The sequence below is a fragment of the Kaistia sp. SLG-1 genome (assembly GCF_059699055.1).
Genome location: NZ_AP048544.1, coordinates 360,609 through 415,982 on the forward strand (window position 1 = coordinate 360,609; position 55,374 = coordinate 415,982).

The following is a 55,374-nucleotide window of genomic DNA, read 5'->3' on the forward strand; positions in this document are numbered from 1 at the left end:
CTTGGTGCCCAGCGAGATCTCAGCGAAGGCGTCCTCGGTCGACGGGTCGATCACGTCGATGACGTTCGGTACCTCGGGATCGACCCAGGCACCGTCGATATAGAACTGCAGATTGTGCGACATGATCATCCTCCGTCTGGCGAGCAGCCTCTAGATTGACCCGAGCGGGCGGCGATGTTCAACCATCAAGTACGGCGCCCCGATCAATTGGGCAGCCTTCTTTTCTCCGCTTTCGCCGTCACAATGACCGCGTCGGCGACGTCTCCATGGTGGAGCGCGAAAGCCGGCGCACGGGCTCATCATGACGACATCGGTGACGCGGCTCTCCCGACCGACGACGCTGTCTTTCGAGGACAGGCTGGCGGTGGCGACCGAACTGGCCATCCGCATGGCCGAGGCGGGGCTGATCCGCCCGGACCGCTTCCAGGTCGCGCCGCACGACATCGCCACCTATGGCGCCATCACCAAGGACGGCGAGGAGCTCGGCCGCGACCTCGCGCGCTACGAGGCCTGGCGAGCCGGCGAGGCGGTCTGCGCGGCGCTCGACGATTACGGCCGCATGCTGGCCGAGCGGCTCGACGCGCTGCAGGTTCGCTGGGCGATCGACAACGATATCCGGCCGCGCTTCCAGATCGGCGATCGCGTCGTCTGGCCGAAGGTGGCGGGCGAGGACAATGTCGGCACCGTCACCGGCATCGAGCCCGGCGCGCGCTACAGCATCCTGCACGACCGCGCGGCCGCCAGCGGCTCGACGCTGCGCCATCTCGTCGATTTCGAGGCCTGTCGCGCCGAGGGCGAGCCGGCGCCGCCGCGCCGCGTCCTCACCCTGCCGCGCAAGATCGGCGCGGCCCTCTCCGCCTGGCTGTCGATCGAGGCGATGGATTTCGCCATGCGGACGAGCATCATGCTGCCCTGAGGCGGGCAGCCGCTGGCGCCTGCCATGCCTGCCGCGCCCTCTCCGGAATTCAGTCAATTCGGCACAACGATAATATTGCCGCAGGATCGATCGTAGACCTGCAACCGTTGGATGGTGCAGGGGGCGTTGTCATGCCCTTGTCATGCCGGGGATTTGGCCGACTGGCTTGTCTCCCGGGAAACGTCGAGTTCGCGCAAAAGCTGTGGCAACCACCCTTTTCGCATCGCCAGAAGTATGCCATGAGGTCAAACGGATGGACGCGACTGGGGGCGTCGCCGTCGGTCGCAGGTCGGGCTTGAGCCGCGGCCCGGCGGTGCGACGTGGCGGATGCAGAGCCCGTTCGTTGCCAGCCGCACCGACGAGTTGCAGCCCATCATACCCCTCCGAGGAAAGCCCCATGTGCACCGCGCTCATCTATCAGGACGCCAACGGAAATCCCTATCTCGGCCGAACGCTGGAGCTGACGCTCGATCTTCCGTATCAGGTCGTCTACCTCCCCGCCGGCTTCTCCGCGCGGTCCGAGATCGAGGGACATCCGGCGGTTGAGTACAAGACCGCGCATGATTTTCTGTCGATCACGATGCCGGTGCGCCAGCCGACCGCGGAAGCGCCGATTGAGATCGGCGACCTAAAGGTAGTCGATGGCCTCAACGACAAGGGCCTGACCTTCAGCCTGCTCTCCTATCCCGCCGCCTCCGGCCACCAGTCCCTGGAAGCGACGCGCGCCGTGCTGTCGGCGTCCGATCTCGGTTCCTGGGTTCTCGGCTCGTTCGCCACCGCCGCCGAGGTCAAGGCGGCGCTGGCCGATCAGTCGGTGAGCGTCGTGCCGCTCCCCTTGCTCGGCGGCGTGGAATCGCCGTTCCACTACGTCGTCAACGATGCCACAGGCGGCTCGATCGTCATCGAGTTCAACCGCGGCGTCATGTCGGTCTATGACAATCCCGTCCGCGTCATGACCAACGGGCCCGAGTTCCCGTGGCACCTGACCAATCTCTCGAACTACACCTTCCTGTCCAATGTCGACAAATCGGTCGGCACCTTCGGCGCGCTCAAGGTCGCGCAGCCGGATGCCGGCATCGCCACCGCCGGCCTGCCGTCGTCCAGTACCTCGGTCGGTCGTTTCGTCCGCGCCGTCTACTATGCGAACTATGCCGAGAAGGCGACGACGCCGGACCGCGCGCTGCTGACGCTCGCCCATGTCATGAACAATTTCGACCGGCCGCGCGACATCACTGTCGACTACCCGGAAGATGGCAGCGCGGGGATGGAGGTCGCGGGCCTCACCGACCCCAATGCGAAGGACTATGTGACCGAGTACACCAGCTGGACCAGCCTCGTCGATTTGAAGCGGGGCCAGTATCTGATCCGCAGCTATGACGATTTGAACTTCATTCGCCTCGACCTGACGACGCTCGCCGGTGTCGGGCCCAAGGTCCTGCCGCTCGCCAAGCTGAGCGGCGGCGCGCAGGACGCGACGGACCTGCTGAAGGGCGTCGCCGCCTGATCGAGGCCGGATGCGCCGCCTCTTCGCGGCGCTTTCCCGACAGAAGCGGCCGGTTCGCGCTTTGGCGCGTCCGGCCGTCCCGCACGGCCAGCGGAGCCATTCTCCCGTGAGACCATTCGTCGATCCGGCCCGCGGCGAAGGCCCGGCATGAAGCTCGCGCCGGACCTTCACCACGCGCTCCGCATGAAGATCGCGGGGCCGTGGCCGTTCATCACCTTCCGCAGCTATTCCCTCGCCGGACGGCATTTCACCTGGCTGTCGCGGCAGCACCGTAAGGGGCTTGCCCGCGAGGCGCGCGGGCTCGAGCACGCCGCCGTGCCGTTCTGGCAGACGGAGGCCTACAACTGGTACACTGGCGCGTTCTTCGCGGTCGGATCGTTCCTGTTCATGCTGGGAAGCTTCCTGTCGATCCTGCCGGCCGAGATCGCCTCGGCCTCGACGCGCACGATCAACATCGTCTTCTTCCTGGGCTCGATCCCCTTCACCATCGCCGGCTATCTGCAGCACTTCCAGACCGCCAACGCGGCGCCCTTCAGCGTCGATCCCGCCGCCGCCACGCCTCCGGCGCGGGTATCGCTGATCGGCTGGCGGCCCGGCAGCGTCGACTGGCTGAGCAGCTTCTCGCAGTTCGTCGGCACGGTGGCGTTTAACTTCAACACGTTCGACGCGCTGGTGGCCTCGCCCGACTGGGTCCGGCAGGATCTTGAGATCTGGGTGCCGGGCATGATCGGTTCGATCCTGTTCCTCGTCTCCGGCTATCTGGCCTTCATCGAGACGAGCAGCGGCTACTGGAGCTGGAAGCCGAAGGAGCTCGCCTGGCAGATCGTCTTCGTCAATCTGCTCGGCTGCGTCGCCTTCATGATCGCCTCGACGCTGGCCTACGTGCCGGCCGGCGGCGAGGCGTGGTGGATCCCCGATCTCGCCAATATCGGCCTGCTGCTCGGCGGCCTCGGCTTCCTGATCGGCGCGCTCCTGATGATGCGCGAAAGCGCCTCGGCGGCGCCGGGGTAGGCGATGCCTCCCGGCGGAGATGCGTCTCGCTGGGCGTGGGGGCTAGCCTGCGGGACCTCGCCACAGGCTAGCCGCTCCCATGTCAGTGGGTCGGCTTCGCGGGCAGATGCGGGTTCAGGCTGTAGGTCCCGCTTGCTTCACCCTCGGCCAGAATGTGACCGAGCATCGCTTTCTCCGCGGCCGGGCCATCGAATGCCCCCGTCAGGCCGAGCGACGGCGTATCCAGGGCGAACACGCGCACGACATAGCGATGCACGCGCTCGTCATTGACGGGCGGGCATGGCCCGTCATAGCCGCCATAGGTGCCGGCCATCTCGGCGCTGGCAGCGAAGAAGCTCGTATAGGTATTCGCGCCCCGACGACCGTGCCCGGTCTCGCCGACGGGTTTGCCATGCGGGATCAGGCTGTCACTGTCGATTCCGGCCGGGAACGAGCTTGTCGCCGGCGGAATATCGGTGAGCACCCAATGGTAGATGGTCTGACGGGGGGCATCGACGGCGATGACCGTTCCGGGCTTGTTGATCTGGCCCAGATCCTGGGGAACGTCGGGATCGGTCATCAGCAGCGCATAGCTCTGCGTCCCCGCCGGGCCCGGCGACCAGGTGACCGACGGGCTGACATTCTTCGCTGTGCTTCCGTCCGGCGTGCAGAAGGCCGCCTGATCCGGAAAGCGCCCCTGCGCGTCCAGCCCGCCGATCTCGACCTTCAAGGGCTGATTGCCGGCGTGCGCCGCCGGCGCGAGCATCATGCCGGCCAGGATGGCCGCAGCGGTCAGATTTCGTTTGCGTATCGTCATGTCTCGATCCTCGTCCTTGGAACTGGCGGGACCGTAGTGGATGCGCGAAGCCGTCATGGGCCGGTTCCGATCAGAACCGCGCCCGAAGCGATCAGGCGGCCTGCGCGTGCTTGCCATGCCGCACGGACGAAGGCGAGGTGCCGAAGCTCTCCTGGAAATGCCGCGAGAAGTGCGAACGGGAACGATAGCCCGTCGCCGCCAGGGCCTCCGCCACGTTGGCGTCGCGGTCGGCCAGGATGACATAGGCCGCTCGCATGCGTTCCGTGCGGAGGAGCATCTGAAGCGATTGCGCTTCGGCGCGAAGCCGGCGGCGCAGGGTGGCTTTCGACATCGACAGCTCGGCGGCGACGCTCGCGGCGGTCCAGGGCAAATGAAGACGGTGGCGGACGAGCCGGCGAACCGCCTCGACCACGGATCCATCGACATATTTCGGCACGAGCGGCAGGATGCCCTGCTCGGCGAGGATCAGCAGAATTTCAAGGATCCGATGATCCGTCACGCGCCGCGACGCCGCTATGCGGCGCGACAAGGCTTCCGCGCAATGAACGATGGCCGAGCAGAGATCGGCGCTGATGACAGGCTTGCCGGCTCGCTCTTCCTGTCCGATGAATTGCGGCCAGAGCCGGGCCGCCTCGATCACGAGCTCGCGCGGGAAGCTGATGAACAAGGCGCGATAGAAGCCGGTCTCGGAATCCGGGTCGTTGACGACATCGACGCGCGCGCCTGCCGGCAGCACGAAGGCGTCGCCCGCCGCATAGTGGCGATGGTCGACGCCCTCGATGATTTCCTTGCGCCCTTCGATGACGATGATGAGGCTGGCGGTCTGCGTCACGAGCTGGGCAATCGTCTCCCGGCTTCTTGTGACGAAGCCCGACATGATGGGCGGCTTGCCGTTCTCCACCACGCTCCGCGTGTCGTGCATGGCCAGAGGGCGCAGCGCACTCGCGATATTCGGATCCTGGCCGGCGCCTTCTTTCTTGCTGGATCTGCTCATTCGATCATCACCGTGTCTTCACTGGTCGTCGCCCGAAATGGCGCCGGCATCGTTTTATCACCGCTTGCGACGAAAGCCGTCAGCCGAGTGGGGATCCCTCCGCGGGCCTATTGATCCAGCATATCTTTCGGTATATCACGAAAGATATCATGCGTAACCATGTCCTCCATCCCCCTTGCCGCCGCCCCGCTTCGGAAGAGCCGAACCCGGGTCGCTACGGCATGGCTGCCGCGCGCATGCCCCGCCGCACGGGCGTGGGCGGCGGGCGCGCCGGCATGGAAGATGCACGCCTCGCCGCCAGACGAGGTCATGCGGTGATGCCGATTGCGCGGCGCGCGGTGCTCGGCGGGCTGCCGCGCGGCCGTCCTGAATGGATGCGCGAGGCCGGCTGCGGCCGTGAGGGCCCGGTCACGGCGATCGGTGTGCGGCAGGAGATATCGAAGCCGTCTTTCCGGACCGCTTCCAGGCAGTATTTTCGCTTCTATCAACCGTGGAGACTACAGTGACAAAAGATTTCGTTCCCAGCGAAGGCAAGATCCGTTGGTCGCGGCAGGAAGATGTCAAGCTTACCTGGATCCATCCGGAGCAGGAATTCTCGCACCGGTTGATCACCAAGAAGCTGCACGGCTCTTCCATCTCCTTCCACATCACAACCTACATGCCGCATTTCGACGTAATGGTCGAAGGTGATGGCGAGCACGAAGTGATCCTCTACTGCATGCATGGCTGGTCGCGTCAGATCATCGAAGAGACCGGCGAGGAGCGCATCTTCAAGCCCGGCGACGCCATGTATCTGCCGAAGAACTACCGCTACCGCCACATCATCGGCGAGGCCGGCCTTGTCATCGCCGTCGCCTCCAATCCGTCGAAGGAAGCCGGCGACATGTAGTTGCGACGCCCGGCGCCTTCGGGTGCCGGGCTCCCCATTCTTGTGAGAGAGCGTCGACCAATGAGAAGCCTTCTTTGGGAAGATCTTACGCGGAGCGAGATCACCGAGCTTCGTGACCGCAATGCCCTGGTGATCATCCCCACCGGCGCCACGGAACAGCACGGCGATTTCCTCAGCACCGATACGGACATCGTGCTGTCGTCCGAGGTCGCGGCGCGCGCCGCGGCCCGGGTCACGGCCTTTCCCGTCGTCGTGGCGCCGCGTCTGCCATTCGGGTTTTCTCCCCATCACCTGTCCTGGCCGGGCACGATCAGCCTTCGCCTGGAGACGTTCCTCTCCGTCCTGACCGACATGGTGCGCTCGATCCTCGACGCGGGGTTCACGCGCGTCCTGTTCGTGAACGGCCATGGCGGCAACGAGGCGCCGCTCCGGGCGCTCTGCGGCCAGCTGGTCACGGATGGCTATGCGGTCGGCATGACCAACTATTTCACGCCGTCGGAATCGGCCTGGATCCCGATGCTCAAGGGCGATCTCAAGCGCGGCGGCCATGCCTGCGAGCAGGAAACCGCGCTCATGCTCGCGCTGCATGACGACGAGCCGGCCGAGCAGCAGCGCATCCTGGAGCTGATCCGGGGTCTCGAGCCGCGCACCATGCAGCCCTGGATGGCGCCCGGCTCCGCGCTCGATCCGATCACAGAGGCCGGAGCGGGCTGGCCGCCGATTTTCCACGCCGACGATTGCGGCTATTTCGGCGATCCCGCCAAGGCCGACATCAAGAACGGCGAGCGCATCCTCGAAGCAACCGTGGAGCGGCTCGCGCGCTTCTTCACCGAATATGGCCAGGCGACCCTGCGTCTCGGCGTCGCCAGGGAGAAGGCCAAGCCCGGCTTCGCCCGGCCGCTCGGCACGCTTTGATCGAACGATACCGGGCAGGCGATCGAAGCCTTGTCTCGATCGCGGCGCCGCACCTCGGCCGCCCGGCATGCAACTGAAGAGGACAGAGGATGGCACTTCTTACGGAACGGTCGCGCGGTGTCTTCGTGATCGCGGTCACGCCGTTCAAGGACGACGGGTCGCTTGATTTCGAAAGCCTGGATCGCGTCACCGATTTCTACCTCGAATCCGGCGCCGACGGCCTGACCATTCTGGGCATGATGGGCGAGGCGCCGAAGCTCACCGGCGCGGAATCGCGCCAGGTGATCCAGCGCGTCACCGCCCGGGCGCAGGGAAAGCCGGTCGTCGTCGGCGTGTCCTCGCCGGGACTGGCCGCGCTGGCGGAGGTCTCCAACGAGGCGATGGATCGGGGCGCCGCGGGCGTGATGATCGCTCCGCCGATGACGATGCGCACCGACGCGCAGATCCTCAATTACTACCGCCAGGCCTGCTCCTTCATCGGCAAGGACGTGCCGGTGGTGCTTCAGGACTTCCCGCTCGCCACGACCGTGCAGATCAGCGACGAGCTGCTCGGCCGCCTGATCGACGAGCTGCCGCAGATCGTCATGATCAAGCACGAGGACTGGCCCGGCCTGTCCAAGATCTCGAAGCTGCGCGCCGCCGAGAAGAACGGCCGCCGGCACGTCTCCGTGCTGTGCGGCAATGGCGGCATCTTCCTTCCCGAGGAGGTCGCGCGCGGCGCCGACGGAGCCATGACCGGCTTCGGCTTCCCCGAGATGCTGGTGCAGGTGACCGACCTCGCGGCGCGTGGCGACATGGACCGGGCGCAGGACCTGTTCGACGCCTATCTGCCGCTGGTCCGCTACGAGCAGCAGCCGGGCGTCGGCCTCGCGGTCCGGAAATACGTCCTGGCCAAGCGCGGCGCGATTGCCTCGGCGGCCCAGCGCCAGCCCGGCGCGCAGCTCGATACCGCCGCGCAAGCGGAGGTCGAGCGCCTGCTCAAGCGCCAGGAAAAGCGCCTTTCGGAGCTGGGATAACGGCGTAGCCTTCGCGAGACCGCACGATGCCGGCGCGCCGGCGTTCTGGATGAATGGAAACGGGACATGCAAGTCGGATCCTTGTGGGAAGCGATCGCGCCGCCGGCGGAACCGCTGGTCCCGCTGAATGAATCCCTCAAGGCCGATGTCATCGTCGTCGGCGGCGGGTTTCTCGGCCTGTCGTCGGCGCTGCATGCGGCCGAGGCCGGGCTCGACGTCGTGTTGCTGGAAACCCACCAGCCCGGCTTCGGGGCCTCGGGGCGCAACACCGGATTTGTCGTTCCCAGCCTGAAAGCGTCGCTCGGTCCGGCGGAGGTCACGCAGGCGCTTGGCGCGGACCATGCCGGAAGGCTGCTGCGGCTCGTCGCCGGCTCCGGCAACACCGTCTTCGGCCTGATCGCGAAACACGGCATCGATTGCGCCGCCGTTCAGAACGGCTGGCTGCAGCCGGGGCACTCGCAGGAGGCCGAGCAGACCCTGTACGGGCGCATGCCGAGGCTGCTGGAGGCCGGCGTCGACGCGTCGTGGCAGGATCGGGGCGCCATGATCGCGCGCACGGGGCTTCCGACGCTCTATGGCGGCATCCGCATCGCCTCGGGCGGGCAGATCAACCCGCTGGCCTATGCGCGGGGATTGGCCCGCGCGGCCGCGGCGGCGGGCGTGCGCCTCTATGGCGAAAGCCCCGTCACGGCGGTTGAGCGCGACGGGAACGGATGGCGCGTGCGGACCGCCACCGGCGTGGCGCGGGCGCCGCGGGTGCTGATGACGACGAACGCCCTGATCGGCGATCTCCTGCCGCAGCTGCGCGCCTCGATCATTCCGGCACGCGTCTTCCAGATCGCGACGCAGGTCATGCCGGCCGCGATCCGCGATAGGTTGCTGCCGGACAGGGCGCCGGTCGCCGACACGCGCCGGCATACCTTCGCCCTGCGCTGGTCGCCGGACGGCAGGCTGGTCACCGGCGGACTGGTTCTGCCGGCTCCCGGCCGCATGGCGCTCGCCCGCAAGGTGTTCGCGCGGCGGCTCAACCGGCTGGTTCCCGGCCTGCCCGAAATCCGCTCGGAATACACATGGACCGGCGTCATCGCCGGAACGCTGGATTTCCTGCCGCGCATGATGCGGCTCGAGCCCGGTCTCGACGCGGTCATCGGCTGCAACGGGCGCGGCGTCGCCCTGACCACGACGCTCGGCCGCGAGGTCGGTTCGTGGCTGGCCGGCCGCATCAGCGATGCCGAACTCACCCTGCCGCTGACGCCGCCACGGCCCATTCCGTTCAGCCGGATCGCGGGTCTGGGGCCGGATATCATCCTGCCGGTCTGGAACGCCCGCGACAGCTACGAGGCCCGGTTCCGCTAGCGCGCGATCTGGCCGGTTTGCAGGCAGCCGACCCGGTGCAAGGGGCACGGGTCGGATCAAGGGGAACCACCATGTCATTGCCATCTACCGGGCCTGAGCTGTCGGGCCGCGTCGCCGTCGTAACCGGCGGCGGCAAGCTTATCGGCCGCGCCATCTCGCTCGCCTTCGCAGAGGCGGGCGCGGCTGTCGCCGTGGTTGCCCATACCGGCAGGGCGGAGGCGGAAGAGACCGCGGAGGCCATTCGGTCCCTCGGCGGCCAGGCCCTTGTCGTGATGGCCGACGTCAGCAACGGCGAGTCGGTCGAGGCGATGATGGATACGGTCGTCGCTGAGTTCGGCCGCATCGACATCCTGGTCAACAATGCCGGGATCGACGCGCATGCGCCGCTGATCTCGCTCACCGAAGCCGATTGGGATTCCGTGTTCGCGGTGCACGCGAAGGGAACCTTTCTCTGCGGAGCCGCCGCGGCGCGGCGCATGCTGCCGGCGAAATCGGGGGTGATCGTCAACATCGCCGGGGCGTCGGCGCATCGGTCCTGGCCCGGCGGCGGCGCCTATGCCCCGGCGAAGGCCGCGGTCGTCAACCTCACGCGTCAGATGGCGCTCGAATGGGCGCCGGCCGGCATCCGGGTCAATGGCGTGAGCCCGGGCCCGATCGTTTCGGCCGAGCCCGACTGGCGTGTCGCGTTCCCGGAATATGTCGAGCGCTTCGGCAAGCTTCCGTTGCAGCGGCCGGGTACGCCGGAAGAAGTCGCCAGCGCCGTTCGGTATCTCGCCTCGCCGCAAGCGAGCTACATCACCGGGCAGATGCTGGTGGTCGACGGCGGCAGCACGGCGACCTGGTACATGACGGCGTAAGCTGCCCGCCGAGCCCCGCTTCCCACCGGAAGCGGGGCCGCGTTCTTCGATCCGTTACTGGCCGGCCTTCTCGGCCAGGTTGATCCCCGGCGCCTCGATCTTCATGCCCTCGACGTTCCACTTGGCCATGATCTTGTCATAGGTGCCGTCGGCATAGACCGCCTGCAGCCCGGCCAGCAGCGCTTCGGAGAGCTGGGTGTTCTGCTTCAGGACGATCATGCCGACAAAGTCCTTCGGGAATGTCGAACCGTCGACCATCCGGATCGGACGCGGTCCCTTGGCCTTGATCTCGCCGGCCATGGACGCGCCGGTCAGAATGAAGTCCACCCGACCCGAATAGAGAGCCAGAATCTGCGCATCTCCGGCGGTGAAGAGCTTCAGGTCCGGCTTGGCCATGCCCTTCGACACGCAGAATTGCGTCAGGTCGTTCTCGAGAAAGCCGACATAGCTCGTGCCGGACTGCACACCGACGGTCTTCCCGCACATCGAGACGACCTCGCTGGTCGCGGCCTGGTTGTCCTCCATGGCAAACGCGCCCATCGCCGCATTGGCGTAATTCACGAAGTTCAGCGTCTTCCGCCGCTCGGCGTTCTCGGAAATGGAGAGCATCGCGACGTCGTAGCGATTGGACATGATGCCCGGGATGAGGCCGGCGAAATCGATGGATTCGGTCTCGACCTTGACGCCGAGCTTTGCGGCGATCGCCGCGGCGAGATCGACCTCATAGCCCCGCAGGGTGCCGTCGGCGTCGATAAAGGCGTATGGCGGCCATTTGGCTTCGGTCGCCAGATGAAGAACCCCGGCGTGGCGGATCGTGTCTGGCAGCATCTCCTTGAGGTCGGCGGCGTGACCGGCCGCGGCGCCGGCTACAGACATCATCGCGGCCATTGCCGCGGGCCTCGCCAGCTTTGCGAGCACCTGAACCAAGACCATCTTCGTCTCTCCGTGTGGGGGTGAAAGTCCGTTCGTCGATGCCGGGCCGCAAGATCAGATCTGCCCGTTTCGATGCGGATATTCTGCGGATTTCCCACGCGGCTGTCAGCAAAATATTCCGTTAAATATTGTGTCTGATATTTATTGCGAGTGATGTCGCGGGGCGCCTGTGCCGACACGGAGGGAAAGGGGGAACGCTGCCGATGAGCGGTCGGCGAAAGGGGGGGAGGGATCGACCGGACCCGTTTTCGCGCTCAAAAGAGTCGACGGACCCGAACGTCCGTCGATCGATCATCATCGCAATCCGGCGCAGCGGGCGCGGCGCTAGTGAGCCGGCAAAATGCTTTGGAACGGCGCGGAGTTCATGATCATGTCGAGCGCCGCCGTGCCGCGTTCGACGATCTCCGTCTCGTCGGAGCGTGTGTAGTCGCCATGCTCCACCACGATCTCGCCGTCGACCATGACGATGTCGACATCGGCGCGGCAGCCGAGCGCGACGATCGCCTTCACCGGGTCCTGCAGGGGCCTGAGGAAGGGGCTGTCGAGGCTCAATACGGTGAGATCCGCCGTCGCGCTGATGGTGATCCTGCCGAGGTCGGGGCGGTTGATCGCGTTCGCCGCCTCGCGGGTGACCGCCGCGATCAGATCCTGCGACGTCGCAACATCCGCCCGTCCGTCCCGGCATTTCGAGATCAGCGCCGCGGCGCTGAGCTCGGTGATGAGGTCCATGTTGTAGCCGTCGGTTCCGACCAGCGTTCGCACCCCGTGCTGCCGGAAGCGTGAGAAGGCGGCCGTGACGCCGGCCCTCGCATAGGTCCGGGGGCAGTTCACGATCGTCGAGCCGGTCGCCGCCATCGTCCGGAGATCGTCATCCGAGGCCAGGATACAGTGCGCCGCCAGCAGATCCGGCCCGAGCATCCCGATGCTTTCCAGAAACTCGATCGGCGTCTTGCCGCCCTCTCGGGCCGCGACGGTCGCGACCTCGCCCTCGCTCTGCGCCAGATGCAGGGTGATCTGCGTATCGAGTTCGCGGGCGCGGCGGGTCGCCGCCAGCAACAGATCCCGATCGCAGGTATCGCTGCCATGCGGGCTCATCACGACCCGGATGCGTCCGTCGGCCGCCTGGTGCCATGTCTCGAACAGTTCGTCCCACGCCTCGAGGCAGGAAGCGCCGATCTCGTTGCCCGCCGGATCCTTTGAAAACAGGTAGGGCGCGCCATAGAACCGAATTCCCATCTCGGCGGCGGCGTCGAACATTTCCGGGAACCAGTTCCGGAACGGCTCCATGACGGTGGTGGTTCCGCCCTTGAGGAGCTGCAACACGCCCAGTCTGGCAATGTCCAGCCGTTGCGACCGGCTGAGGGATTTCAGCAATTCGCTCCCCGTGCCGGAGATGGGGCCGAGGACGCGGAGGAGATCGTCGCCGCTCGCCATCGGCAGATCCTCGGTCCTGGACCTCGAAAACGCCTCGGCGCAGCAGTGATTGTGCAGGTTGAGCAGGCCGGGCAGGACGAACCGGCCGGGCTGGTCGAGAACCCGGTCGGCAAGCGGTCGCGTCGCCTGCAGGGCAACGATCCGGTTGCCTTCGATCAGCAGCCACTGATCGCGCAGCATTTCCGGCTCGCCCTCTCGCTCCGCCAGAACATAGCTGCCGAAGATGGCCGTCGTCGTGCTCATGATGCTTGCCCCGCCTTCCCCTTATGCACCGCCTTGCCGGGGTGCGACGGCCGGCATGCCCACCCGCCGCATCCGGCCCGTCAGCTTCACTATTCGATGTGGCTTTCAATCGGCGAGTAGTCGAGATCGAGATCGTCGTATCGCCGGATCTCCTCCAGCGCCGGCTCCGCCTCTTCGAGCCAGAGGGCCTTGGTCAGGCCATAGACCAGGCGCTCGACGCCATATTTGAGACCGGTCAGCGAGGCGCCGGAAAAGCCCACGCTCGCCGTGGCGACGAAGGTGAAATAGTGGACATTCTTCAGGACCGGCGCGCTTCCCGCCGTCTTTTCCTGAAACGAAAGGTCGTCGGACAGGTACGGACACATTCCGATATAGCTGTCCGCCTGGCCCGACGGCACGGCGACGCGATCCTTCCACAGCGCGATCTCGCTGGCGTAGTCGCGAAGTTCCGGCCGGAGGCTCAGATCGACGCGATAGCCGGTTCCGACGACAAGATAGTCGGCGTATTTCTTTTCGCCGGTGTTTAGCTCAATTTCGATCTCGTCGCCTTTCATCTGGACGTTCTTCCAGTTGACGCCGTAGGAGATGCGATAGTTCGGGAATTCGGCGCAGCGGTTGATGCCGTCCTGGGTCGGCGGCATGCCGTTCCGGTAGATGGCGTCCATCCAGTCCCAGCGCGCGGCGTCGTCCATCGAGCCGTAGTGACGGAGGAAGCCCGCCTTCTCCATCCAGCGGAACGGGTTGATGGCGGCGAGTTCCTTGCGCCGGACGAACTGATGCACCTGCGTCGCGCCGGTCTCCAGCAGCGAGGCCGCAGTGTCGAAGGCCGAGGCGCCGGCGCCGAGAACGGCGATCCGCTTGCCCTTGAGGGCGTCGACGTCGAATTCGAAATTCGTGTGCGAGTAGCGGTCCTCGGGCAATTGGTCGAGGTTCAAATTCGCCGGTCGCCAGTCGCCATTGCCTTCCACGCCGGTGGCGAAGACGAGCCGGCGCGCGAGATAGGAGCCTTGCGCGCCGGTCTTCGTCGAAATGGTGCTCACCCGGATGAAATCGCCCTCCGGCTTGAACCCCGTGACTTCGGTCTGATTGTGGATCGGCAGATCCACCATTTTCCGGAACCAGACCAGATATTCCATCCAGACGGTGCGCGGCCATTTGCCGAGCTGCTCCCACGCGTCCTCGCCAAAAACGGCGACATAGTAGGCCTGAGACGTCAGCGACGGCACGCCCATGTCAGGGCCGGTGACATGCTTCGGCGAGCGATAGGTCAACATCCGGGCATAGGTGATCCAGGGGCCTTCGCGGCCCTGTTCGCTCCGGTCCAGCAGAACGATGTTGCTGACTTTTTCGCGCGACAGCCCAAACCCGATCGCGAGCCCGCCCTGACCGGCTCCCACGATGACTACGTCATAGACATGTTCCCCTTCCGGGCTCTTGCGAGCGGGGATCCACGACATGTTCGGGTAATCGAGATACTTCAGGTCTTCTGCCACGCGCTGTTCGAGAGCGCGGAGACGCTGAGCGGCATCGGGTAGGGGCCTTGCATCCAGTCCTGCGGTGGGATCCAGCAGAGACAATTCGGTGCGGCGGGGTGCAGCAGCCATCGTCTGCGTCGTCATACTATCGTTCCCTAATAATCATGCAGGCCGGTTGTTTTTGAAAAGGAACACGGGAATCCCATTCGGCCCCTGTTCCATCCGCCGGCCCTGTGTTGCCGTTGCCGAAGCTCAGTTCCCGTCATCCGGTCGTGGAGAAAGCCGCGAAGTTCCGGCTCTCGTGCAGAGCGCTCGCGGTCGTTCTTCGGCCTCCGGGGGATTCCGGCGCCGGTTGCCCACGCCTATTCCCCGCCTGGCCGCACGAACCACGCCCTGCGTCACGCATTCTAGATATATGTTCAGATATCTCACGAAGCGTATTTGTAGGCCATCGGAAACCGCCTGTCGAGGGGGCGGAATCGGGATCGCGTCGGCGCGGGAAGGGGCGCGCGATCCTGTGAGGGCGCGAAGGGCAGGCTGTCCCGGTCATAGAGCGTGCGGGCGGTTGCGCGGCGGCGCGCCGAGCCGCCTTCTTATTCCGAAGCAGCGCGCCGGGAGCGTTCAGCCGGGCCCTTGAAGGGCGTGCGCCCGCCGGCCCCTAGAGCGCGACGCTGTTCTGGATGCGCGAGGTGGTCAGGGCCTGAAACAGGCCCTGGCGGGTGATCTCATTGTGCCGGATGACGATCTGGCGGGCGGCGGCGGCATCGCGCCGTCGCAGCGTCTCGACGATCGCATGGTGGTCGTTCTTCGTCTCGTTGCTGACGTTGCGCAGGCGGGCGCCGAGATAGAAGAAGCGCTCGAGCCCGTCCATCTGCAGCGCGAGGAGATGGTGCAGCCTTTCATTGCCCGAGGCGATCGCGATGGCGACGTGAAAATCGCGATTGGCCTGGATGAAGGATTTGAGCGTCGGCTGCTCCAGCTGGTCATAGGCGACATCGGCCAGGCGGCTCAGATTGGCGATCTCGGCGTCGGTGATCCGCGCGCAGGCAAGCTCCGCCGCGCCGGCTTCCAGGATGTTGCGCAGGTCGAACAGCTCGTTCATGTCGCCGAAGGTGACGGGAACGACCTGATAGCCGCGGCGCGGAAACGTCTTTACCAGCCCCTCGGACCGGAGCTTGGCCAGCGCCTCGCGCACCGGCGTCTTGCTGACCTCGAAGCGCTCGGCGAGCTCTGCTTCGGAAACCTCGCTCCCCGGCTCGAGCACGCAGGTCAGGATCTCGCTCCGCAGCATGGCGTAGACGCTGTCGGTCAGCGAGACGGACTTCTTCGCACGCCTCTCCGGGGTCTCGCCGGCGCCGGTCGCGGCGCCTGGAATATGTCCGATCATCCATGTCTCCAAAATGCGAGCATCCCGCCTCGTAGCAGCGTCTCACGCTATATATCAAGATATATATGATGCCTATTTGTTTAGCATATCTGCTGATATTTTAACAGCAATCAGGCCCGGATTTGCTGCATTATTCAGCAGCGCCCGCAAGATGTGCGCTGCCCGCGATCCGGCTTTGACAGACCCCAAAGCGTGACATACTATTTGAAATATGTCTGGTATATTACAAGTATGCCGGAGCCAAAAAAGGGAGGCGGCGGGGCGCCTCAGGGCAAGTTCGCGCCCGGCTCGGTTGCGGCCGGAAGCGGCCATCGGAGCCTCCGGGCCCGATGACGCCTTGAAGGCAAAACGGGACGGCGTAGCGGCGTTCCGGTCCCGCTTTTCAAGATTGCGAGACAATAAGCAATCGAGAACAAAACAGCCTTCCAATAAAGCGACAACAGAGGTGAACAAATAAGATGTCTGCCCCGCGTTTCATTGCTGCCCTTACCAGGCGTCTCGTGATGCCGGCGGCGCTCGCCGTGACATTCGGCGCCGCCGCCCATGCCGAGGACCTCAACGGATTGCTGCCGCCGGAGGTCCAGAGCGCCAAGGCGATCAATCTGGTCACCGACGCCCGCTGGCCCCCGTTCGTCTTCATGGGCAGCGACGGCAAGACCCCGGAAGGCTTCGAGATCGACATTCTGAGGGCCATCGCCGACAAGCTCGGCGTTGAAATCAAGTCCACCTCGGTCGAATTCGCCGGCCTGATCCCCGGCGTGCAGTCTGGCCGCTATGACGTCGCGATGCTGGCGATCGCCGAGACGCCGGAACGCCGCAAGACCCTCAGCTTCGTCGACTATTCCTATTCCACGATGGCGGCCTTCACGCTGTCAGGCAACGCGGCGACCAAGGGCGGGGCGGACGATCTTTGCGGCGCCACGGTCGGTGTTCAATCGGGCACGACCCACGTTGATTTTCTGAGCAAGTCCCTGACGGACCATTGCAAGTCCATCGGCAAGGAAGCGCCGAAGAAGCTCGAATTCGCCACTGCGGACGCGGTCTATCTCTCGCTGTACTCCGAGCGCGCCGACTACATCATCTCCAGCGCCGCCATCGCCGGCGACATTATTCCGAAAGCCCCGCGGCCGGTTCGGATCGTCACCGATGCGCTGTTCCCGAAAGAGCTGAACGGCATCGTCTACCTCAAGGACAGGACCAAGCTGGGCGAGGCGCTGCTCGCCGGGCTGAAGGCCGTCCATGCCGACGGGACCTACGACAAGATCATGAAGAAGTGGAACGTCGAGGCCCTGTCGCTGGATACGCCCGCCATCAACCTGGGTGAGACACAAGGCAACTAGGGCCAGGCGGCTGCGCTCAGGAGATAGTCAGAGATGAATGTGGGCGAACTGAATGCCCGGTATGCAGGCGACCTGAATATGGTTGAGTCTTCCCCCAAGGGGAACGCCGATGACGCGGTCATCTACGTTCCGGCCCGGCCCTATTGGCAATGGGCCTTCATCGTCGTCGCGGTTGCCGTGCTCGGGATGGTCGCCTGGTCGATCATCGTCAATCCGGCGATGTCATGGGGTATTGTGGGTCAATACCTGCTGGATCCCATCGTTCTGCAGGGGTTCGTCCTGACGGTCTGGCTGACGATCGTCACGACCATGCTGGGCCTGGTCCTCGGCGTGATCCTCGCGGTCATGCGGATGTCGCCCAGTCATTTCATCTCTGGTCTATCTGGGCTCTACATCTGGTTCTTCCGGGGAACGCCGCTGCTTGTGCAGCTGATCATGCTGTACAATCTGGGTTCCCTGTTTCCGACCCTGTCGCTCAGTATCCCGTTTGGCGAGACGCTGTTCAGCGTCAAGACGAACGCCGTCATCACGCCGTATGTCGCCGCGATCCTCGGTCTGGCGCTGCATGAGGCGGCGTATATGGCGGAGATCGTCCGCGGCGGGCTGCTCGCCCTCGACAAGGGCCAGCGCAACGCCGCGGACGCTCTCGGCATGACGTCGTGGCAGAAGTTCTGGCACATCGTCTTGCCGCAGTTGATCCCTTCGATCATTCCGCCGATCGGCAATCAGCTGATCGGAATGCTCAAGATGACGTCGCTCGTCAGCGTCATCGCGCTCGGGGATCTGCTTTACTCGGTGCAATTGATCTACTCGCGCAACTACCAGACCATCCCGCTGCTGATGGTGGCGTGCTTCTGGTATCTGGTGGCGACCACGGCGCTGTCCGGTTTGCAGTGGCTGGTCGAGCGTCGCTTCGGTAGGGGCCTTGTGACACAATGAACGCAAATCCTTTGGCACAGGCCACGACCGGCGCCTCGCGCTCTCCCGTCCTGCGGGCGGAGAACGTGCACAAGCGCTACGATTCCATGGAGGTCCTGAAGGGCATCAACATCACCGTCGATCGCGGCGATGTGCTGTGCCTGATCGGCCCGTCCGGCTCCGGCAAGTCGACGTTCCTGCGCTGCATCAACCATCTCGAGACGATCGACAGCGGCTTCATCCATGTCGATGGCGAGCTTGTCGGATACAGGCGGGTCGGCAACCGCGTCTATTCGCTCGGCCACCGGGCGCTGGCGCGGCAGCGTTCCCGGATGGGGATGGTGTTCCAGAACTTCAATCTGTTCGGCCACATGACGGTGCTGGAAAACGTCGTCAAGGCGCCGATGCTGGTGAACGGCAGGAGCCGGGCCGAGGCGACCGAGACGGCGCTGGATTTGCTGAAGCGGGTGGGGCTGGCGAACAAGGTCGACGCCTATCCGCGCTTCCTCTCCGGCGGCCAGCAGCAGCGGGTCGCGATCGCGCGGGCGCTCGCCATGAACCCGTCGCTGATGCTGTTCGACGAACCGACCAGCGCGCTCGATCCCGAGCTGGTCGGCGAGGTGCTGGCCGTCATGCGCGACCTCGCCGCCGAAGGCATGACCATGATCGTCGTGACGCATGAGCTGCGTTTTGCCCAGGAGGTCGGGACGAACGTCGCCTTCATGGACAAGGGCATCGTCGTCGAATCCGGGTCGCCGGAGGCCGTGCTCGTCCACCCGAAGGAAGAGCGTACGCGGGCCTTCGTGGCGCGAACCCGCCATCACAACTGAACGGTCGCGCGACCCGTCCCGGCCGTCGGCCGGGCCGGTTCCGCGCGCCCTGAAAGGCTCATGCCCGGCCGGCGCCGGCCGCTTTCGCGCGCCTCGGCGATCCGGCCGAACGGACGGCGGACCTCGCCTCGCGTCCGGGATCGATCCCGTGCCGGCCGCCGTCGCGGTCGCGACGACCGCCTTGAACCCCCAACGAACAAAGAACCGAGACGATGGAACTCCTCATCAAGGGCAGTATCGTTATGCCGGACCAGGTCATCGAAAACGGCTGGGTCGCCATCGACCACGGCAAGATCGCCGCGATCGGCTCCGGCGAGGCGCCGGCGGCGGCAAGGGTCGACGATCGCGGCCGGTCGCTGATCCTGCCCGGCGCGGTCGACGGCCAGACCCATGCGACGAGCTACAAGGGCCTCGCCGGCATCGCCGATACGACGCGCTCCGCGATCGCCGGCGGCGTGACCACGCTGGTCGACATGCCCTATGACAACCCCGAGCCGCTCGACCGGCTCGAACGTCTCGACGCCAAGGTTTCAGCGATCGCCGAGCACGCCCATGCCGACATGGCGCTCTACGGCACGGTGACGCGCGAGACCGACACCGCGAATGTCGCCGCCCTGATCGAGGGGGGCGTCGCCGCCTTCAAGATCTCCTCCTTCGAAAGCAATCCGGTCCGCTTTCCCCGCATCGGCGAGGACCTGACCCTCGACCTCATGGAGATGCTTGCTGCGACGGACATTCCGCTCGGGCTGCACAACGAGGACCAGGAGATCGTTCTCGCCCGGATCGCCAAGGCCAAGGCCGAGGGGCGCAACGGGATCGTCGCGCATGCCGAGGCGCGGCCCGAGGCGGCGGAGCTCGCCGCGACCGGCCAGTTCGCCGCGTTGGGGCTCGCGAGCGGCGCGCATGTCCACCCGGTGCATCTCAGCACCGAGGCCGGGCTGCGACTGCTGCGGGCCGTCGCCGAACTCGGCGCGCGGGCGACCGGCGAGCTCTGCGTCCATTATCTGTGGCTCGACGCGGCGCGCGACGGCGCGCGGCTCGGCGCGCGCATGAAGGTGAACCCGCCGATCCGCAGCCTCGCCATCGACGGTCTCTGGCGCTCGATCGAGGCGGGGCTGGTCGCGTTCGTCTCGTCGGATCACTCCAGCTGGCCGATCGACAACAAGCTGGTCGCGTCGATCTTCGACGCCGGCGCCGGCGTTCCGGGCCTTGAGACCCTGGTTCCGGCCTTCTTCACGGCGGCGGAAAGGCGGGGGCTCGATGCCGCGCGATTGACGGCGGACTACCTTGCCGAGCGCCCGGCGCGCTTCTTCGGCATCGCCGATCGCAAGGGCGCGATCGAGGTCGGCCGGGATGCGGATCTCATCGCGCTGGAGCGGGGGGCCTTCCCCTGGGACGAGGCGGAAGCGCATGACGGGCTCAACTGGAGCCCCTTCCATGGCGAGACCTTCACCGTCCGCGTCGCTGCCAGCTGGCTGCGGGGCGCACCCGCCTGGGATGGCAGCAACATCCTGAACGCAGCCGGATCGGGGCGGTTCGTGCCGCGCGGCGCGACGGGCTGGTACGCGGGCGAACGGGACAAGGGATGAGTTCCCTCGCGGCGCGGGCTCGCGACGAATTTCAATAGAGGAGCGGAATGTGGATCTTTACCTGAATGACAAGACGGCTCTCGTCTTCGGCGCCGGCGGAGGCCTGGGCGGCGCGATCGCAAAGTCGCTCGCCGCGGAGGGCGCGTCCGTCGTCGTCGCGGACATCGATGCGCAGGCGGCGGCGGTCACTGCCGATGCGATCACCGAGGCAGGAGGGCGCGCGCTGGCGCTCGCCTGGGACATCGGCGATCTCTCGGTTACCGAAGCGAGATTGCAGGACGTGAAATCGGCCTTCGGTCCCGTCGATGTCCTCGTGAACAACACCGGCGGTCCGCCGCCGACCCCGGCGGCCGGGCAGGCTCCCGAACAATGGTCGAAATATTTCGACATGATGGTCCGCTCGGTCATCGCCGTGACGGACGCGGTGCTGCCTTCGATGCGCGAACGGAAATGGGGCCGCATCATCACGTCGACCTCGTCCGGCATCGTCGCGCCCATTCCCAATCTCGGCATCTCGAACAGCCTGCGCCTGGCGCTGGTCGGCTGGTCGAAGACGCTCGCGCGGGAAGTCGGGCGCGACGGCATCACCGCCAACATCGTGCTTCCGGGCCGGATCGCGACGGGTCGGATCGTCTTCCTGGACGAGCAGAAGGCGAAGCGCGAGAACAGGCCGGTCGAGGAGGTGACCGCGGAAAGCACGGCGTCGATCCCGGTCGGACGCTATGGCGAGCCGCAGGAATATGGCGACACGGTCGCCTTCCTGGCGAGCCCGCGCGCCTCCTACATCACGGGTTCCGTCATCCGCATCGACGGCGGCTTTTTGAGCAACGTCTAGTTGGGCCTCGAAGAAGCGGCGCGTCCGGCGCCGCTTCCGACGCACTCACGGGGCGTGCAGCTTGCGGAACTCGGCCTCGACGAAATCCGCGAACGCGCGGGCGGACGGCTTCGTCGCTCGCCCCGCCGGGAGCACGAGGCTGATATCGACCGAGCTCATGTCCCAATCCGGCAGGACCCGCACCAGCCGGCCGGATTCCAGTTCCTGCAGGACGCTGAGATCGCCGGTCGAGAGGATGCCGAGCTCGGCCACGGCGGCGGCGACGGCCGCGTCCAGCGTGTTCAGGATGAACCGTCCCTTGAGCCGAACGGAGGCGGACTTCCCGTCTCTTCGAAACGTCCATCCTTCCATCACGCGCGCGGCCGGGCTCAGGATGATCGCATGGTCCGACAGGTCCGCCGGGACCCTCGGCGTGCCGGCCTTGGCCAGGTAGCCCGGCGCCGCGACGACGACGCGATGCACGGTTCCGATCCTGCGGGCGACAGCCATGGAATCGTCGAGGGGGCCGGCCCGCAGGGCGACATCCACCGCTTCGCTCACCAGATCCTGCCGGTCGTCATTGAGGATGAATTCGATGCGCAGGTTCGGGTGCAGATCGGTGAAGCGCGCCAGGCGCGGGAGGATGCCCCGCGTCGCGGCGGCCGAGGAGGCGGCGACGCGCAGCATGCCGCGCAACTCGCCGGTTCCGCGAACGGCGTGATCCGCCTCCTCGAGCGCCGTCAGGATGGGCTCTATGCGCGATAGATAATCCGCGCCCGCCTCGGTGAGCGTGACGGCCCGCGTCGTCCTGAGGAACAGGCTGACGCCGATCTGCTGCTCCAGCGCGGCGATGATCCGCGACGCCGTTGGCTGCGAAATGCCCATTTCGCGTGCCGCGACGGAGAAGCTCGTGCTCCTCGCGACATGCGCGAAGAGCTGCAGCGAAAAGAACCTGTCATTCATTTGAAAATCGAATTTAACAAATGCATTCCCGCAGCCTACCGCAGGATATCGAATAAACCAATCTAGCCTCCAGTCGGTTGAACCCCGCAGGGAATCCGGATTGGAGACACGATGACAGAGGTCGAGATCACGACGCCGCATCACCCGCTCAAGGCGTATGTGGCGACGCCGAAGGGCGAGGGGCCCTGGCCCGGCGTCATCGTGCTGCATGATATCTTCGGCCTGACCAGCGTCACGCGCGGCCATGCCGACTGGATCGCCGAGCAGGGCTATATTGCCATTGCGCCGGACCTGTTCTCCTGGGATGGCCGCATCCGCTGCATCCGGACCCTGATGCGCGACATGGCGGCGCGGCGGGGCGTCTCGTTCGACGATGTCGAGGCGGTGCGGTCGTGGCTGGTGGGCCGCGAGGACTGCACCGGCAAGACCGGCATCATCGGTTTCTGCGGGACCGGCCAGTTCGCGATCCTTCTCGCCTCCGGTCACGGCTTCTCGGCCGCCGCGCCGAACTACGGCGCGGTCCCGAACGACATTGACGCGATCATGGGCGGTGCCTGCCCGGTGGTGGCGAGCTATGGCGGTCGCGACTGGACCATCCGGGGCGGGGCCGCGCGGCTGAAAGGCGCGCTCGAGCAGAATGGCATCGAGCACGACGTGAAAGAATACCCCGCCGCCGGGCATTCCTTCCTCGACGACCACAAGGGCCTGATCGGCATACTCGGCGCGGTCATCGGCGCGAGCTACAAGGAGAAGGAAGCGGCGGACGCCCGGGCCCGCATCCGCACCTTCTTCGCGCAGCATCTCGGCGACGGGACAGGGCCCGCCGAAGAGAGCCGGTGGACGACCGGCGGCCGGTCCCCGGCTCGCAAGGGTTTTGGGCGCGGCCTATGAGGCCGCGCTCTCTCCGGATTCCAACTTGAGGCCGTAGCGGAGCCAGAGGCAGCCATCTTCCAGCGTCTCGACGCTCCGGAGCGTCAGCGCGGTGGCGGAGCGGGTTCGGTAGTCATCCATGGTCTGGAACAGGTCGATCTCTTCCTTGTCGTGGCCGATGACGGGCGCGACGACCAGGCTGAGCTCGTCGATCAGCCCGGCCCGCAGGAAGTGTTCGTTGGTGACGCCGCCTCCCGACAGGATGATCTTGTCGATCCCCAGCAGAAGCTTCAGCTTTTCCAGCGCGAGCCGGGCATCGAGCGCGTCGTCGCCGGCGAGCAGGTAGGAGATGCCCCGGTCCCGCAGATAGGCGAGATAACCGTCCGGCGCCTTTCCCGTCAGTAGGGCGACGATGTGGTGGGGCGGGCGGCTCATGTACTGGATGGTGTTCGCCTGCCAGCCGAGCTTCCCCGCCGTATCCACCACCACCATGTAGTTCTCGGCCGCCGGGTCGGCGATATGGTCTTCGCGCGGATAGACCGGCGCCTCCGGGTCGAGAACAGGCGGCTGGTGATGGGTGAAGTGTTCCGCCATCGACAGGCGGCCGCTCAGGCAGGCGCGGCTGTCGAAGCTCTGGTTGGTGGTCTCGTAGGCCTCGATCGCGCCGAGGGTCTCGGGGGCCTCGAGGAAGCTGCCGGTGGTCTTGCCGTTGATGGAAGTCAGCATGTGGCAGATGACATAGGGCCGGTTCATGCGGGTCCTTTCGTCCGTACAATGGGATGGCGGGCTCTGTCCGGCGGCGCCTGAAGGAGGGCCGGGCCGCAGCCCGACATCTCCCGGGTCTCGACCCGCTGGCTCAGCGCACGGAGGGAAACTGGGACCGCATGAAGCGCTCGTAAGCCGGATCGTCGAGTTCCCGACGCGCCTTGACCAGGTGCTCGACGCTGTAGGGCGCGCAATAGCGCAGGCGGTCCGTGCCGTCCGTGGCGGCGGCATAGATATCCTCGGCCACCCGCTCGGGGCTGGCCGCGCCCTGGGCCAGATTGGCCATGGCGTTGTTGGTGCTCTCGAGGAAGGCGTCGTAGCCCGGCACATGGCCGTTGCCGGTATTGTCCCGCGCCGAGCGCTCGTGGAACGGCGTCAGGATGCCGCCGGGCTCGAAGATCTTGGTGACGATGTTCTGCGAGGCGAGCTCATAGGCGATGGACTCGGTGAAGCCCTCCAGCGCCCATTTGGTCGAGATGTAGACGGCGCTCGCCGGCAGGCCGAAGATGGCGCCGCAGGAGCTGATGTTCAAAATCATGCCGCCGCCTTGCTGGCGCAGGATGGGGACGGCCCGCTGCATCACGTTGATGACGCCGAAGACGTTCACGTCGAAGTTTTCGCGGATCTTCTCGATCGGCATGCCTTCCATCACGCCATACTGGCCATAGCCGGCGTTATTGATGAGGAGATCGAGACGGCCGAAGCGATCCAGCGTCGCCTGCAGGGCGCTGTCGATGCTCGCGGTATCCTCGACGTCGAGGCGCACCACCATCAGATTGGCGATGCCTTCCAACGCCTGGGCGGCATCGGGATTGCGCATCGTGGCGACCACGTTGAAGCCGTGTTCGGCGAAATACTTTGCCGTCGCCGCGCCGACGCCGCTGGAGCTGCCCGTGATGAGCATCGTTTTCTGCATGACTGTCTCCTTGAGAAGTGACGCCTATCTAGGCCGGCAGCCGCGGCGGGTTAAGACGGCAAACTCCGCATGGAGTGTTGAAGGATTTGCATCAATGGAGACGCGCCGGACGGGGAGCCGATGCCCGATGCCGGAGACGTCGGTCTAGAGGATCCTCGCCTGGCGCGGCCGCGTCGCCCGCGGGCCGCGGCAGATGCCGGGTTGTCATGGTGCTGTGGCTTCGATGCTACTGCGCCTGACGCAACGTCATGCTAAGTGGGTTTAGAGGATCCTTCTGATGAAGGATCCGGCAAGGCGCGCCCGCCCGCGCGGAGCGCAGGCCCCAGAGTTCACGTTTTGGGAGCGTGTCGTGTCGCACAGGCCTTCATTCCCGGCGTCTATCGCGGCCCTCGGCTTCTTCGCCTTGCTGGCGACATTGCCGGCCGCGGCCCAACAGTCCGCCTCGGACCTCGCGAAAGCGGCGCAGAACCCCGTCGCCGACATGATCAGCGTGCCGTTTCAGTCCAACACCAATTTCGGCTACGGCCCCTATGACAAGACGCAGGAAATCCTCAACATCCAGCCGGTGATCCCGATCAAGCTGACGCCGGACTGGAACCTGATCACCCGCGTGATCGCGCCGGTCATCTGGCAGCCGCAGCTTTCGCCCGACGACGACCGCACCTTCGGCCTGGGAGACCTGAACCCGACCTTCTTCCTGTCGCCGGCCAAATCGGAAAAATTCATCTGGGGCGTCGGCCCGACCTTCCTGCTGCCGACCGCGACCGACGAGGACCTCGGCACCGGAAAATGGGGGGCGGGCATCGCCGGCGTCGGGCTGGTCATGCACGGCCCCTGGGTCTATGGCGCCCTCATCAACAACATCTGGTCCTTCGCGGGCCAAAGCGACCGCGCCAACGTCAACCAGATGACGCTGCAGCCCTTCGTGAACTACAATTTCAAGGAGGGCTGGTATCTCTCCTCCTCGCCGATCATCACGGCGAACTGGGAAGCGGACAACGACGACCGCTGGGTCCTGCCGGTCGGCGGCGCCGTCGGCCGCGTGTTCAAGATCGGCAAGCAGCCGATCAACGCCCAGCTCGGCGCCTACTACAACGCCATTTCGCCGGACGATATCGGCCCGCAATGGCAGATCCGGGCCCAGATCCAGTTTCTGTTCCCGAAATAGCGGCTGATCCGGCGGTTCTTCATTCAGTCATCTGGAGACGGGCAGGAGCCTCGGCTTCGCCGTGACGACGTCTGGAAAAACCCCGGGCGAAGGTCGCCCGGGGTTCGGTTGTCACGTCAGGCCACGCGAAGGAAGGCGTGCGTCGAGAAGGCCGGGACCGAGATGTCGAGGACGCCGTCGGCCCAGTTCCAGTCGACCGGCTTGCCGGTGTGGATCTCGTTCACGCTCGCCGGACGGGTCGGATGGCGCAGGCGGACCGAACCGCCGGTCGTGGTGGGCACGCCGGCATTGTGCACCATGGCGCCGAGCCGCTTGAGCGGCGCGTAGCCCACGAGATGCACATAGGTCGCCGCCTCGTCGCGCTGCACGGAGACCTCGACCTGGGGCGGCAGCCCTGCGATCGACACCAGCCGTTCGGCGGTCGGATAGGCGCGCTCCATCAGCGCCTGCACGAAGCGCTGCACATGCGGGCGGTTCTCGTGCATGTGCGAGGCGAAGGGGTCCGTCGCGACGAAGATGGCCAACCCCTTGCCGTGGCGGTTGAGGGTCACGGCCGGCCCGACAATGTCCTCGCCGGGCGGGCAGGCGCCGAGCGTCGTGTAGTGCTGCCAGTGATCCTCATCCTGGATACCGTCGCGCCACACCGCCCTGAGCGGGCCGCGCAGATCGGCCAGCACTTCCGCGCTCGTCGCGCGGACGTTGGCCGCGGCGCCCCATTGCATGATCGGATGAACCGGAACCCTTGCCAGCTCGCGCAGCTCGTCGCTGAGTTCCACGTAGTGGATCGGCGAGGGATGCGCCCCGAGCGTCTCGACGCCCAGGATATGATCGAACCGCTTGGCGTTCTCGTTCGAATAGGCCTGGTCCCACCAGCCGGAGCGCCCGGTCACGATGAGCGCGCCGCCATCCCGCACATAGGCGTCGAGCGCCTCGATCGTCGCCTCTTCCAGAAGGCACTGCTCGGGCACGATCACCAGCTTCTGGCGCGACAGGTTCTGGCGCAGGGTCGGTTCGTCATAGATGAGGAACTGGACGCCGCTATGGGTCAGCGCCAGGTGGGTGCCGTCGATGCGGTCGGTCCGCTCGCCCAGCCCCTGCAGGCCGACGGCGCCGCGGGTGTTGCGCGCCGCGTTGACGCCGGATCCGATGGGTCCGAAAATCTGCGACGGCGCGCTGGCGAGAACGGCGATGTCGGGCACGGCCTGGGTCGTCACCGACTGGTCGGTGATCGGACGCGAGAAGGCGTTGACCTCCTTGATGACCTCGTAGACGGCAGGCTCGATCCGGCCGTCCGGGTAGGGCTGGTCGGCAAAGTAGGTGCTGGAGCCCTGCGCGAGCGTCGCCGCGGAGTCGACGATCATGTCTTCCGCGTCGCGCAGCTGCCACTCGCCCCATTTGTGGAAGCGGATGTTGTGGAAGTCGAACGGCATGCCCGTGGTCGCTTCGTTGCGGCCGACGGCGCTGAAGGTCACGGGGAAATCGCCGCCCCAGGGCAGTGCGTCGTTGCAGAGATAGTCGAGCCCGATCTCCTGGGGGGCCAGCCAGCGCACCGGCTCGCCATTGCCGCCGGCAGGCACCGGCGTGCTGGAGCGGCCGATGGAATTGTCGGTGATCAGCACATCGGGACGCGCCGCCTTGCACACTTCGATGGTGCGCGCCAGGAACGTGCCGATCTGCTTGCGACGCCAGATGCGCCACGCCACCCATTGCGGATCGCTGTCGCCGGCGTCGTCGGAAATCGACCAATCGATGGCGAATTCGTCCACCTTGCCGCGCGATTCAAACACCGCGGCCGGCGCATGGCGACGCTTGCGCACCGGCACCGACGCCGGCAGGTCAAGGCCGGTATCGCGCTTGAAGCCTTCCTTGCAGTAGTTGCAGTGGCAGAGCGTGTCGACCATCCAGGCGCCGCCGTCGAACCAGAAGGATTCGATGTCGTAGGTGGTGAGCAGCTCGGTCAGAAGCGGCGCGATGTATTCGTCGAGATAGGGGCTGCTCGCGCAGACGGCGGATGCCCCGTACATCATCCAGGCTCCGGGAGGATTGGTGCCGTCGGGCGCCACGACCAGCCACTCCGGATGCGTCTGCTTGATGTGGATGTTCGTGAACAGCTGGAAATACGCAATGCGCCGGATGCCCTCCTCGGCCAGCGCCGTGGTCATGTTGCCGACGTAGTCGTTGACGAGCCCGGGATGGTTGACGCCTGCCTTGCTGGGCCAGAAGGCGAAGCCATGGTGGTCGTGGGTGAAGTAGCTGACCGCGCCGATGCCGGCTTCCTTGAAGATCCTGGCCTGGCGGCGGGCCTCGGCCAAGTCGAACGAGGCAGCGACGCCCGTCATCCAATGAGGTTCATGATAGTCGAGGTGCAGCTTGCACGAAACGTCGCGCCACCAATTCGTCATTCGTCTTCCTCCAGTGCGGCTGCGCATCGTCACCGTCGTCGGCGACGATCCTCGGGGGGGTACGCAGCGATCCGGGGCATAAAACGAGCATTGCATGAAATAGTCAATATGTGGCCAAAGCGATTCCTCGGCCGTCCATGCGCGGGGCTATACGGAGGTGAGATATCCAGGAATTCGGGCGCTCGGCGCGGCGGCGCCGGCCTTGAGACAGGCAATCGTGCCGGCAACCGCCGACTTCAGATGCGCCTGCATCGCCGCGACGGCCGCGCTGGCGTCACCCGCATCGAGGGGCTCGAGGATGCGGATATGCTGCTCCACGGCCACGAGGATTTCTTCGCTGTTCAAGTAGCGCTCAAACGTCAGATGCGTGGCGATCAGCGGCAGCTGGCTGCGTTCGATCATCCGGCGCAGCTGGGTGTTTGCGCAGGCCAGAACGATGTCCCGGTGCAGATCGTTTTCGAGCAGGCTGATCTCGGCCTCGCTCAGCACGGTTCCGCGCTCGAGCAGCGCCCGGGCCCGCTGCAGCCGAACCGAGACCTGTCCGGGCGCCAAATGTTTCACGCCCTCGACCAGCGCGGGCGGCTCCAGCAGATAGCGGATCTCGTAGTGCTCCTCGACATCCCGCACGGTCAGCTGCGGCACGTACCAGTGGCCATTGCTGGCCTGCGATACCAGCCCGACGCGCTCCAGCCGGGTCAGGATCTCGTGGGCCACGGTCCGGCTGACGCCGAACGCCTCGGCCAGCGAGGTCCCGACGATGCGGAACGGGCCAAAGGCCATGCTGGCGGCGATTTCCCGTTCAACCAGCGGATAGAGCCGGTCGCGCCAGCCGCGCTGCTGCAGATCGTCGAGGGGAGCCGTCGTCAGGTTGAGCCCGGCCTCCGCCAGGTCGCGCCGGACGGGCACGTTGGTCCTAGCTCCCACAAGGTATCCGCGCCCGCCAAACTCGGAAATCAGGCGCTCTTCGGCCAGTCTGGCGAGGGCTGCGGCGGCGGGTGACCGGCTGACCTTGAAGGCCCGGGAAACCGCCGATTCCGTCAGCACGAGCCCTGGCTCGAGTATACCCTGGGTGATGTGGTCGCGCACCACAGCATAGACCGTGTCCGAGCGACGGCCGGGCGGCGCCGGGCGGGATGCAAACGCATCTCCTGCCTGGAGTTCTGTATCTGTGTCCGCCTCGGACCTTGCGTAGCTCACCCGGCCTCCTGCGTCACCGCAATGTCGACTGCAACCTTAAATATGCCTAACCTTTGGTCACCAAGCCGTCAATACTGGAGCCCGGGATCTCGCCGACTGCAACCGAGGGCTGTCTCGCCCTGGCGCAGCGTGCGACCGTCGCGGCCAAACATGGATGTCATTCCTGGCGGATCGAGACCCTCATAGGCTCTCCGATACCGGCCTTCAACAGATCGCGCACCAAGCCGCGAAAAAGCCCTCCCTGGAAGAAGCCCGCCGCGGGCGCCCGGCCTCGCAACGAACGGCATCGAGCCTGGTTCGTCGAAAGGTCGGGGCCGCATGCGCTTCCCCTATTTGCCGATGCCGGCCAGCGAGCGCACGAAGTATCGCTGCGCCAGGATAAAGATCATCAGGATCGGCACGGTGGCGATGGCAAGGCCCGCCATCACCGCCGGCCAGTCCGACGCATACTCGCCCTTCAACTGCAGAATGCCGACCGGCAGCGTCTTAGCTTCGGTCTTGGTGAGCATCAGCATCGCCAGCAGGAACTCGTTCCAGCCGAACACCGCCTGGAAGATCGCCGCGCTCGCCACCACCGGGCCGGAGAGGGGGATGATGATCTTGAAGAAGATCTCGAGCTGGTTGCAGCCGTCCAGCCGCGCCGCCTCTTCGAGTTCCCGCGGGAAATCGAGGAAGAAGGCGTAGAACAGCATGGTGGTGAAGGGGATGCCGTAGGCCGAATAGGGCAGCACGATCGCCAGCGGCGAATTGAGCATGCCGGCGGCCGAGACCATCTGGTAGAGCGGCACGAGCACCGCCGTCAGCGGCACGGCGAAACAGGCCACGATCAGCAGGTAGATCCCCTTGGCGATGGGGCTGTCGGTACGGGCCAGGACATAGGCCGCCATGCCGGAGACGATGACGATGACGAGCACCGCCAGGCCCACGGCGATGACCGAGTTGAGCATGAAGGTGCCCATGCCCACGCCCCAGGCGCGCGAAAAGCTGTCGAAGGAGAAGCCGGAGGGAAGGCCGAGCGGGTTGGTGAAGATCTCCCGGCGCGTCTTGAACGCGGCCATCACCATCCACAGCAGCGGCAGCACCACGAACAGGCTCCAGGCGGTGACCGCGCCGTAGGTGACCAGGGCGGTTAGGCGGAAGCGCGGCATCATGCCCTCCGGTTTGACTTGAGCTGCAGGCTGCCGAGGACCACCGCGACGGCCAGCAGGACGACCGAAATGGCATAGGCGTAGCCCATGTCGTTGAATTTGAAGGCCTGGAAGTAGATGTACGTCCCCAGCACCTGCGTGGCGTTGGCGGGGCCGCCCTGGGTCAGCACGAAGATCAGGTCGAAGGCCTTGAAGCCGCTGATCGTCGTTACCAGCGCGGCGACCGCCAGCACGTTTCGGATGCCCGGCAGGGTGATGTACCAGAACGCCTTGACGCCGCGGGCGCCGTCGAAGGCGGCCGCCTCGTAGAGCTCCTTCGGGATGGCCTGCAGTCCCGCCAGGATCATGACCATCATGAAGCCGGTGTACTGCCAGGTGCCGACGATGAGCACCATCCAGATCGAGATGTTGGGATCGCCGAGCCAGCCCATCGGCGGCGGCGTCAGGCCCATTCCCTTGACGATGGCATTCAGAATGCCGGTGTTGGGATCGAAGATGATGAGCCAGATCAGCGCCACGGCCACCGACGAAACGACGATCGGCGCGAAGATGATGGTGCGGAAGAAGGTCGACCCGGTGGGAATGCCGCGGTCGAGGATCGCCGCCAGGATCGTCCCGAGGCCGACCTGCAGGACCACCGATCCGACGACAAGGATGATGTTGTTCTTCATCGCCGTCCAGAACACCGGATCGGTCGCGGCGCGGGCATAGTTGGCCCCGCCGACGAAGTCCCAGTGCGGCGAGGTGACGCCAAAGCTGAAGAACGAGCCGGCGACGGTCAGAAGCGCCGGAATGAAGATGAAGACGCCGCACAGCAGCAAGACCGGCGCCAGCATCAGGGCGGAACTCGTCGCCGTGCTCATGACGCGGCTGCGCTCGGCGGCTGGTGCAGGGTTGAGGGTTTGAACTTGGGACATGGCTCACCTAGACGGGTGGAACTGGCGCGGCGGCTCCGCCACGCCAGCCGGGAGGGTCAGTTGCGTCCCAGACGCGCCTTGGACTGCAGGGCGATGCCGCGGATGTAGTCCATCGCCTGCTGCGGGGTCTTGGTGCGGTTGAGCACTTCCACGCCGGCGTCCAGGTAGGCTTCCGACACGGCGCTCTCCAGGAGAACGTTGAGCACCATCACCGATCCGGTTGACTGGGCGATGTCCTTGGCGAACCAGTTGAACTGCTCGGTTCCGCCCACCTGCTCGATCAGCGCGGCATTGGAGGGCACCGCGGCCGTCAGCTTGGCGTAGTTGACCGCCTGCTCATTGGACACCAGGAAGCTCACCCATTCCGCCGCCAGCTCGGGGTGCTGGGACTTGGCGGCGATCTGGTAGCCCTGGGGCACCAGGAAGGTCGCGGCCGGATCGCCCTTGCCGCCCTCGATGCTCGGAAAGCGGAACAGGCTGTAGCCGGTATAGCCATCCTTGTCGAAGGTCGCCGCGCACCACGTGCCGCAGAAGGTCATGGGGCTGACCTGCGCCAGGAACATCTGGTCCGCCGCCTCCGGCGAGGTAGCGTTCGGCGCATCCTGGAAGCAACCGGCATCCTGCAGGTCGACCAGCTTCTGCCACGCCTCGACATAGCCGGGATTGGTGAACAGCTGGTCGGCCGGCGCCGAAAGGTCGTAGTCGGCCGCCGTGTTGGCATTGCCGAGCACGCGCTCGTTCAGCATGGTGACGACGTGGTTGACGATCCAGCGCTCCGAATTGCCCAAGGGCCAGGGCACCATGCTCGGGTCGATCTGGCGGATGGACTTGCAGAGCTTCACCAGCCCGTTGAAGGTCGTGGGCGGCGTCAGGTTGTTCTTCGCGAAGAATTCCTTGTCGTAGAAGAAATACTTCGAGACCGCGTCGGTCGGCACGCCGAAGTTGCGGCCCTTGAGTTCAAAGGACGACTGCCAGGCGTCGGACAGGCTGTGCTTGAAACCGCCGGGCTTGGCGCCCAGTTCGGTAATATCGAGCGCCTGCCCTTCCTTGGCGAAGCGCGCGGCATACTCGCCGGCCCAGTTGAAGAAGACATCCGGCGGCGCCGAGCCGGCCAGGGCGACCGGCAACTGCGTCTTGTAGGACTCGTTGGGAAGCTGCTCGAGCACCAGCTTGAAATCGGGATGGGTCTTCTGGAACTCGGTCTCGGCCTCGGTCAGGAACTGAGCATTGCCCGGGTTGCCGCTCAGTATCCACATCTTGAGCTCGGTCGACTGTGCCGGCACGACGAGCGCACCGACGGCCGCCACCGCCCCAATCACCGCAGCAATACTCCTGCCACATCTTGTAGAACGCATCGCTCTCCTCCTCGGTCGCTTGCGTGCCTTCGGTGAATTCCCCCCTCACCCCGGCCATGCGGTGAGCAATAAACGACTATTGCATGAAATAGTCAATATAACAAAAGGCGAGCCCGAACCGCCCCTCCAACGGCCGGCCGCGACCCCGCGTGGCGGACGCGAGGGAAGGGGCATGCACAAGCGGTTGTGCCCGGCTGCAGGGGTACGTGCGGGCCTATGGCATCAGAGCCAGGAGAGGCGTTCGACGGCGCACGACACGGCGCTCGCCTTCTTTAGTGGCGCCTGCCTGCGGGGCATCCATGCCACTATGAAGACCGCGGTCGATGCGATCCTGCTGGTCGCGAGCGGCAGTACAGCCGACCTTCCAGCAGATATGGGGGAGGCGCTAGACGATAGCGTGCCTGCCGGCATCAGGGCAGGAGGGGCCAGGTAGCAAGCCTGCGAGCATGGCCCGCGACGTTTCGGGCCCAAATAGGCTCGCAAATCGCGCCAGCGCGATCCGGGCATCGGTGGGAAGTGATGGATTGAATTGGTGGAGCCGAGGGGAATCGAACCCCTGACCTCTGCAGTGCGATTGCAGCGCTCTCCCATCTGAGCTACGGCCCCGTCGCGTCGCGACGGCGGCCATTTAGGGGGTGGTGCGGATGGCTGTCAAGCGGTTGTGACGGCCGGGCGGACGGGAGACCCTAGCGATGATTGCAAACGGGCGCGGGTTGCGGCGCGGGCAGCGCGCCGCTACATGAGAAGCTTCAGAAGTCTCCAAGACCGCCTCCGGAAACCCCATGCGCGCCATCCTCGACGTCGTTATGATCGCCCTCGATCTCTATTGGTGGGTCGTCATCGCCAGCGCCATCTTCAGCTGGCTGTTTGCCTTCGGCGTGGTCAACCCGCGCAACCAGGTGGTCAATGCGATCGGCCGGTTCCTGTACCAGGCGACCGAGCCGGCGCTGCGCCGCATCCGCGCCTTTATGCCCAATCTCGGCGCGATCGACATCTCGCCGGTCATCCTGCTGCTCGGTATCATCCTGATCCAGCAGGTCATCATCCGCTACGTCTACCCCAACGTCTTTTGAGCGAAGCGGGCTTCTTTCGCGCCGGCGACGGCCATGTCGTGGTCCAGCTGCGGCTGACGCCGAAGGGAGGCCGCGACGGGCTGGACGGCGTCGGCCAGCTCGCCGACGGAAGGCAGATCCTGCAGGCGCGCGTGCGCGCCGCGCCCGACAAGGGAGCGGCCAATGCCGCGGTCGAGGCGGTGCTGGCAAAGGCGCTCGGCGTGCCGCGTTCGGCGGTGGCGCTCGTCTCCGGCCATACCGCGCGGCTAAAGAGCGTTCGCGTCGATGGCGATGTCGCGGCGATCACGGCGAGGCTCGAAGCGCTCGCCGGGTAGCCGCCGGTCATGCATTTGCTGCAGCCGGAGTGACTTTCACCTCTCCCTGAGGGAGAGGTCGACGCACGAAGTGCGGCGGGTGAGGGTTTACGGTCTCGCCGATTGAGCTTCCGACGGCGTTCCTTCCGGCACGTTCCCTAAACCCTCACCCGGAGCTTCGCTCCGACCTCTCCCTCAGCGAGAGCCGAAGCGCTGGGGCCAATCTCGCGCACCGGCCTCTTCAGTCGAAGGAAAGGCCAGGCGCGAGAAGAAGTTCAGTGCGTGTAGAGGCCGCGCAGCGAGCGCTCGGGCCAGAGGATGTCGCGGATGCGCCAGCCTTCGTCGAGGCGGACGAGCCGCATCTCGATCAGCTTCGGCTCGCCGAAATTCTTGAAGGTGATGGTGCCGTCGGCGCGGTCGGGGGTCGTCGCCTCGACGCTGACCAGCAGTTCGGTGATGTCCCAGTCCTGCGCGTCGATGAACGGGTCGCCGTCGAGCTTCGAGACGTCGCCGAGCGCCGCCGCCTCGTCGCTGTCGGCGAGGATCAGCTCGGCGAGGCGCGGCTCGAACAGCGCGCGCACCGTCCCGGCATCGTCGAGCGGCACGCCCTCGCCGCCGTTCTCGTAGCGTTCATAGATCGCCGCGACGAAGGCTTCCGGATCGTCGGCGGCAACCGACGACCCGGTTTGTGTCGAAGCGAAGCCCACGCCGAGCGTCGCAACCAGCAAGAGGTGCGCGACGCCGCGCCGCGTGAGCGCCATGGGATCAGGCCTTCTTGGCACGCTCGATGGCGTCGACGATCAGCTGCTGCGCCTCGTCGATGTCGCCCCAGCCGGTGATCTCGACCCACTTGCCGTTCTCGAGATCCTTGTAGTGGCGGAAGAAGTGCTCGATCTGCTGCAGCGTGATCTCGGGCAGGTCCTTGTAGGACTTCACGTTCTCGTAGCGGCGGGTGAGCTTGGTCGACGGCACGGCCAGGATCTTCTCGTCCTCGCCGCCCTCGTCGCGCATCTTGAGCACGCCGACCGGGCGGCAGCTCATGATCGCGCCGGGAACGATGGCGCGCTGGTTGGCGACGAGCACGTCGATCGGGTCGCCGTCGCCGCAGAGCGTGTGCGGAACGAAGCCGTAATTGCCGGGATAGCGCATCGGCGTGTAGAGGAAGCGGTCGACGTAGAGCGCGCCGGCGTCCTTGTCCATTTCGTACTTGATCGGCTCGCCGCCGACCGGCACCTCGATGATGACGTTGATGTCGTGCGGGGGATTCTTGCCGATCGGAACAGCATCGATGCGCATGGGGAGTACCTCAGGTGAAAAGGGCGGCTACCCTTTACGGGGCACGAACCCGGCCTGCAAGTGCCAATCCACCGCGGCGCAGCATCGACGATCGGGTTTTGGAAGCGGGGTAGCAGAGCCGGCGAAGCTCTCAACCGCGCGCGAAAGCGAAGGCGACCTTGGCCAGCGTCTTGTCGCCGAAGCGCTCGCTGCCGCGTGCCACCTTGCGGCCGCCGGCATTCTTGTAGAAGCGGCAGGCGCCCTCGTTTGCGGCCAGCGCCCAGACGACGGCGGAATCGAAGCCGTGCCGGAGCAGTTCGCGCCGCGCCGCCAGGAATAGCCGCGTGCCGAGGCCGACGCCCTGATATTCGGGGCGGATGTAGATTTCGTAGATCTCGCCGCGCTGGACCAGGTTTCGCGCCCGGTTGGGGCCGAAGGTGGCGTAGCCGACCACCATGCCGCCGACGTCGATGACGACGATGCCGGTGCCGCGCCGAATGGCCCGGCTCCACCACGCCTCGCCGCGTCGCGTAATCATGCGGCCGAGTTCGCGGGCGGGTATCAACCCGTCATAGGCTTGTCGCCAAGCACTGTCGTGAACCGCGGTGATCGCCCCCGCGTCACTTGCTTCTGCTCGACGGACTCCGATCGACAGCGTGCTCATGCCGATCAAGATATGTCCGCTCTGCGCGTCGGGGAAGGGGGTTTTTACGTTTGCATGACTGACGTTGGGTCAGCATGCCGCCGGCCGGCGGTCGCCGCTTGGCCAAGGAGGCCGGCGCGCGGATCGCGCGCCGGCCTCGATCATGTCTTGCCTCAGCCCGGCTTAGCCCGGCTCAGCCCGCCTTGGCGGAGCGGTCGGCGCGCTTGCGCTCGGTCGGGTCGAGGATCGCCTTGCGCAGGCGGATCGACTTCGGCGTGACCTCGACCAGCTCGTCGTCCGAGATCCAGGACAGCGAACGCTCGAGCGTCATGCGGATCGGCGGGGTGAGGCGGACGGCCTCGTCCTTGCCGGCGGCGCGCACGTTCGAGAGCTTCTTGCCCTTGAGCACGTTCACTTCGAGGTCGTTGTCGCGGGTATGCTCGCCGACGATCATGCCGCCATAGACCTTCCAGCCGGGCTCGATCATCATCGGGCCGCGGTCCTCGAGGTTCCACAGCGCGAAGGCGACGGCCTCGCCCTGGTCGGTCGAGATCAGCACGCCGTTGCGGCGGCCGGGGATCTCGCCCTTGTGCGGGGCATAGGCGTGGAACAGGCGGTTCATGATCGCCGTGCCGCGCGTGTCGGTCAGGAGCTCGCCCTGGTAGCCGATCAGGCCGCGGGTCGGCGCATGGAAGACGAGGCGCTGGCGGTCGCCGCCGGAGGAGCGCAGCTCGATCAGGTCGGCCTTGCGCTCCGACATCTTCTGCACGACGACGCCGGAATGCTCCTCGTCGACGTCGATGATGACTTCCTCGATCGGCTCCAGCGTCTCGCCGGAAAGGTCCTTCTGGAACACGACGCGCGGACGCGACACGGCCAGCTCGTAGCCCTCGCGGCGCATGTTCTCGATCAGGATGGCGAGCAGCAGTTCGCCGCGGCCGGAAACGATGAAGGAGTCCTTCTCGGAGGATTCCTGGATCTTCAGCGCGACATTGCCTTCCGCTTCCTTCATCAGGCGGTCGCGGATCATGCGGCTGGTGACCTTGTCGCCTTCGGTGCCGGCGAGCGGGCTGTCATTGACCATGAAGGTCATCGACACGGTCGGCGGGTCGATCGGCTGCGCCTTTATCGGCTCGGTAACGGCCGGATCGGCGAAGGTGTCGGCGACGGTGCCCTTGGTCATGCCGGCGATCGCGACGATGTCGCCCGCCACGCCTTCCTCGATCGGCTGACGCTCGATGCCGCGGAAAGCCAGGATCTTGGAAACGCGGAACTGCTCGACGGTCGAGCCGTCCTGCGACAGCACCTTCAGCATCTGGGTCGGCTTGACCGTGCCCGAGGTGATGCGGCCGGTGATCAGGCGTCCGAGATAGGGGTTGGATTCGAGCAGCGTTCCGATCATGCGGAACGGGCCTTCCTCGATATGCGGCTCGGGCACGTGCTTCAGCACCAGCTCGAACAGCGGCGCCATGCCTTCTTCATGCGAGGCGTCGGGCGAATTGGCCATCCAGCCGTTCTTGCCGGATCCGTACAGGATCGGGAAGTCGAGCTGCTCGTCGGTGGCGTCGAGGGCGGCGAAGAGGTCGAACACCTCGTTCACGACTTCCTGGATGCGGGCGTCGGCCTTGTCGACCTTGTTGATCGCGACGATCGGCTTCAGGCCGAGCTTCAGCGCCTTGCCGACGACGAACTTGGTCTGCGGCATCGGGCCTTCGGCGGCGTCGACCAGCACGATCACGCCGTCGACCATGTTCAGGATGCGCTCGACCTCGCCGCCGAAATCGGCGTGGCCCGGCGTATCGACGATGTTGATGCGGGCATCATGCCAGGTGATCGAGGTCGCCTTGGCCAGGATGGTGATGCCGCGCTCCTTCTCGATGTCGTTCGAATCCATGACGCGCTCGGCGACGCGCTGGTTGTCACGGAAGGAGCCGGACTGCTGCAGCAGCTTGTCCACGAGTGTTGTCTTGCCATGATCGACGTGCGCGATGATGGCGATATTGCGAAGAGTCATGTGCGAATCCGAAAAGGCGCGGCGGCGTCGGACAGGTGCCTCGAGACGGCCAGCATATTTTGCGGCGCAAAATGATCGAATTGTCGGGAAAACGCAACCTCCCATCGGAGGAGCCGCGCGCCTCGCGAGGCGTTTCAAGGCGCAAAGTAATGATCAAACAATTTCTTGACTTTCACGCCATCATTTATCTATAATCTGACTATCTTATTATCGCTCGGAGGGTCAGCTTTTTGTCTGCCGCAACGGAAGACCCCCTCGGATTCATAGTTGTCGATGTCGCGAGACTGTTGCGGCGCCGATTTGAGAAGGCATTGGAAAATGCTGGTCTCGGTTTGACAGTAGCGGAGGCGAGGACACTTGCCTTCGTCAGTCGACATCCAGGTCTTCGTCAGTCTACCCTGGCCGATGAGCTGTGTGTCGAGCCGATGACATTGGTCGGCTTTCTGGATCGACTCGAAGCTGCGGCGCTGGTGGAACGTATTCCCGATCCGGCTGACCGGCGCGCCAAGCTGATCCGCCTGACGCCAAATGCCGCGAGCATCGTTCGCCGCATCCGCACCATCGGCAAGCAGGTGCGCGAGGATGCGGAGCGCGGCGTCGACCCCGCCTCGATCGAGACGATGCGCATCGCCCTGCTGAAGATCCAGGACAATATCCTCGCCAATGAAGGTTCCATGGCCTGAACGGCAGGCCATGACAATTTTCCGGAAAACCCTCGCGCTTGAGGCACCCGGTGCTGGGCAAAGCGCGGGCCGGCCGATCTGCCTTGTGCCGTCGCCATCCGATATCAGCGCTTCGCCGGCGCCACGTTGAGCAGCGCCGCCAGTTTCTCGTAGAGCGTCGGGTCGGCGGCGACGAAACCGCCGGGATAGCCGCGCTCGATGGCGTCATAGGCCTCGGGCGCCGCCGTCTGCATCTCGGTCAGCGCCCGCAGCAGCGCCACCTTGGCCTCGTCAGGAATATCCTTGCGCACCGCATGCGGCCCGAACGGGATCAGTTCGGATTGCCAGACCACGCGCAGCGTCGATGGCGACAGCGTGCCGTTGCTCGCGAGCCGCGCGAACGGGCCGGAGCCGATCGCCGCCGAAAGCGGGTCGGTCGCCGAGGACCAGGCGGTGGCGATGTCGGCCTCGTCCTTTGCCAAAGCCGTCAGCGCCGCCTCGCTGTCGTCGGTCTCGATGATGCGGACGAAATAGCTCTCGGGGTCGATGCCCTCGGCCGCCAGGCCGGCGAGCGGCGCCCGTCGTCCGGAAAGCGAATCCGCCGCGCCGACGGCGAGCCGCGTGTTGCGGGCGTCGGCGAGCGTCGCGATCGGGCCGTCGCTCTTCGTCACCAGCAGCGCGCGAAAGCCGCGCGCGTGGTCGACGGTGGTCGGCTGGGCGAGCGGCTCGGCGCAGTCGCAGCGCTGGTTGAGCGCGAGGTAGGCGAGCGACGACAGCACGCCATACTGGATCCGCCCGGTCGACTGCGCCTCGATCAGCGCCTCGTAATTGCGGGCCGGGAACAGTTCGACCGGCACGGCGAGGCTGTATTGCAGGTGCCAGCGGAACTTTTCCAGCCGCGCCGTCTCATAGGCGGGATTGTCGCCGGCGACGAAGCCGACCTTCAGCGTGCCGAGATCGTCGCGCCAGCTCGCCGCGGCGGGGCCGGCCGCCGGCCAGGTGGCCAGCGCGAGGGCGGCGAGGACGAGGGCGATGCGGCGGCGCATGGACATCAGCCCTCCAGTCTGGCGATGAGGCGGGCGCGCGTCGGCGCGTCGACGAAGGCGGCGTCGATGGCGGTGCGCGTCGCCTCGACGAGCGCTTCGTGCGACAGGCCCTGGTCGTCGGCGAGCCAGCCATATTCGGCGCCGATCGACGAGCGGAAATAGGGCGGATCGTCGGAGCTGACGGTGACGCGCACGCCGGCGTCACGCAGCCGCGTGAACGGATGGCTGGCAATGTCGGGATAGAGGCCGAGCGCGACGTTGGAGCCGGGGCAGAGCTCCAGCACGATGTTCTCGTCGACGAGGCGGCGGACGAGGTCGGCGTCCTCGATGGCGCGCACGCCATGGCCGACGCGGCTGACACCGAGATGGTCGAGCGCGTCGCGCACGCTCTCGGGCCCGCCGAACTCGCCGGCATGCACGGTCAAGCCGAGGCCCGCCTCGCCGGCGATGCGAAAGGCGTCGGCGAAATCGCGGGGATGGTGCATGCGCTCGTCGCCGGCGACGCCGAAGCCGGTGACGAGTGGGTGCGGCTCGTTCACCACCGTCTCGGCGGCGGCGAGGATGCGGTCCGGGCCGTAGTGGCGCACGCCCGTGGCGATCATCCGGCCGACGATGCCGGTCGCGGCTTCCGCGTCGCGGATTCCCTGCGCCAGCCCCTCGACATAGTCGCGATAGGAAAGGCCCGAGGCGAGCGCGTGGTCGGACGAGATGAACACCTCGCCATAGATCGCGCCCTCGGCGGCGAGGCTGGTGAAATAGGTGAAGGCGAGGTCGCGATAGTCCTCGGGCGTGCGGAACACGGCGGCGGCGCGGTCATAGGCGTTGAGGAACGAGGTGAAGTCGTGCCAGGCGAAGGCGCCGTCGGCGTCGAAGAGGCCGGAGAGGTCGATGCCGTGGCGCGCGCCGATATGGCGGACGAGCTCCGGCGAGGCCGCACCCTCGATGTGGCAGTGGATCTCGGCCTTCGGAATTGCAGCAACCATTTAGAGAAAACTCCGTCCATGGGGTCCGGGCGCCAGCCCGAGATGCGCGGCGAGCGTCTCGCCGATATCGGCGAAGCTGGTGCGCGCGCCGATGTCCTTTCCGGCCAGGCCGGGCCCGAAGGCGAGGATCGGCACCTGCTCGCGGGTGTGATCGCTGCCGCGCCAGGTCGGATCGCAGCCATGGTCGGCCGTGATGACGACGAGGTCGCCGGGCTGAAGCGCCGCCTCGATCTCGGGCACGCGCGCGTCGAAGGCCTCGAGCGCGGCGGCATAGCCGGCGACGTCGCGGCGGTGGCCGTAGAGCGTGTCGAAATCCACGAGATTGGCGATGACGAGATCGCCGGGCGCGGCGCGGGAAATCGCCGCCAAGGTCGCGTCCGTGAGCGCGGCGTTGCCGGTCGCCTTGGTGACCTCGGAGACGCCTTGATGGGCGAAGATGTCGCCGATCTTGCCGATCGCCAGCGTGCGGCCGCCGCTGGCGACGACGCGGTCGAGCAGGGTCGGTTCCGGCGGATTGACGGCATAGTCGCGCCGGTTGCCGGTGCGCTCGAAGGTCTCGGCCGTCTCGCCGAGGAAAGGGCGGGCGATGACGCGGCCGATCTTCAGCGGATCGACGAGGCGGCGCACGGTCTCGCAGAGCGCATAGAGCCGGTCGAGGCCGAAATGGGTCTCGTGCGCGGCGATCTGCAGCACGGAATCGGCCGAGGTGTAGCCAATCGGCTTCCCCGTCCGGATGTGCTCCTCGCCGAGTTCGGCGAGGATCGTCGTTCCCGACGCGTGCTTGTTGCCGAGGATGCCGGGGAGCTCGCCCTCGCGGATGATCGCATCGGTCAGCGAGGGGGGAAAGCACGGCTCCGTTTCCGGAAAATAGCCCCAGTCGAACGGCACCGGCACGGCGGCGATCTCCCAGTGGCCGGACGGCGTGTCCTTGCCGTTGGAGATCTCCGCCGCGTGGCCATGGATCGCGTTCTTCGGCCCGGGGGCGGCGAGGCCGGCTGGCCAGCTGCCGCTCGCGCCTTCCGCGGCCGCGCCGAGGCCGAGCCGCGAAAGGTTCGGCAAGGCGAGGGGGCCTTGGCGCAGCCCCGCCCGGTCGCCCCGCCCTTCGGCGCAGCCGGCGGCGATGTGGCCGATGGTGTTCGCGCCCTCGTCGCCATAGGCCGACGCGTCGGGGGCGCCGCCAATGCCGACGGAGTCGAGTACAATCAGAATGGCGCGCGGCATCGGGTTGCAATCTCTGCGAACAGGAACCTTCAGGATAGGCCGGGGCGGTCCCGCGCCACAAGCCGTGCCGTTCGATGGGGACAGCGACAACAGGACCGCCACTTGACGTTGCGGCCCGGTTTCCAGCGGGGAGGCGGCGCGCTACGGTGGCGCGACAAGGATCAAGAGAGGCTGATGATGAACGGCGTGACGGTGATCAACCACCCCCTGGTGCAGCACAAGCTCACCATCATGCGCGACAAGCACACGTCGACCGCCGGCTTCCGCCGGCTGCTGCGCGAGATCTCGACGCTGCTCTGCTACGAGGTGACGCGCGATCTCGAGATGACGACGACGACGATCGAGACGCCGATCACCGAAATGGAGGCGCCGACGCTGGCCGGCAAGAAGCTGGTGTTCGCCTCGGTGCTGCGCGCCGGCAACGGCCTGCTCGAAGGCATGCTCGACCTGGTGCCGGCGGCGCGCGTCGCCCATGTCGGCCTCTATCGCGACCCGAAGACGCTGCAGGCGGTCGAATATTACTTCAAGGCGCCGGATAGCCTCGACGAGCGGCTCACCATCGTGGTCGATCCGATGCTGGCGACCGGCAATTCCGCCATCGCCGCCGTCGATCGGCTGATGGAGCGCGGCGCCAAGGATATCCGCTTCCTCTGCCTGCTGGCGACGCCGGAAGGCATCGCCAATTTCCAGGCGGTGCATCCGACGATTCCGATCTACACCGCCTCGATCGACAAGAAGATCGACGACCACGGCTATATCGTGCCGGGCCTAGGCGATGCCGGCGACCGGATGTACGGCACCAAGTAGGCGGGAAGGCGGGCCGCCGGCCGGCGTCCCGATCTCTTCACTGACTTCCTGGCTGCTTTCCTGGCCGATCTCCTCGGTAACGACCGAGAAATTCACCAGCGTGGCGTTGCCGAAGGAATTGGTCAGCGCCACGTCGGTGGCGTCGCGGCCGCGCGCCATGACGATGCGGCCGATGCGCGGCTTGTTGTGGCGCGCGTCGAACGTGTACCAGCGGTCGCCGAGATAGGCCTCGAACCAGGCGGAAAAGTCCATCGGCGCCGGGTCGCGCGGCACGCCGATGTCGCCGAGATAGCCGGTGCAGTAGCGCGCCGGGATGTTCATCGCCCGGCAGAGCGCGATCGAGAGATGGGCGAAGTCGCGGCAGACGCCGAGCTGCTCGTTATGCGCCTCGAGCGCGGTGCGGGTCGGCCGCGCCAGCGCATAGTTGAACTTCAGGTGATTGTGCACGAAGTCGACGATCGCCTGCACGCGCGACCAATTCTCCGGCAGGTGGCTGAACATCGGCCAGGCGACGAAGCCGAGATGGTCGGTCTCGCAATAGCGGCTGCCGAGCAGGTAGACGAGGCATTCCTCCGGCAGGTCCTGCACCGGCAGGATGCGCGCGTCCGGCACGACCGGATCGGGCTGGCCGCTGTCCTCGACGATCCCCTCCGCCCAGAGCCGCGTGTGACCGGCCGGCAGAATGGTGCGGCTGGCGAGATTGCCGAAGCCGTCGAGATAGGTGTCGATGGAGAGCGCCGGCTCCGAGGCGAGATAGTCGTGCTCGATCACCCTGTCGCCGAGGCTCGGATGAACCCGGAGCATCATCAGCATCGGAGTCGGCTGCGGGCATTCGAAGGCTATGTCGAATCCGATGCGGATCTGCATGGCGGCGCTCACTTTCGCGAAGGGGGCTTTGTTTCCCAATGCCGCGATGCAGCGAAACGTTCCGTAGCGTCCGGGCCGCCCGCATCGATCTCGCCAGCCGCGCCGCGAGGCCCTAGGATCCGGTCATGTTCAGTCCCGATGAAATCGAGCGTTACGCGCGCCATCTCGTCCTGCCGGAAGTGGGCGGGCCCGGCCAGCAGAAGCTGAAGGCGGCGCGCATCCTGGTGCTGGGCGCCGGCGGCCTCGGCGCGCCTGTCATCCAGTATCTCGCCGCCGCCGGCGTCGGCACGATCGGCATCGTCGACGACGATGTCGTCGCCCTGTCCAATCTGCAGCGGCAGGTGATCCACGCGACGGAAACGGTCGGCCAGCCCAAGGTCGACAGCGCCCGCGAAGCCGTTGCGCGGCTCAATCCGCATGTCGCCATCGAGACGCATGCGCTCCGACTCGACGCCGAAAATGCCGATGCGCTCATCACCGCCTATGACGTGGTCGCCGACGGCACCGACAATTTCGAGACGCGGTATCTCGCCGCCGATCGCTGCGGCGAATTGCGGCGGCCGCTGGTGACGGCCGCCGTCGGCCGGTTCGACGGCTCGCTGACGACGCTACTGCCCTGGGATGCAGACGGGGAGGGCGTGCCGAACCCGCGCTTTCGCGATCTCTTCCCCGAGCCGCCGCCGCCCGGCCTGCTGCCAAGTTGCGCCGAGGCAGGCATTCTAGGGGCGCTGACCGGCATTCTCGGCAGCCTGCAGGCGGCGGAAATCCTGAAGCTCGTCCTCGGCATCGGCGAGCCGCTGATCGGCCGGCTGCTGCTGGTCGGCGCGCTGTCGATGCGCTTCGAGACGATCCGCTACAAGCGGCGGAAATAGGCGGCCGCCCCGCTAGCGGGCGAGCAGGAAGCCGGCCAGGATGGCGAAGAAGGGCACGGACGGATGCCGGGAGCCGCGCGAATTCTGTGCGCTCTCCAACTGCATCAGCCCGTCCTGCGGCGTCGGGCCCGTCTGCGTCTCGGTGCCATGGGCAGGGCGCTCGAAGCGGGATTCATAAAGGCTCTTGAACAGATAGCTGGCGGGAATCATGGCGATTCCTCCCGAGTGAGGATATTGAATCGATTCAATATCGCGAGGGTGTTGGATTGCTTGAACCGGTTCAATATATGGATCCCATGCCGGAGCGTCAAGCACAATTTGAACCGATACAAGAGAATGTGATACCGTCTCACGCTGGTTCACGAACTAGGCTAGGGTAGCGCGCTGCGCGGGATCGAGATCGATCCCGGAAGGGCGGCAGATGAGCGGGGTGTCATGAATCGCGTGGTCAAGCTGTCCGACGTGGCCAAGGCCGCCGGCGTCTCGCAGGGCACCGCCTCCAACGCCTTCAACCGGCCGGAGATCGTCCGCGCCGAAGTGCGCGAGAAGGTCGAGGCGGCCGCGCGCGCGCTCGGCTATGCCGGGCCGGATCCGAAGGGCCGGCTGCTGCGCGCCGGCAAGGTCAACGCCATCGGCGTCGCCACCACCGAGACGCTCGACTATTTCTTCGCCGATCCCTATGCCCGTGCCATGATGGCGTCGATCTCCGCCGCCTGCGACGTGCACGGCGCCGGCATCTCGCTGATCTCCGCCGCCAATGACGAAAAGCTCGCCTGGAACATCCAGAGCGCCATCGTCGACGGGCTGATCCTGCTCTGCATCGAGGGCGGCGAGCGTCTGGTCGAATTGTCGCGCGAGCGGCGGCTGCCCTTCGTCGCCCTGCAGCTCGACGCCTCGGACGCGACGATCTCGACCATCGGCGTCGACGAATTCGACAGCGCCCGCACCGCCGCCCGCCATATTGGCGCGCTCGGCCATCGCGACGCCGCCATCCTTGCGTTCGAGCTGGTCGATGATCGCGTCGGCCCGGTTACGCCGGACCAGATCGAGGGTGCGCTCTATTCGGTGACGCGCAACCGCATCCGCGGCTTTCAGGCCGGGCTCGCCGAATTCGGCGTCGATCCGGCCGATGTGCCGGTGTTCGAGACGGTCAATGACGGGCCGAGCGTCGCGCTCGCGCTCGAAAGCTTCTATGCCGACGGGCGCGGGCCGACGGCGCTGCTCTGCATGTCCGACCGCATCGCGCTGACGGCGCTCAACTGGTTACGCGCGAAGGGGATCTCGGTGCCGGGCGATGTTTCGGTGATCGGCTTCGACGGCGTGCCGGAAGGCGCGGTGTCGGATCCTCCGCTCACCACCGTGGCGCAGCCGATCGCCCAGATGGGCCGCATGGCGGCCGAGATGATTCTGGAAGGCATCGAGGCGCCGCGCCACGAGCGCGTCGAGGTCGATCTCATCGTCCGCCAGTCCACCGCGCCGCCGAAGGTCGGGTAGGGCCTGAGACGGGCTCGGATCGATCGGTCGCCGGGATCTCTCGCTCCCCGATTTTTCGAACCCGACCATCATCCTGAGGTGCCCGGCAACGCCGGGCCTCGAAGGAGGGTCCAGGGATCTCAGCTTCCAATCGATGCCGCCAGACCGCGTCCACAAGCCGGAGTGCTCCGCTGGATCCTCCTTCGAGGCTTCGCTCCCGCGAAGCACCTCAGGATGATGGCGGGGAGGCGATGTACACAGCCCCGCGACCGCGTCCCAAAAATCCGAATCCGGCTCAGCTCCAAAAATAAGCCGGCTCAGAGCATCGAGGCGAGGACGCGGTCCGGCGGCTTGTGGCCGTCGAAATAGGCGCGGATGTTGATCAGCACCTTCTCGCCCATGGCGATGCGGCCCTCGATCGTCGCCGAGCCCATATGCGGCAAAAGCACCGCCTTGCCCTTGGCGGCGAGGCGCAGCAGCTTCGGATTGACCATCGGCTCATGCTCGAACACGTCGAGGCCGGCGCCGGCGATGGCGCCGGATTCGAGCAGCTTGGCTAGCGCATTCTCGTCGATGACGTCGCCACGCGAGGTGTTGACCACATAGGCCTCGGGCCGCAGCAGCTTCAGCCGGCGCTCGGACAGAAGATGGAACGTGCCGGGCGTGCGCGGGCAATTGACCGAGATGATGTCCATGCGGGCGAGCATCTGGTCGAGGCTGTCCCAATAGGTCGCCTCCAGGCCTTCCTCGATCTCGGCCGGCAGGCGGTGGCGGTTGTGATAGTGGATCGACAGGCCGAACGCCCTGGCGCGGCGCGCCACCGCCTGGCCGATCCGGCCCATGCCGACGATGCCGAGCCGTTTGCCCGACATCCGCCTGCCGAGCATCCAGGTCGGCGTCCAGCCGGCCCAGTCCTGGTCGGGCGTCAGGATGCGCGAGCCCTCGACCAGCCGGCGCGGCACGGCGAGGATCAGCGCCATCGTCATGTCGGCGGTGTCGTCGGTCAGCACGCCCGGCGTGTTGGTGACGGTGATGCCGCGCGCCAGCGCCTTCTCGACGTCGATGTGATCGAAGCCGTTCGAGAAGCTGGCGATGAGCTTCAGCTGCTCGCCGGCCTCGCCAAGGACGTGGCCGTCGATCCGGTCGGTGACGGTCGGCACCAGCACGTCCGCCGTCTTTACCGCCTCGATCAGCTCGGCCTCGCTCATCGGCCGGTCGTCGATGTTGAGGCGGGTGTCGAACAATTCGCGCATCCGCGTTTCGACGGCGTCCGGCAGGCGGCGCGTGACGATGACGAGCGGCTTCTTCTTCATCGTGGGCGGCCTCCGTTGAGAGCTCCTTAACCATGGAGCGTCACACTGTGCAGAACGGCTGAAGAACCCGTCGCTGCGTCTCTCGATCCTCTACCAGACGGCCGGCAATCGCAAAACTGGCGATCGCACGAGCATCGGTAAAGACCCTCCGGTCGCAGCGACGGCGATGGAAAGGGGTGAAGAAACGATGATTTTGGCGGCGCTCAAGGGAATGTCCCGTCGGCTGGCCCGGGTGCGACCCGTGACCTCGGCCCTCACATTCGCTGTTATCGCGGCCATGATGATCGTGGCGCAGCCGGCCGAGACCGCGTCGGCGCAAGGCGCGGCCGGCGCCGCGCCCAAACTCGGGCCCAGCGGCCTGCCGCTGCCGCGTTTCGTGTCGCTGAAGGCCGGCCGCGTCAATGTGCGCGTCGGCCCGGGGCAGGGCTACAAGGTTTCGTGGGTGTTCACCCGCTCCGGCCTGCCGGTCGAGATCGTGCAGGAATTCGACAACTGGCGCCGCATCCGCGATTCCGACGGCACCGAGGGCTGGGTTTTCCACAGCCTGCTCGTCGGCAAGCGCACCGCCGTCGTCGCCCCCTGGCAGGACGGCGACCCGCTGCCGATCCGCGTCTCGCCGAACGACACCGCCGAGATCTCGGCCTATCTGCAGCCGAAGGTCGTGTCGCAGGTCTCCGAATGCGATAAGGGCTGGTGCCGCCTCGTCGACAAGCGTTTTCGCGGCTGGATCAAGCAGACCAATCTCTGGGGCGTCTACCCCGACGAGACGATCGACTGAGGCTTTTTGCCTCTGAGCTGCTGCAGGCGGCCCCCGTCCTTGAACCTCCCCCTTGAGGGGAGGTCGAAAACGCCCTTTGCGTTTTCGGGAGGGGGTATTCTCTCGCAGCCTGCGACAGATACGACGAAGAGACCTCTCCCCAAGACCGCCCGAGGGCGGTCTTGACCCTCCCTCAGGGGGAGGGTTCACGGCGCCGGGCTGCTGCCCAAATCCCTTGGTCTTCCAGGCCCATCGACCGGCTCGACCATCATCCTGAGGTGCTTCGCGCAAGCGAAGCCTCGAAGGAGGATCCAGCGTGAACTCAGTTTGCGGACGATCCTGCGAAATCCGCCCCGAGATCTAGGTAGGGCGTTCCCTGGACCCTCCTTCGAGGCCCGGCTTCGCCGGGCACCTCAGGATGATGGTCGAGTTTCGGGAATCGGATCTCTCCGGCCGGAGGAGGCCGGTGCTGGACATTGCGCCGTACTGTTGACCTGACGCCCCCCTTCACCTCTCCCTGAGGGAGAGGTCGACGGCCGGAGGCCGGCGGGTGAGGGTTTAGGGAACCATCAGGCAAACGCGCGAGCTGTTCTCGGATGCGGCGCGGCTCGGCTGACATCGGATCTTGGCCGGCGAGGCCGTAAACCCTCACCCGGACCTTCGGTCCGACCTCTCCCTCAGGGAGAGGTGAAGGGGGGCTCGTCCCTAGACGCCGCTTCCGTCCAGCTCTCACCCCAATAAAATAAACGCCGCGCGGCAGGGCCGGCGCGGCGTTTTGAAACTCGGATCGTTCGTCGATCAGCTGCCGATGCGGCGTAGGCGGACGACGATGTCGACGCGGGTGATTTCCATGCCCTCGGGCGGGACCGGAACGTCCTCGACCCGCAGCGTCGACATCGGAATGTCGAGGACCCGGTTTTCCCCTTCGACGAAGAAGTGGTGGTGGTCATCGACATTGGTGTCGAAATAGGTCTTCGAGCCGTCGACCGCGACTTCGCGCAGGAGGCCCGCTTCGGTGAACTGGTGCAGCGTGTTGTAGACGGTGGCGAGCGAGACGGGCACGCGGTGGCTCATCGCCTCTTCGTGCAGGCCTTCAGCCGAGATGTGACGGTTGCCGCGCTCGAACAGGATCTCGGCGAGCGCCAGGCGCTGGCGGGTGGGACGAAGGCCTGCCGTCCGCAGCATGACGCGCACTTCCGACGCCTTCTTGTCGGTCGTACGGGCTGCCTTCTTGACAATGTCCATGCGCATGGGCGGTTCGTCCATATCTTCGCGTTCGAGTCACCGGCGTTCAAGCCGCCGAACCGGCCCCGTCGCCGGGTAGCGGCGGGGTCAGTCCGGATAACCTAACTCTAAAATGAAGCTTTAGCAACAGGCCGGTGCAACCGGCCTGTTACCTGGCTTTCTTATTCTCAGACGAGCTTCTCTATCCTCAGACGAGCTTCTTGCGAGCGGCGAGCGTCCGCAGGCGAAGCGCGTTCAGCCGGATGAAGCCGGCCGCGTCCTTCTGGTCGTAGGCGCCGCGATCGTCCTCGAAGGTGACGAGCGCGTCGGAATAGAGCGACTTCGGCGACGAGCGGCCGACGACGATGGTGTTGCCCTTGTAGAGCTTCAGCCGGACCGTGCCCTCGACATGCTCCTGGCTCTTGTCGATCAGCGCCTGCAGCATCTCGCGCTCCGGGGCGAACCAGAAGCCGTAATAGATCAGCTCCGCATAGCGGGGCATGATCGAATCCTTCAGGTGCGCGGCCTCGCGGTCGAGCGTCAGGCTCTCGATGGCGCGGTGGGCGGCGAGCAGGATGGTGCCGCCGGGCGTCTCGTAGATGCCGCGCGACTTCATGCCGACGAAGCGGTTCTCGACCAGGTCGATGCGGCCGATGCCGTTGTCGCGGCCGAGCTCGTTCAGCTTGGTCAGGATCGTCGCCGGCGACAGGTGCACGCCGTTGATCGAGACGGCGTCGCCCTTCTCGAAGCCGATCTCGACATAGGTGGCCTCGTCCGGGGCATCTTCCGGCGCGACGGTGCGCATGAAGACGTAGGGCGGGGCTTCCTGCGCCGGGTCTTCCAGAACCTTGCCCTCGGAGGAGGAGTGCAGCAGGTTGGCGTCGACCGAGAACGGCGCCTCGCCGCGCTTGTCCTTCGGCACCGGGATCTGGTTCTTCTCGGCGAAGTCGAGCAGGTCGGTGCGCGACTTGAAGTCCCACTCGCGCCAGGGCGCGATCACCTTGATGTTCGGGTCGAGCGCGTAAGCCGAGAGCTCGAAGCGGACCTGGTCGTTGCCCTTGCCGGTGGCGCCATGGGCGATGGCGTCGGCGCCGGTCTCATGCGCGATCTCGACCAGGCGCTTGGCGATCAGCGGCCGGGCGATCGAGGTGCCGAGCAGGTAGGTGCCCTCGTAGAGCGCGTTGGCGCGGAACATCGGGAACACGAAGTCGCGGACGAATTCCTCGCGCACATCCTCGATGTAGATCTGCTTGATGCCCATCATCTCGGCCTTCTTGCGGGCCGGCTCAAGTTCTTCGCCCTGACCGAGGTCAGCGGTGAAGGTGATGACCTCAGCGCCGTATTCGAGCTGGAGCCACTTCAGGATGATGGAGGTGTCGAGCCCGCCCGAATAGGCGAGGACGACCTTCTTGACATCGGACATGGTAAGGCCGTTTCCGCGAAGATGAAGGATGGCAGCGCTTATAGTATGCGCGTCGGAGAGCGGCAACCGCAGTGGCGCCGGGCGCGGATGCGCCACGACTCTTCGCGCGACGCCGCGTCCGCCTCGCTCGAAAATGCTTAGTCGGCGACGCCGGCGCAGAGCGGCACGGTCTCGAGCGGCGCGGTCGGCTGGTCGAGCCGGTAGAGCTGGTATTGCCGGGCGGAGGTCGGGCCGCTGGCGACCGTCAGCCGTCCCTTGTCCTCGACGCTGCCGAAGAAGCGGGCGAGGCGGGAGGGATCGGCGCATTCGACCACGAGCAGGGTCGGCCCGGCCGGCGGATGATCGACGATGCTGCGCGTCAGCTCGAACTGGTTGTCCGGGCCCGGATCGTCCGGCCAGACGGTGACGGCGACGGGGTCGTCGCGCAGATAGTAGACGAGCGCCGCCGCGTCGGCGCGGCTGACGGTCGTCACCATGGTCGCGCCGGACGTCGTCGCTTCGGCGCGGACCGCGTCGCCGAGCCGGCTCCAGCCGAGCACCTGCCGGTAGATGTCGCCACGCTTCAGGAGCGGCAGCGTCACCTTGTCGGCGATGACATTGCCGACGAACAGCACCAGCTGCGCGACGATGCCGAGGGCGAGGCCCGCCTGCACCAGGCGGAAGCGGCCGGTGCGGATCAGGAAGGCGGTGCCGAGGAGGGCGGTGGCGACGAGGCCGGAGGCGGCCCAGTTGGCGTTGGTGGTGGTGAGTATGCTGGCGACCGTGACGACCAGGATGACCGGCAGCGCGAAGGCGAGGAGCAGCCGGTCCTCGTCCGGCACGCCTTGGCGCCAGGCCGTGATCGCCGAGGCGAGGGCGGCACCCATCAGGAACGGCCCGATGATGCCGAACTGGGCGGCGAGGAAGCCGATGGCGTTGCCGAGGCTGAGCTTCAGCCCGTCGCCCGAGATGTTCTCGTTGGTGTGGCGCAGCGTGACGAGGCCGTTGTTCAGGTTCCACCAGACATTGGGCGCGAGCAGCAGCAGCGCGATAGCGACGGCGAGCCAGAATCGCCCGGAGCGCAGCACGGCGCGCGACCGCGGATCGAGGATGGCGGCGATCACGGCGCAGCCGACGAAATAGGCCATGGCGTATTTGGCCAGCATGCCGCAGCCGAGCGCTGCGCCGAGCAGCAGGCTCCAGCGATAGTCGCCGCCGGCGCGCAGCCGGACGAAGGCGTAGAGCGCCAGCGACCAGAAGAACAGGAGCAGCACGTCGGTCGAGAGGATCGCCGAAGAGAAGGCGACGCCCGGCGCCAGCGCGAAGCCAAGCGACGCCCAGAACGCGACGCGGCGGTCGTAGAGCGCGATGCCGATGGCGTAGATCACGAGCGAGGTGCCGAAATAGAACAGCGGCGACGGCGCCCGCACCCAGGCCTCGGCCGTGCCGCAGACCATATTGGCGGCGGCGATGGTCCAGCCGATCAGCGGCGGCTTCGAGAAATAGCCGAAGGCGAGGTGGCGCGACCAATCCCAGTATTGCGCCTCGTCGACCTGCAGGTCGGTCACCGAGAAGCGCAGCGCCAGCAGGCGCGCCAGCGTGAGGAGGGTGAGCGCGAGGACGAGCAGGCCGAAACGGCTCTCCGCCAAGGGTTTCGCGGTCGCGTTTATCTCAAGTCGAGGGCCCAATCCGGTCCAGCCCGCTGCTGCTGCCTTGGCCCGATGGCCACCGGCGCGCAATACGCCTGAACGCCGGTTGCGACGCAAGCGCGACCTTTAGGAGCGCGCTTTCTGTCGCAGCGTCGATCCGGCTGCGGAACGGTTCCTCCAGCATGACGCGGGCGAGGCCCAGCATGACCACGAGCGTCAGGCTCCAGGAGATCAGCATGTCGGAGAGGAAATGGCCGCCGAAGGCGAGGCGGTTGAGCGAGAGGGCCAGGGCGACGAGCCCGATCGCCATCGCCAGGGCGCGCCGATGGCGCGGCGGCGCCAACAGGACGAGGCCGAGCAGCCAGAAGGCCGAGGCCGCCTCGCCAGAGGAGAAAGAGCAGTTGGAATGGCAGGCGCCGCTGATCTTCCAGGCTGTTTCGAACGGCGCGCCGCCGCCGAACAGGTCGACCTGGACCGGGCGCGGCCGGCCCCAGAGTGATTTCAACACGCCGTTGACGATCAGCCCCGGTCCGAGCGCCAGCGTCGCGAGCAGGTACCAGACCTTGCTGGCGCGGATCGGCATCGGACGGGAAGGGCGGGCGAGTTTCGTCGCGAGGCTGGCGATCAGGACGACGCAGATCACGAAGACGAGGTTGGTGCCGAACCCGCGCAGCGCCCCGAGCAACGGCGATCGCGAGGCGGGGAAATCTTGGCCGGCGTAGAAGAGCGCGGCGACGCGGATGTCGAGCGCCGGGAAGAGCACGAAAATAGCTGAAATCGCCGCCAGCAGGCCGATGGCGAGCCAGAAGCGCCGCTCCGTCGAACGCCCTGTCGGCGCTTCATGGCGGGCCGCCAGATCGCCGCCGGAAAGGCCCTGTCGTTCCACCTTCGGGATTCCCATTCGATTGCGGATCGGCCTTTTGGCCAGGTCGCGAATGGGAATAGCGCATGGTCTGTGACAGCCGTCAGACAGTTCCGGCCACGTCTGGCAAAAGCCGAACGCGGCCGGGCGGTACTGTGATCCGCGCGGGGGCCCGCGGCGGTTCGAGGCCTTATTCGGCGTCGTTGGAGGGAGCGGCCTGCAGCTGGGCGTAGAGCTCCTTGCCGAGGTCGTTCAGGAGGCCGAGCTGGGTCTCGAGGAAGTCGATATGGCCTTCCTCGTCATGCATCAGCTCTTCGAACAGCGCCATCGAGACATAGTCGCCGGCGGCATGGCAGACGTCGCGGCCTTCCTTGTAGTAGTTGCGCGCCGTGTATTCGCCGCGCAGGTCCGCCTCGAGAACTTCCTTGATGTTCTGGCCGATCTCGAGCGGGTCCAGCACCTGCAGGTTGGGGAAGCCGTCCAGGAAGATGATGCGCGCGATCAGCTTGTCGGCGTGGTGCATCTCTTCGATCGACTCGGCCCGTTCCTTCTTGGCGAGCTTGGTGTAGCCCCAATCCTCGGTCAGCCGGTAGTGCAGCCAGTACTGGTTGACGGCCGTCAGCTCGAGGCGAAGCGCCCGGTTGAGATATTCGATGACCTTAGCATCGCCCTTCATGGCGTCGTCCTTTTCTGGAATTATTCTAATTCGAGAATAGGGCGTGCCAAAGGGATCGTCAAACCGAATTGCGACCCAGAGTGGCGAGGCTGTGGGTTCTGCCGAAGCGCTCGGCCGAGGCGCTCGGGCGAAGCGCTCAACCGAACAGCGCGACGTCCTCGCTGTCCTCGGCGCCGCTGCCGAGCGGCTCGGGGCAGGTGATGAGGGCGCCGGATTCAGCCAGAAGCTTGCGCACCAGTGCGAAGCAGACGGTGCACTGCGCCTTCATGCCGAGCGCGCGATAGACGCGGGCCGGCGTCAGCGGCTTGCCCGGCGTCTCGCGCGCCAGGCGCTCGGCCGTCTCGAGGACGAGGGCCTTGGTGAGGGTATTGCAGGAACAGACGATCATGACAGGAGAGGCTGCCTCCGTGGGCTTCCGTTTCGTCAGACATAGGGTTCGGCCGGCCTCGCCGCTACCGGCTCGCCGGTCCTCATTCCTATGTGTCGCAGCCGCGCCGCCGCTTGGCCATCCCTCATTCGCCGCCAGCGCGGCATTTCGATGGCGTTCGCCTCCTCCGGCCGCGCCGTGCGGCGCGGGCCGGAGCCTGCTTCGCCCGAAAACGCCTAGCGGCTGACGACGGCCAGGAAGAGAATGACGACGATCAGCGCCAGCAGGCCCCAGACATAGGGACCGCCGAGGAAGCCGCGTCCCGCCGCGACCTCGACCTCTTCCTCGATCTCCTCGGCGACTTCGCCGAGATTGAGCGACTCGTCGTCGATCTTGTGCTCGATGCGGTCGGTCAGTTCCTCGTTGGCAGCCGCGTCGGCGGGCTCGGCCTGGGGCGGGGTGGTCAGCGGGGTTGAGGCCATCGTCGGCTCGTCTCCAGAAAATCGGTTGGCAAGTGCGCCGAAAAATTCATCGGCCATCTTCTTGGCCGTGGTGTCTATCAGTCTTGAGCCGAGTTGCGCCAGCGTGCCGCCGACCTGACCCTGCATCGCGCAGCTCAGGCGGGTCGCGCCGTTCTCCTCGGCGAGCCGCACATCGGTGCTGCCCCGGACGAAACCCGCGCCGCTGCCCTGGCCTTCGCCGCGGATCGTGTAGCTCTCGGGCGGGTTCACGTTGGAAAGCGTGGCCTGCCCGACGAAGGTTGCGCTCACGGGGCCGATCTTGGCGGCGACCCGGATTCCAAAGGAGTCCGGCCCGGTCCGGGTCAGCGCCTCGCAGCCGGGAATGCAGGCCTTCACGACATCCGGATCGTTCAGCGCCCGCCATACCGCGTCGCGTCCGGCGGGGATCCGGTATTCACCCCTCCACTCCATCAGCCATGGTCCTCGCTCGGCAGTCACAATCCGTGCGTGTCGAAC

The 55,374-nt window shown here is 66.2% G+C and carries 56 protein-coding genes and 1 tRNA gene (2 of these 57 running past the window's edge); 24 read left to right on the top strand and 33 right to left on the bottom strand.

Features of this window, described 5'->3' with window-relative positions; translation table 11 throughout:
* A protein-coding gene (locus AC6HZP_RS01625; protein WP_497525123.1) for an aldehyde dehydrogenase family protein crosses the window boundary here: on the bottom strand, positions 1-123 show its start. It extends 1,308 nt beyond the left edge of the window; the window shows 123 of its 1,431 coding nt (coding positions 1-123); its start codon is at positions 121-123; the stop codon falls past the left edge of the window.
* Positions 124-301: 178 nt separating this feature from the next.
* Between AC6HZP_RS01625 and AC6HZP_RS01630 the strand changes: the two genes are divergently transcribed.
* The 3 genes from AC6HZP_RS01630 to AC6HZP_RS01640 all read left to right on the top strand — a co-directional run bounded on the left by AC6HZP_RS01630 (position 302) and on the right by AC6HZP_RS01640 (position 3,431).
* On the top strand, positions 302-916 hold the full coding sequence (locus AC6HZP_RS01630; RefSeq protein ID WP_201401778.1) for a hypothetical protein: 615 nt from the start codon (positions 302-304) through the stop codon (positions 914-916).
* A gap of 397 nt (positions 917-1,313) precedes the next feature.
* Positions 1,314-2,420 (top strand): linear amide C-N hydrolase, encoded by a 1,107-nt coding sequence (locus AC6HZP_RS01635; RefSeq protein ID WP_201401779.1) that lies wholly within the window; start codon positions 1,314-1,316, stop codon positions 2,418-2,420.
* A gap of 147 nt (positions 2,421-2,567) precedes the next feature.
* Positions 2,568-3,431: a hypothetical protein gene (locus tag AC6HZP_RS01640; RefSeq protein WP_497525124.1), complete on the top strand. Its 864-nt coding sequence runs from the start codon at positions 2,568-2,570 to the stop codon at positions 3,429-3,431.
* A gap of 82 nt (positions 3,432-3,513) precedes the next feature.
* Here the strand turns inward: AC6HZP_RS01640 and AC6HZP_RS01645 are convergent, their stop codons facing one another.
* Positions 3,514-4,284, bottom strand: a complete 771-nt coding sequence (locus AC6HZP_RS01645) for a YbhB/YbcL family Raf kinase inhibitor-like protein (RefSeq protein WP_497525125.1) — start codon at positions 4,282-4,284, stop codon at positions 3,514-3,516.
* Between the two features lie 34 nt (positions 4,285-4,318).
* Positions 4,319-5,221, bottom strand: coding sequence for a helix-turn-helix transcriptional regulator (locus AC6HZP_RS01650; RefSeq protein WP_497525126.1), 903 nt, complete (start codon positions 5,219-5,221; stop codon positions 4,319-4,321).
* Between the two features lie 149 nt (positions 5,222-5,370).
* Here AC6HZP_RS01650 and AC6HZP_RS01655 point away from each other — a divergent pair, with 149 nt between their 5' ends.
* The 6 genes from AC6HZP_RS01655 to AC6HZP_RS01680 all read left to right on the top strand — a co-directional run bounded on the left by AC6HZP_RS01655 (position 5,371) and on the right by AC6HZP_RS01680 (position 10,254).
* Entirely contained in the window at positions 5,371-5,727 is a 357-nt protein-coding gene (locus AC6HZP_RS01655) for a hypothetical protein (protein ID WP_497525127.1), read from the top strand.
* Positions 5,724-6,110: a hypothetical protein gene (locus tag AC6HZP_RS01660; RefSeq protein WP_497525128.1), complete on the top strand. Its 387-nt coding sequence runs from the start codon at positions 5,724-5,726 to the stop codon at positions 6,108-6,110. Before AC6HZP_RS01655 ends, AC6HZP_RS01660 begins: the two co-directional genes overlap by 4 nt.
* 60 nt (positions 6,111-6,170) lie before the next feature.
* A complete protein-coding gene (locus tag AC6HZP_RS01665) occupies positions 6,171-7,025 on the top strand; it encodes a creatininase family protein (RefSeq protein WP_497525129.1) in 855 nt (284 codons plus the stop codon).
* An 89-nt stretch (positions 7,026-7,114) separates the two neighbouring features.
* Positions 7,115-8,041 (top strand): dihydrodipicolinate synthase family protein, encoded by a 927-nt coding sequence (locus AC6HZP_RS01670; protein WP_497525130.1) that lies wholly within the window; start codon positions 7,115-7,117, stop codon positions 8,039-8,041.
* A 66-nt stretch (positions 8,042-8,107) separates the two neighbouring features.
* Positions 8,108-9,397, top strand: coding sequence for an NAD(P)/FAD-dependent oxidoreductase (locus AC6HZP_RS01675; protein WP_497525131.1), 1,290 nt, complete (start codon positions 8,108-8,110; stop codon positions 9,395-9,397).
* Positions 9,398-9,468: 71 nt separating this feature from the next.
* Positions 9,469-10,254, top strand: a complete 786-nt coding sequence (locus AC6HZP_RS01680) for an SDR family NAD(P)-dependent oxidoreductase (protein WP_497525132.1) — start codon at positions 9,469-9,471, stop codon at positions 10,252-10,254.
* A 54-nt stretch (positions 10,255-10,308) separates the two neighbouring features.
* Here the strand turns inward: AC6HZP_RS01680 and AC6HZP_RS01685 are convergent, their stop codons facing one another.
* The 4 genes from AC6HZP_RS01685 to AC6HZP_RS01700 form a co-directional block, all read right to left on the bottom strand.
* Positions 10,309-11,187, bottom strand: a complete 879-nt coding sequence (locus tag AC6HZP_RS01685; RefSeq protein ID WP_497525133.1) for an ABC transporter substrate-binding protein — start codon at positions 11,185-11,187, stop codon at positions 10,309-10,311.
* Positions 11,188-11,511: 324 nt separating this feature from the next.
* On the bottom strand, positions 11,512-12,864 hold the full coding sequence (locus AC6HZP_RS01690) for an amidohydrolase family protein (protein ID WP_497525134.1): 1,353 nt from the start codon (positions 12,862-12,864) through the stop codon (positions 11,512-11,514).
* An 89-nt stretch (positions 12,865-12,953) separates the two neighbouring features.
* Positions 12,954-14,357 (bottom strand): NAD(P)-binding domain-containing protein, encoded by a 1,404-nt coding sequence (locus AC6HZP_RS01695; protein ID WP_497525135.1) that lies wholly within the window; start codon positions 14,355-14,357, stop codon positions 12,954-12,956.
* Positions 14,358-14,997: 640 nt separating this feature from the next.
* Positions 14,998-15,726 carry a GntR family transcriptional regulator gene (locus AC6HZP_RS01700; RefSeq protein WP_497525136.1) on the bottom strand — a complete coding sequence of 243 codons (729 nt, stop codon included), beginning with the start codon at positions 15,724-15,726 and terminating at the stop codon, positions 14,998-15,000.
* A gap of 458 nt (positions 15,727-16,184) precedes the next feature.
* On the opposite strand from AC6HZP_RS01700, the gene AC6HZP_RS01705 reads away from it, so the two are divergent.
* From AC6HZP_RS01705 to AC6HZP_RS01725, 5 genes are all read left to right on the top strand, one after another.
* Positions 16,185-17,066: an ABC transporter substrate-binding protein gene (locus AC6HZP_RS01705; RefSeq protein ID WP_497525137.1), complete on the top strand. Its 882-nt coding sequence runs from the start codon at positions 16,185-16,187 to the stop codon at positions 17,064-17,066.
* A gap of 33 nt (positions 17,067-17,099) precedes the next feature.
* Positions 17,100-18,005: an amino acid ABC transporter permease gene (locus AC6HZP_RS01710; RefSeq protein ID WP_497525138.1), complete on the top strand. Its 906-nt coding sequence runs from the start codon at positions 17,100-17,102 to the stop codon at positions 18,003-18,005.
* Positions 18,002-18,814 carry an amino acid ABC transporter ATP-binding protein gene (locus AC6HZP_RS01715; RefSeq protein ID WP_497525139.1) on the top strand — a complete coding sequence of 271 codons (813 nt, stop codon included), beginning with the start codon at positions 18,002-18,004 and terminating at the stop codon, positions 18,812-18,814. The genes AC6HZP_RS01710 and AC6HZP_RS01715 overlap by 4 nt, the downstream gene beginning before the upstream one ends.
* Before the next feature lie 212 nt (positions 18,815-19,026).
* A complete protein-coding gene (locus tag AC6HZP_RS01720) occupies positions 19,027-20,403 on the top strand; it encodes a dihydroorotase (protein WP_497525140.1) in 1,377 nt (458 codons plus the stop codon).
* A 49-nt stretch (positions 20,404-20,452) separates the two neighbouring features.
* Positions 20,453-21,238 (top strand): SDR family oxidoreductase, encoded by a 786-nt coding sequence (locus AC6HZP_RS01725; protein ID WP_497525141.1) that lies wholly within the window; start codon positions 20,453-20,455, stop codon positions 21,236-21,238.
* Positions 21,239-21,283: 45 nt separating this feature from the next.
* Here the strand turns inward: AC6HZP_RS01725 and AC6HZP_RS01730 are convergent, their stop codons facing one another.
* Positions 21,284-22,321 (bottom strand): LysR family transcriptional regulator, encoded by a 1,038-nt coding sequence (locus AC6HZP_RS01730; protein WP_497525142.1) that lies wholly within the window; start codon positions 22,319-22,321, stop codon positions 21,284-21,286.
* Here AC6HZP_RS01730 and AC6HZP_RS01735 point away from each other — a divergent pair.
* A complete protein-coding gene (locus AC6HZP_RS01735; protein ID WP_497525143.1) occupies positions 22,292-23,071 on the top strand; it encodes a dienelactone hydrolase family protein in 780 nt (259 codons plus the stop codon). The two genes, AC6HZP_RS01730 and AC6HZP_RS01735, sit on opposite strands and share 30 nt — an antisense overlap.
* Here the strand turns inward: AC6HZP_RS01735 and AC6HZP_RS01740 are convergent.
* Both AC6HZP_RS01740 and AC6HZP_RS01745 read right to left on the bottom strand, forming a co-directional pair.
* Positions 23,066-23,803, bottom strand: coding sequence for a dihydrofolate reductase family protein (locus AC6HZP_RS01740; protein ID WP_497525144.1), 738 nt, complete (start codon positions 23,801-23,803; stop codon positions 23,066-23,068). The two genes, AC6HZP_RS01735 and AC6HZP_RS01740, sit on opposite strands and share 6 nt — an antisense overlap.
* 103 nt (positions 23,804-23,906) lie before the next feature.
* Positions 23,907-24,731, bottom strand: coding sequence for an SDR family oxidoreductase (locus AC6HZP_RS01745; protein ID WP_497525145.1), 825 nt, complete (start codon positions 24,729-24,731; stop codon positions 23,907-23,909).
* A gap of 349 nt (positions 24,732-25,080) precedes the next feature.
* Between AC6HZP_RS01745 and AC6HZP_RS01750 the strand changes: the two genes are divergently transcribed.
* Positions 25,081-25,899: a hypothetical protein gene (locus tag AC6HZP_RS01750; protein WP_497525146.1), complete on the top strand. Its 819-nt coding sequence runs from the start codon at positions 25,081-25,083 to the stop codon at positions 25,897-25,899.
* A 116-nt stretch (positions 25,900-26,015) separates the two neighbouring features.
* Here the strand turns inward: AC6HZP_RS01750 and AC6HZP_RS01755 are convergent, their stop codons facing one another.
* The 6 genes from AC6HZP_RS01755 to AC6HZP_RS01780 all read right to left on the bottom strand — a co-directional run bounded on the left by AC6HZP_RS01755 (position 26,016) and on the right by AC6HZP_RS01780 (position 33,524).
* Entirely contained in the window at positions 26,016-28,301 is a 2,286-nt protein-coding gene (locus AC6HZP_RS01755) for a beta-galactosidase trimerization domain-containing protein (RefSeq protein ID WP_497525147.1), read from the bottom strand.
* A 147-nt stretch (positions 28,302-28,448) separates the two neighbouring features.
* Positions 28,449-29,498, bottom strand: a complete 1,050-nt coding sequence (locus AC6HZP_RS01760) for a GntR family transcriptional regulator (RefSeq protein WP_497525148.1) — start codon at positions 29,496-29,498, stop codon at positions 28,449-28,451.
* Positions 29,499-29,827: 329 nt separating this feature from the next.
* On the bottom strand, positions 29,828-30,649 hold the full coding sequence (locus tag AC6HZP_RS01765; RefSeq protein WP_211201072.1) for a carbohydrate ABC transporter permease: 822 nt from the start codon (positions 30,647-30,649) through the stop codon (positions 29,828-29,830).
* Positions 30,646-31,563 (bottom strand): carbohydrate ABC transporter permease, encoded by a 918-nt coding sequence (locus AC6HZP_RS01770; protein ID WP_497525149.1) that lies wholly within the window; start codon positions 31,561-31,563, stop codon positions 30,646-30,648. The genes AC6HZP_RS01765 and AC6HZP_RS01770 overlap by 4 nt, the downstream gene beginning before the upstream one ends.
* 56 nt (positions 31,564-31,619) lie before the next feature.
* The gene (locus AC6HZP_RS01775; protein WP_201401803.1) at positions 31,620-32,870 is read right to left on the bottom strand and encodes an ABC transporter substrate-binding protein; all 1,251 of its coding nucleotides are present in this window, start codon (positions 32,868-32,870) and stop codon (positions 31,620-31,622) included.
* A 578-nt stretch (positions 32,871-33,448) separates the two neighbouring features.
* Positions 33,449-33,524 (bottom strand) — tRNA-Ala (locus AC6HZP_RS01780).
* 176 nt (positions 33,525-33,700) lie between these two features.
* Between AC6HZP_RS01780 and AC6HZP_RS01785 the strand changes: the two genes are divergently transcribed.
* Both AC6HZP_RS01785 and AC6HZP_RS01790 read left to right on the top strand, forming a co-directional pair.
* Positions 33,701-33,991 (top strand): YggT family protein, encoded by a 291-nt coding sequence (locus AC6HZP_RS01785; RefSeq protein ID WP_201401832.1) that lies wholly within the window; start codon positions 33,701-33,703, stop codon positions 33,989-33,991.
* Positions 33,988-34,305 carry a DUF167 family protein gene (locus AC6HZP_RS01790; protein WP_497525150.1) on the top strand — a complete coding sequence of 106 codons (318 nt, stop codon included), beginning with the start codon at positions 33,988-33,990 and terminating at the stop codon, positions 34,303-34,305. Before AC6HZP_RS01785 ends, AC6HZP_RS01790 begins: the two co-directional genes overlap by 4 nt.
* A 254-nt stretch (positions 34,306-34,559) precedes the next feature.
* On the opposite strand, the gene AC6HZP_RS01795 is transcribed toward AC6HZP_RS01790, so the two are convergent.
* From AC6HZP_RS01795 to typA, 4 genes are all read right to left on the bottom strand, one after another.
* Positions 34,560-35,045, bottom strand: coding sequence for a DUF3828 domain-containing protein (locus AC6HZP_RS01795; protein ID WP_497525151.1), 486 nt, complete (start codon positions 35,043-35,045; stop codon positions 34,560-34,562).
* Between the two features lie 4 nt (positions 35,046-35,049).
* Positions 35,050-35,580 carry an inorganic diphosphatase gene (ppa, locus tag AC6HZP_RS01800; protein ID WP_497525152.1) on the bottom strand — a complete coding sequence of 177 codons (531 nt, stop codon included), beginning with the start codon at positions 35,578-35,580 and terminating at the stop codon, positions 35,050-35,052.
* 130 nt (positions 35,581-35,710) lie between these two features.
* Positions 35,711-36,097 (bottom strand): GNAT family N-acetyltransferase, encoded by a 387-nt coding sequence (locus tag AC6HZP_RS01805; protein ID WP_497525153.1) that lies wholly within the window; start codon positions 36,095-36,097, stop codon positions 35,711-35,713.
* A 298-nt stretch (positions 36,098-36,395) separates the two neighbouring features.
* Positions 36,396-38,216, bottom strand: coding sequence for a translational GTPase TypA (gene typA / locus AC6HZP_RS01810; protein ID WP_201401836.1), 1,821 nt, complete (start codon positions 38,214-38,216; stop codon positions 36,396-36,398).
* A gap of 311 nt (positions 38,217-38,527) precedes the next feature.
* Between typA and AC6HZP_RS01815 the strand changes: the two genes are divergently transcribed.
* Positions 38,528-38,899, top strand: coding sequence for a MarR family winged helix-turn-helix transcriptional regulator (locus AC6HZP_RS01815; protein ID WP_497525154.1), 372 nt, complete (start codon positions 38,528-38,530; stop codon positions 38,897-38,899).
* Positions 38,900-39,003: 104 nt separating this feature from the next.
* Here the strand turns inward: AC6HZP_RS01815 and AC6HZP_RS01820 are convergent, their stop codons facing one another.
* From AC6HZP_RS01820 to AC6HZP_RS01830, 3 genes are read right to left on the bottom strand one after another with little or no spacing between them, the layout of a single operon-like run.
* Positions 39,004-39,930, bottom strand: coding sequence for a phosphate/phosphite/phosphonate ABC transporter substrate-binding protein (locus AC6HZP_RS01820; RefSeq protein WP_497525155.1), 927 nt, complete (start codon positions 39,928-39,930; stop codon positions 39,004-39,006).
* Positions 39,930-40,907, bottom strand: a complete 978-nt coding sequence (locus tag AC6HZP_RS01825) for an adenosine deaminase (RefSeq protein ID WP_497525156.1) — start codon at positions 40,905-40,907, stop codon at positions 39,930-39,932. Before AC6HZP_RS01825 ends, AC6HZP_RS01820 begins: the two co-directional genes overlap by 1 nt.
* Positions 40,908-42,128, bottom strand: a complete 1,221-nt coding sequence (locus tag AC6HZP_RS01830; RefSeq protein ID WP_497525157.1) for a phosphopentomutase — start codon at positions 42,126-42,128, stop codon at positions 40,908-40,910.
* A 177-nt stretch (positions 42,129-42,305) separates the two neighbouring features.
* On the opposite strand from AC6HZP_RS01830, the gene upp reads away from it, so the two are divergent.
* The gene (gene upp / locus AC6HZP_RS01835; RefSeq protein ID WP_201404648.1) at positions 42,306-42,935 is read left to right on the top strand and encodes a uracil phosphoribosyltransferase; all 630 of its coding nucleotides are present in this window, start codon (positions 42,306-42,308) and stop codon (positions 42,933-42,935) included.
* On the opposite strand, the gene AC6HZP_RS01840 is transcribed toward upp, so the two are convergent.
* Positions 42,897-43,802 (bottom strand): transglutaminase-like domain-containing protein, encoded by a 906-nt coding sequence (locus AC6HZP_RS01840; protein ID WP_497525158.1) that lies wholly within the window; start codon positions 43,800-43,802, stop codon positions 42,897-42,899. The genes upp and AC6HZP_RS01840 overlap by 39 nt on opposite strands.
* Positions 43,803-43,927: 125 nt before the next feature.
* Here AC6HZP_RS01840 and moeB point away from each other — a divergent pair, with 125 nt between their 5' ends.
* Positions 43,928-44,674 (top strand): molybdopterin-synthase adenylyltransferase MoeB, encoded by a 747-nt coding sequence (gene moeB / locus AC6HZP_RS01845; protein ID WP_497525159.1) that lies wholly within the window; start codon positions 43,928-43,930, stop codon positions 44,672-44,674.
* Positions 44,675-44,686: 12 nt separating this feature from the next.
* On the opposite strand, the gene AC6HZP_RS01850 is transcribed toward moeB, so the two are convergent.
* Positions 44,687-44,884: a hypothetical protein gene (locus tag AC6HZP_RS01850; protein ID WP_497525160.1), complete on the bottom strand. Its 198-nt coding sequence runs from the start codon at positions 44,882-44,884 to the stop codon at positions 44,687-44,689.
* A 225-nt stretch (positions 44,885-45,109) separates the two neighbouring features.
* On the opposite strand from AC6HZP_RS01850, the gene AC6HZP_RS01855 reads away from it, so the two are divergent.
* Entirely contained in the window at positions 45,110-46,168 is a 1,059-nt protein-coding gene (locus tag AC6HZP_RS01855; RefSeq protein WP_497525161.1) for a LacI family DNA-binding transcriptional regulator, read from the top strand.
* 296 nt (positions 46,169-46,464) lie between these two features.
* Here AC6HZP_RS01855 and AC6HZP_RS01860 read toward each other — a convergent pair whose 3' ends face one another.
* A complete protein-coding gene (locus AC6HZP_RS01860) occupies positions 46,465-47,460 on the bottom strand; it encodes a 2-hydroxyacid dehydrogenase (protein WP_497525162.1) in 996 nt (331 codons plus the stop codon).
* A gap of 187 nt (positions 47,461-47,647) precedes the next feature.
* Here AC6HZP_RS01860 and AC6HZP_RS01865 point away from each other — a divergent pair, with 187 nt between their 5' ends.
* The gene (locus tag AC6HZP_RS01865; RefSeq protein ID WP_201401845.1) at positions 47,648-48,238 is read left to right on the top strand and encodes an SH3 domain-containing protein; all 591 of its coding nucleotides are present in this window, start codon (positions 47,648-47,650) and stop codon (positions 48,236-48,238) included.
* Between the two features lie 777 nt (positions 48,239-49,015).
* Here AC6HZP_RS01865 and irrA read toward each other — a convergent pair.
* The 7 genes from irrA to AC6HZP_RS01900 form a co-directional block, all read right to left on the bottom strand.
* Positions 49,016-49,468, bottom strand: coding sequence for an iron response transcriptional regulator IrrA (gene irrA / locus AC6HZP_RS01870; RefSeq protein ID WP_305798445.1), 453 nt, complete (start codon positions 49,466-49,468; stop codon positions 49,016-49,018).
* 181 nt (positions 49,469-49,649) lie between these two features.
* The gene (locus AC6HZP_RS01875) at positions 49,650-50,864 is read right to left on the bottom strand and encodes an argininosuccinate synthase (protein WP_497525163.1); all 1,215 of its coding nucleotides are present in this window, start codon (positions 50,862-50,864) and stop codon (positions 49,650-49,652) included.
* A 137-nt stretch (positions 50,865-51,001) separates the two neighbouring features.
* Positions 51,002-52,492 (bottom strand): ArnT family glycosyltransferase, encoded by a 1,491-nt coding sequence (locus AC6HZP_RS01880; RefSeq protein WP_497525164.1) that lies wholly within the window; start codon positions 52,490-52,492, stop codon positions 51,002-51,004.
* Between the two features lie 22 nt (positions 52,493-52,514).
* Positions 52,515-53,378, bottom strand: a complete 864-nt coding sequence (locus AC6HZP_RS01885; protein WP_497525165.1) for a phosphatase PAP2 family protein — start codon at positions 53,376-53,378, stop codon at positions 52,515-52,517.
* A 166-nt stretch (positions 53,379-53,544) separates the two neighbouring features.
* On the bottom strand, positions 53,545-54,030 hold the full coding sequence (bfr, locus tag AC6HZP_RS01890; protein ID WP_201401849.1) for a bacterioferritin: 486 nt from the start codon (positions 54,028-54,030) through the stop codon (positions 53,545-53,547).
* A gap of 136 nt (positions 54,031-54,166) precedes the next feature.
* A complete protein-coding gene (locus AC6HZP_RS01895) occupies positions 54,167-54,418 on the bottom strand; it encodes a (2Fe-2S)-binding protein (RefSeq protein ID WP_201401850.1) in 252 nt (83 codons plus the stop codon).
* A 215-nt stretch (positions 54,419-54,633) separates the two neighbouring features.
* The gene (locus tag AC6HZP_RS01900; protein ID WP_497525166.1) at positions 54,634-55,356 is read right to left on the bottom strand and encodes an SRPBCC family protein; all 723 of its coding nucleotides are present in this window, start codon (positions 55,354-55,356) and stop codon (positions 54,634-54,636) included.
* Here AC6HZP_RS01900 and AC6HZP_RS01905 point away from each other — a divergent pair.
* Positions 55,335-55,374 carry the start of a class I SAM-dependent methyltransferase gene (locus AC6HZP_RS01905; RefSeq protein WP_497525167.1) on the top strand. It continues 1,085 nt past the right edge of the window, so only the first 40 of its 1,125 coding nucleotides appear in the window; it begins with the start codon at positions 55,335-55,337; its stop codon lies off the right edge, out of view. The two genes, AC6HZP_RS01900 and AC6HZP_RS01905, sit on opposite strands and share 22 nt — an antisense overlap.

Coding starts and splice junctions, on each gene's coding strand:
- AC6HZP_RS01630 (WP_201401778.1), top strand. CDS start 302: ATGACGACATCGGTGACGCGGCTCTCCCGACCGACGACGCTGTCTTTC.
- AC6HZP_RS01635 (WP_201401779.1), top strand. CDS start 1,314: ATGTGCACCGCGCTCATCTATCAGGACGCCAACGGAAATCCCTATCTC.
- AC6HZP_RS01640 (WP_497525124.1), top strand. CDS start 2,568: ATGAAGCTCGCGCCGGACCTTCACCACGCGCTCCGCATGAAGATCGCG.
- AC6HZP_RS01645 (WP_497525125.1), bottom strand. CDS start 4,284: ATGACGGCTTCGCGCATCCACTACGGTCCCGCCAGTTCCAAGGACGAG.
- AC6HZP_RS01650 (WP_497525126.1), bottom strand. CDS start 5,221: ATGAGCAGATCCAGCAAGAAAGAAGGCGCCGGCCAGGATCCGAATATC.
- AC6HZP_RS01655 (WP_497525127.1), top strand. CDS start 5,371: ATGCGTAACCATGTCCTCCATCCCCCTTGCCGCCGCCCCGCTTCGGAA.
- AC6HZP_RS01665 (WP_497525129.1), top strand. CDS start 6,171: ATGAGAAGCCTTCTTTGGGAAGATCTTACGCGGAGCGAGATCACCGAG.
- AC6HZP_RS01670 (WP_497525130.1), top strand. CDS start 7,115: ATGGCACTTCTTACGGAACGGTCGCGCGGTGTCTTCGTGATCGCGGTC.
- AC6HZP_RS01675 (WP_497525131.1), top strand. CDS start 8,108: ATGCAAGTCGGATCCTTGTGGGAAGCGATCGCGCCGCCGGCGGAACCG.
- AC6HZP_RS01680 (WP_497525132.1), top strand. CDS start 9,469: ATGTCATTGCCATCTACCGGGCCTGAGCTGTCGGGCCGCGTCGCCGTC.
- AC6HZP_RS01685 (WP_497525133.1), bottom strand. CDS start 11,187: ATGGTCTTGGTTCAGGTGCTCGCAAAGCTGGCGAGGCCCGCGGCAATG.
- AC6HZP_RS01690 (WP_497525134.1), bottom strand. CDS start 12,864: ATGAGCACGACGACGGCCATCTTCGGCAGCTATGTTCTGGCGGAGCGA.
- AC6HZP_RS01700 (WP_497525136.1), bottom strand. CDS start 15,726: ATGATCGGACATATTCCAGGCGCCGCGACCGGCGCCGGCGAGACCCCG.
- AC6HZP_RS01705 (WP_497525137.1), top strand. CDS start 16,185: ATGTCTGCCCCGCGTTTCATTGCTGCCCTTACCAGGCGTCTCGTGATG.
- AC6HZP_RS01710 (WP_497525138.1), top strand. CDS start 17,100: ATGAATGTGGGCGAACTGAATGCCCGGTATGCAGGCGACCTGAATATG.
- AC6HZP_RS01715 (WP_497525139.1), top strand. CDS start 18,002: ATGAACGCAAATCCTTTGGCACAGGCCACGACCGGCGCCTCGCGCTCT.
- AC6HZP_RS01720 (WP_497525140.1), top strand. CDS start 19,027: ATGGAACTCCTCATCAAGGGCAGTATCGTTATGCCGGACCAGGTCATC.
- AC6HZP_RS01735 (WP_497525143.1), top strand. CDS start 22,292: ATGACAGAGGTCGAGATCACGACGCCGCATCACCCGCTCAAGGCGTAT.
- AC6HZP_RS01730 (WP_497525142.1), bottom strand. CDS start 22,321: ATGCGGCGTCGTGATCTCGACCTCTGTCATCGTGTCTCCAATCCGGAT.
- AC6HZP_RS01740 (WP_497525144.1), bottom strand. CDS start 23,803: ATGAACCGGCCCTATGTCATCTGCCACATGCTGACTTCCATCAACGGC.
- AC6HZP_RS01745 (WP_497525145.1), bottom strand. CDS start 24,731: ATGCAGAAAACGATGCTCATCACGGGCAGCTCCAGCGGCGTCGGCGCG.
- AC6HZP_RS01755 (WP_497525147.1), bottom strand. CDS start 28,301: ATGACGAATTGGTGGCGCGACGTTTCGTGCAAGCTGCACCTCGACTAT.
- AC6HZP_RS01765 (WP_211201072.1), bottom strand. CDS start 30,649: ATGATGCCGCGCTTCCGCCTAACCGCCCTGGTCACCTACGGCGCGGTC.
- AC6HZP_RS01770 (WP_497525149.1), bottom strand. CDS start 31,563: ATGTCCCAAGTTCAAACCCTCAACCCTGCACCAGCCGCCGAGCGCAGC.
- AC6HZP_RS01785 (WP_201401832.1), top strand. CDS start 33,701: ATGCGCGCCATCCTCGACGTCGTTATGATCGCCCTCGATCTCTATTGG.
- AC6HZP_RS01795 (WP_497525151.1), bottom strand. CDS start 35,045: ATGGCGCTCACGCGGCGCGGCGTCGCGCACCTCTTGCTGGTTGCGACG.
- ppa (WP_497525152.1), bottom strand. CDS start 35,580: ATGCGCATCGATGCTGTTCCGATCGGCAAGAATCCCCCGCACGACATC.
- AC6HZP_RS01805 (WP_497525153.1), bottom strand. CDS start 36,097: ATGATTACGCGACGCGGCGAGGCGTGGTGGAGCCGGGCCATTCGGCGC.
- typA (WP_201401836.1), bottom strand. CDS start 38,216: ATGACTCTTCGCAATATCGCCATCATCGCGCACGTCGATCATGGCAAG.
- AC6HZP_RS01820 (WP_497525155.1), bottom strand. CDS start 39,930: ATGTCCATGCGCCGCCGCATCGCCCTCGTCCTCGCCGCCCTCGCGCTG.
- AC6HZP_RS01825 (WP_497525156.1), bottom strand. CDS start 40,907: ATGGTTGCTGCAATTCCGAAGGCCGAGATCCACTGCCACATCGAGGGT.
- AC6HZP_RS01830 (WP_497525157.1), bottom strand. CDS start 42,128: ATGCCGCGCGCCATTCTGATTGTACTCGACTCCGTCGGCATTGGCGGC.
- upp (WP_201404648.1), top strand. CDS start 42,306: ATGAACGGCGTGACGGTGATCAACCACCCCCTGGTGCAGCACAAGCTC.
- AC6HZP_RS01840 (WP_497525158.1), bottom strand. CDS start 43,802: ATGCAGATCCGCATCGGATTCGACATAGCCTTCGAATGCCCGCAGCCG.
- moeB (WP_497525159.1), top strand. CDS start 43,928: ATGTTCAGTCCCGATGAAATCGAGCGTTACGCGCGCCATCTCGTCCTG.
- AC6HZP_RS01850 (WP_497525160.1), bottom strand. CDS start 44,884: ATGATTCCCGCCAGCTATCTGTTCAAGAGCCTTTATGAATCCCGCTTC.
- AC6HZP_RS01855 (WP_497525161.1), top strand. CDS start 45,110: ATGAATCGCGTGGTCAAGCTGTCCGACGTGGCCAAGGCCGCCGGCGTC.
- AC6HZP_RS01860 (WP_497525162.1), bottom strand. CDS start 47,460: ATGAAGAAGAAGCCGCTCGTCATCGTCACGCGCCGCCTGCCGGACGCC.
- AC6HZP_RS01865 (WP_201401845.1), top strand. CDS start 47,648: ATGATTTTGGCGGCGCTCAAGGGAATGTCCCGTCGGCTGGCCCGGGTG.
- irrA (WP_305798445.1), bottom strand. CDS start 49,468: ATGCGCATGGACATTGTCAAGAAGGCAGCCCGTACGACCGACAAGAAG.
- AC6HZP_RS01875 (WP_497525163.1), bottom strand. CDS start 50,864: ATGTCCGATGTCAAGAAGGTCGTCCTCGCCTATTCGGGCGGGCTCGAC.
- bfr (WP_201401849.1), bottom strand. CDS start 54,030: ATGAAGGGCGATGCTAAGGTCATCGAATATCTCAACCGGGCGCTTCGC.
- AC6HZP_RS01895 (WP_201401850.1), bottom strand. CDS start 54,418: ATGATCGTCTGTTCCTGCAATACCCTCACCAAGGCCCTCGTCCTCGAG.